The following is a 57,671-nucleotide window of genomic DNA, read 5'->3' on the forward strand; positions in this document are numbered from 1 at the left end:
GTCGCACCAGGTGATGGTGGTGACCGAACGGGTGCTGACCAGCGCCGGCCCCAGCAGCGCCCTGGAGATGATGCTGGTGCTGATCGAGCGGCTGCACGGCAAGGACACGGTGCGCGCCATCCGCGAGATCCTGAGCAGCGACCGCATCGCCGACAGCAACGAAACCCGGCTCACCCTGGCGGAAAACGACCCCAGCCTGCCCGAGCCCCTGCGCAACCTGCTGCACCTGATGAACAGCAATATCGAAGAGCCGCTCGGCATCGAGGAGCTGGCCGCCTACGTGGGCCTGTCGCGCCGGCGCATCGAACGGCTGTTCCAGGGCCACCTGGAAACCACCCCTTCCCGCTACTACCTGGAGCTGCGCATCACCCACGCCCGCCGCCTGCTGCTGCAAAGCGACGCCAGCATCGCCAACATCGCCGTGGCCTGCGGCTTCGTCAGCTCTACCCACTTCAGCCACTGCTTCAAGGACTTCTTCGGCGTCTCCCCCAGCCAGGCCCGGCAGCTGCGCAAGGGCTGAATCCTCCTTACCACCCTTGTTGCCGCAACAGCCCAGCAAAAAAGCCGGCCAATCGGCCGGCAAGGTAGTGCCTGGAGACGGTCTTCGCTCAGACCAGGCCGTGCAATTCCTTCCAGTTGCCCGGATGAACCACATAGCCGAACAGGGCATGGCCGCCGTAGATCAGCTCGGTGCCTTCCGGGATCCACAGCAGCTGGCCGGGGCGGACTTCATGCTTGCGGCCGTTGGCGGTGAGTTCGAAACAGCCCTCGATCACGAAGATCACTTCGTCATAGAGCACCGTCCAGGCCACCTCGGCGCCTTCCCATCGGGCGAACCCGACCCCGATATGGGGCGACACCTCGGTGCTCAGGGCGCGGGCCACATAGGCCATGCCCGGCGGCCCGCCGCGCACGCTGAAGTCCAGTTGCCGGCTGTCGATCAATTGCACCTCTTTCACAGTTCGCTCCTGCTCTGCCACTTGGCGAGCCGGATGCGGCTCTTCACACCCAGGCCGAGCAAAGGCTCGGGCGGGTTCAGGCTGGGCATGCCGGTCACCTGCCGGATGTCCCGCAGCGCCTGGGAGTCGGCGCCCACCGCCAGGTCCGCCAACAGGGTGCCGGAAATGGTGCCCCAGGCCGCGCCCACGCCGTTGTCGCAGGCGCTGGCGAACACCCCTTCCTCGAGCTGGCCGAAGAAGTTGGTGAAGTTGCGGGAGATGGCATAAACCCCACCCCAGGTATGGGTGAAGGGCACCTCGGCCAGGGCCGGATAACGGCCCAGGAACGCCTTGCGATGGTCGGCCCGGATGCGCTGGCGCATTCCCTCGCTGACGCTGGCGCCGTATTTGGAGACGTGCTGGTAGCTGTTGCGGATCAGGATGCGGCGATCGGCGGTCATGCGCAGGGTAGTGCCGGCGTGATCCGCCGGGGTCAGCCCCCAGTTCAGCTCGCCGCCGTAGCGGGCCAGCTCCTCGTCGGTCAGCGGCCGGGTCCAGCTGGCGAAGGTCATCACCGGCAGCAGCCGGTTCTTCAGGTAACCGAACTCGCGGGTAAAGATGCTGGTGCCCAGCAGCAGCCTGGGCGTGGTGATGCTGCCCTCGTCCCCCTGCAACCGCCACTGGCCCCGCTCCCGGTGCAGGCCGCGGATGGGCGACTGCTCCAGCAGTTCCACGTTGCCCGGCAGGTGGTCGGCCATGCCGCGCACCAGGGCCGCCGGCTGCATCAGGTAGCAGCCGGGGGTGAAGATGGCCCGACTGTAGTAAGGGGTGCCGAGCACCTTGCGCAGCTCGCCCTTTTCCACCCAGTGGTAGGGCTCGCCCAGATCCTGCATCAGGTGTTCGAAGTGCTCGAGGAAGGCCTCGCCGCGCTCGCCCACCGCGCCCTGGTACTTGCCCACGGCGGACCACTGGCAGTCGATGCCGTGGCGCTCCACCAGCCCCTGCAACTGGGCGATGGCGGCCCGGTTCAGGCCCAGCAGTTTCTGCTTGTGGACCGGATCCGGGTGCTCCAGCGCAAACTTGTGGGGCAGGTCTATGACAAAACCGGAGTTGCGCCCGGAGGCGCCCTCCGCCACCCGCTGGGCATCCACCAGCAGGATGCGGGCATCGGGTTTCAGCTCGGCCAGCCGCCGGGCGGCCGCCAGGCCGGCAAAGCCCGCGCCCAGCACCGCATAGTCGGCCTGTTGCTGGCCCCTGAGCCGGGTGGCCGGGGCCGCCGGCGGCAGCGCCTGGTACCAGCCGCAGCTGTTGTCGTCATTGGGTAAGGCAATCATCATCTCTTCCTCAGGCTGCGGTTCGGGTCGGGTTCAGTTGTTCCAGCCAGCGGCTGCGCTGGCCTTGCAGGCCATGGCCCAGCAGCGCGAAGCCGGTCAGGGTGCCGTCCGGCCCGTAACAGCCGGCGGCCAGTTCGTTGCCGTGCGACTCCACCTTCCACTCGCCGAGCGCGGGGGCCGGCAGCACGGACAGCGGCAGCACCGGGGTTTTTACCAGCACCGGGGTGGCCTTGAGCGCCGCCCGGGCGGGCTGGCCCAGCAGGCTGTCCACCAGGGCCGGTATGGCCTGGTTGATGGGCGCGATATAGGGTGCCCACTGGCGGTCTACCTCGGCACAGTCGCCCAGGGCGAAGATGGCCGGATCGCTGGTTCTGTGCTCCAGGTCGACACTGATGCCCCGGCCGGTGCTCAGCCCGGCGGCCTGGGCCAGGGCGGTGTTGGGGCGCAGGCCCACCGCGCTCAGCACCAGATTGGTGTCCAGTTGCCGGCCGCCCTGCAGCTGCAGGCGATAGCCCTCACCCAAGGCGTCGATGCGGGCAATGCTGTCCTGCAGCGCCCATTCCACCCCCAGGCCGCTCAGGGCCTGTTGCAGGGCCAGACCCAGGGGCTGCGGGATCAGCCGCTCCATCGGCCACTGGCCCAGGCCGACCACGGTCACCCCTATGCCCTGGGCCGCCAGATCGTTGGCGAACTCGCAGCCGATCAGGCCGTCGCCGAGTATGGTCACGTGCTTTTTGCCGGCCAGCTGTTGGCGGAAGCGGCGGTAATCGGCGAGATCGTTGACGCTCAGCATGGCCGTCTGTTCGCCCTCAACCGGGATCACGATGGGCGAGGCGCCGGTGGCCAGCACCAGCCGGCCATAGGGGTATTCGCCGATGCTGGTGTGCAGCCGTTTGTTTTCCCGATCGATACGCTCGACCCGGGTATGGGGATACACCCGCACCCCGAGCCGCTGCTCCCAGGCCAGCGCCGGCTCGCTCACCAGGCTGTCGCCGTCCTTGCCCAGCGCCAGGGCGTTGGACAGGGCCGGCTTGCTGTAGAGGGCGCCGTCATCGGCGGTAAACAGGGTGATGGGCAGTTCCGGCGAGCGGGCCCGCAGCGCCGCTGCCAGCTGGTAGCCGCCGTGGCCGGTGCCGATGATCACCACCGGCTCGAGCGCCGCCCCGGCCGCCGGGGTGACGGCCTCGGCCACCGCCGCCAGGGGGGCCGGCTCCTCGTCGGTGATCTCGAGCATCTCGAAATCCGCCTTGGTGACCAGGCAGTCGGGGCAGACCCAGTCATCCGGCACGTCTTCCCAGGCGGTGCCCGGGGCAATGCCGTCCGCCGGCCAGCCCTTGGCTTCGTCGTAGATCAATCCGCAGATGATGCATAACCACTTTTTCATCTTGTCCTCCCCACTACCCTGTTACTGCTTAACGGTTGCTCAGGCGGATGCCGATATTGCGGGTCTGGACATAGCTGTAGATCGCTTCCTGTCCTTTCTCGCGGCCGAAGCCCGACAACCCCACCCCGCCGAAGGGCGTTTCGATGCCGCCGGCGAACCATTCGTTGATGAACACCTGGCCGCCGCGCAGCCGGTTGGCCAGCCGCAGGGTCTGGCTCAGGCCCTCGCCGAACACCCCGGCTACCAGGCCGAAATCGGTGCCGTTGGCCAGGGCCACCGCCTCGTCTTCGTCGTCGAAGGGCATCAGTACCAGCACCGGGCCGAACACTTCCTCCCGGGCGATGGTCATGTCGGGCGTCGCCTCGATCACGGTGGGCGCCACGAAGTAGCCGGACAAATCCGGGGCCGTGCCGCCGGTAAGCACGCGGGCGCCTTCGGCCCGGGCCTGCTCGACCATCGCCAGCACCCGCTGTTGCTGATCCGCCGACACCACCGGGGTCAGATCCGGGTTGCCCTCGCCCTGGCCGATGCTCAGGCCCTCGGCCAGGGCCACCACCGCCGCCTTGACTTCGTCGTAGCGGCTGCGGTGCACCAGCAGCCGCGACATGGCCGAGCACACCTGGCCGGCGTTGAAGAAGATGCCGACTTTCACGCTGGCCAGCAGGGTGTCGAGATCCAGGTCCGCCAGGGCGATGGCGGCGGACTTGCCGCCCAGCTCCATCACCGAGGGGGTGGCCCGCTCGGCCGAGTCCCGCAGGATGCGCTGGCCGGTGGGCACCGAGCCGGTGAACACTATTTGGTTGGTGTCCTGGTGTTTGACCAGGTGGCTGCCCACCTCGGAGCCCTTGCCGCACAGCAGGTTGACCGCCCCCTGGGGGAAACCGGCCTGCTCGACGGCCCTGACCAGCAGGGTCATGGCCAGCGGCGAGATTTCCGGCGACTTGATCACCACCGCATTGCCGGCGGCCAGGGCCGGGGCCAGGGAGCGGGCGCAGATGGACACCGGGAAGTTCCAGGGCACGATCTGCACCGACACGCCGAAGGGCACGTACTGGGTGAAATCCACGTAGTCCTTGCCGAGCGGCACCGAGATGCCTTCTATCTTGTCGGCCATGCCGGCGTAATATTCGAAGTAGCGGGCCGCCTCGAGAAACTCGTCGCGGGCGTCGTTCAGGCTCTTGCCGTTTTCCCGGCAGGCCACCAGGGCGCCGTCGTCGGCGATGGCGCGGATGGCCTCGGCCGCCTTCAGCAGCCAGCCGGTGCGAATGGCCGGGCGCACCTCGGTCAGGGCGCCGCTGTCCACGCAGCGGCGGGCGGCGGCCATGGCCAGATCCGCATCCTCGATGCCGGCCTGGGCGATGGTGGCGTAAGGCTCGCCGGTGCCCGGGTTCATCACCGTGAGTCGGCGGGAAGCATCCCGCCACTGGCCATCGATATAGTTCAGGTAATGTTGCATGTTCAGCCCTCCAACGCGGCCTTGGTCTGGGTGGCCAGCCATTTCTGGAAGTAGTGGGTCGGCAGATCCATCTCGGGCGAGAACACGCCGCCGCCGAAGCCGGGGGAATGGCGGCCCTTCTGCATGCCTTCCACCGCGCCGATGTCTTCACCGAACACCACCCGCCAGGACTCCAGGGTGGCGGTACGGCAGCCGGCGTATTCGTCCTTCAGCGACTCGTCGCCTATGTAATAGAGGCGCAGGTTCTCCACGGTTTTTTCCGCATGGATGGGGTCGATCATCATGGCGAAGGCGTGGTCGGCCTGGATGCCCAGCAGCACGTTGGGGAACAGGGCCACGTATTCCGCGTGGCGCAGCTTGTCGGCGGGCCAGCTGGGGAACTTGGGCAGGTGGGTGCCGGCGGTGTCCGACAGGTTGTATTTGTAGCTGCCCTGCCCCGCGAAACGCTCCTCGAACATGATGTTGTAGTGATCTTCCAGCTTGGAATAGGTGTTCAGGGCCGGGTGCACCCAGGGCAGATGGTAGGCTTCGCAGTAGTTTTCCACGGTCAGTTTCCAGTTGCTCTGCACCTCGATTTCCAGGTGGCCGCCCATGTTGACCCGGCGCAGCAGGCTCAGGCCCTCGTCGCCCCAGAACGGCTGCCAGCGCTCGACCAGGGGCGCGATGTGCTCCTCGAAGGAGGCGGCGTCGCCGGACAGGTTGACGAACACCATGTCCATCCACACCGCGGAGCACAGGGCTTTAAGGCCGTGTTTTTCGCACTTGAAGCGCTCGTCCTTGTGCTGGCCGGTGCCGCCGATATGGGGGGTGCCCTTGAGGTTGCCGTCCAGATCGTAGGTCCAGGAATGGTAGGGGCAACGGATCATGCCCTGCACCTCGCCCGCCTCATGCACCAGCTGCATGCCCCGGTGGCTGCACACGTTGTGGAACACCTGCACTTCGCCCTGGCGGTTGCGCATCATCAGCAGCGGCAGATTCATAAAGCTCACCGGCTTGACGTAGCCGTTTTTCAGCAGGTCGGAGGCGAAACCGATGCAGGCCCAGGTTTTGCCGATTACTTGATCTCGCTCAAAGGCGAAATATTCCTGGCTGGTATAACAGGCATTCGGCATGCCGTTGGCTTCGACGATCGGGTTCAGTACGCTTTCCACCTGCTGTACCGGAATAAGGGTTTGGCTGACGTTGCTCATGCTGTTCTCTCCACAATGGTGCAGTGCTTCCTGCGCTGTTTGTTGTCATTGGCACCCTGGGGTACCGATGGGGGAGAGTGTCGTTAACATGGCGGCAACAAACAAACGACTTTTTGGCCGGGTATGGATGAGCTTTTGTCATCCATCCATGGCCCTGCCCTTCCTGCCCGGAAAAATGTCCGCGGCAGCGGTTATCCATGACCAAAACTCACCGATGGATGAGAATAAATCGATTGAGCGGAACCCCGCCTCCCCCTAACCTCCCCACCATGTTAACAACTGGTTAACTGACAACGAGTAACGCAGAGGGAGGAGTTATGCGTGCGACATCCGGGATCCTGAAGGGACTGAACCCGACCGTGACCATTGCATCCAAGGTGCTGGTGATCGGTTTCGTGTTGTTCTGTGCCATTCTGGCCAACCAGGCCGGGCAATATTTCGAAACCGTTTCCGGCGTTCTGCTGCAGAACATGAAGTGGTTTTATCTGGGGCTGGTCACCCTGGTGGTCGGCTTTTTGCTGTATCTGATGATCAGCCGTTACGGCCATATCCGCCTGGGCAAGGACGATGAAAAGCCCGAGTTCAGCTACCTGTCGTGGGTGGCCATGCTGTTTTCGGGCGGCATGGGCATCGGCCTTATCTTCTGGTCGGTGGCCGAGCCCATGTGGCATTACGCCGACAATCCCTTTACCGCGGGCTTAAGCAATGAGTCCGCCAGCACCGCCATGCAACTGGCCTTCTTCCACTGGGGTCTGCATCCCTGGTCGGTGTTTATCATCGTCGCCCTGGCGCTGGCCTATTTTTCCTACCGCAAGAACCTGCCCTTTACCCTGAGATCCATCCTCTATCCGCTGATCGGCAACCGCATCTACGGACCCATCGGCCACGCGGTGGACATCCTCACCGTGGCCATCACCGCCTTCGGCATTTCCCAGACGCTGGGGATGGGCGTCATCCAGATCAACTCCGGCCTGAACCAGGTGTTCGGAGTGGGCATCGGCCTCGGGGTGCAACTGTTGATCATAGTAGTGCTGTGCACCTGCGCCGTGGCCTCGGTGCTGTCGGGCGTGGGCCGGGGTATCCGCCGGCTGTCCGAGTGGAACATGCTGCTGTCGCTGCTGCTGGTAATGATAGTGCTCTACGTCGGCCCCACCCGCTACATGCTCAACACCCTGCTGGAAAGCACCGGCAGCTATGCCCAGAACATCGTCGGCATGAGCCTGTGGAGCGATGCCCAGCATGATTCCGGCTGGCAGAACTGGTGGACCGCCTACTACTGGCCCTGGTGGATGACCTGGGCGCCCTTCGTCGGCATGTTCGTGGCCCGCATCTCCAAGGGGCGCACCATCCGCGAGCTGATCGGCGGCGCCCTGATCGTGCCCACCCTGATCACCTTCCTGTGGATGTCGGTGTTCGGCGGTGCCGCGCTCAAGGTGGAGCAGGATGCGCGCACCGCCTACGAGCAACAGGCGGTGGTGCTGGCCGAGGCCGGCGAGCCGGCCCAGGAGCCCTTCGCCGGCGGCCCCATACTGGCGGCCACCAAGGCCGATACCACCCGGGCGCTGTTCACCCTGTTCGACAACCTGGACGCCGGCGCCCTGGGCAAGCTGTTGAGCGTGCTGGCCTGCGTGCTGCTCGGTACCTATTTCATCACCTCGGCCGACTCCGGCACCCTGGTGCTCTGCACCCTGGACGCCGCCGGTGCCAGCGAGCCGCCGACCATGATAAGGGTGCTGTGGGGGGTGATCATCGCCGCCATTGCCGCCGTGCTGCTGTACGCCGGCGGGCTCAAGGCGATGCAGACCGCCTCCATCATCGCCGGCTTTCCCATTGCCATCTTTATCGCGGTGATGAGCCTGACCCTGTTCCACAGCATCCGCCGCGAGCCCAAGCCCTGGGCCATGCTGCCGGATCATGTGCGCCCCGAGCCCGCCCGGCTGGACGGCCCGGTGCCGGAGCAGGCGCCGGAAGAACCATGGCAGGCCGAGCCCCAGTTCGGCAAGTGAGCAAAAAAACGCCGGGAAGTTTCCCGGCGTCTTTCACTGTCGGCAAACCTTCAGATTACGCTTTGGTCACTCCCGCATTATCCCGTCACTCCCGAAGGCGGGAGTCCATGCATATCGGCAAGTCAGGCGCCGTTGTCTGGGCAGGTGCTCCTGGTCCTGGCTTTCCGCCTTCGCGGAAATGACGACGTTGGGGTTACTCCCGCGTCCTATCCCGTCACTCCCGCGAAGGCGGGAGTCCATGCATGTCGGCAAGTCAGGCGCCGTTGTCTGGGTAGGTGCTCCTGGCCCTGGCTTTCCGCCTTCGCGGAAATGACGGCTGTTCAACAACGGTGGTGAAGGAGTACCTCTGTCGAAAAATAGATGATGGACGTTGTTATCAACACGAAACGCCGGGCACTGTCCCGGCGTTTTGCTGTATTCACCTTGCCCTCAGGCCAGGCCCTTTTCCCCCACCTGCCCCGGCAACTGCTCCAGCAGCCAGCTGCGGAACAGCTTGACGCTGGCCGGCACCAGGCCCCGCCCCTGCGGCTCCAGCATGGAGAAACTGGCCTGGGTACGCAGTACCGTGTCCACCGGCCGTACCAGGGCCCCGCTTTGCAGGTAGTCGTCCACCAGCGAGCCCCAGGCCAGGGCGATGCCCTGGCCGTTGATCGCCGCCTGCAGCAGCATGGGGTAGTTGTTGATGTTGACCCTGTTGCGCGGCGCCGTCACCGGCAAGCCCACCGACTCGAACCATTCCGGCCAGTTGAGCCAGTCCCGCTGGGACTCATCCAGATAGAGCAGGGTCTTGCCGAAGATCTCCTCCGGGCTGTGGCATTCACCCAACCGCGCCAGGTAGTCCGGGCTGCACACCGGGAACACCTCCTCCGGGAACAGGGGGGTGACCTTCATCTCCGCCGGCGGCACCCGGCAGTAGAACAGGGCGAGATCGCAGTCGAGCCGGCGCAGATCCACGATGTTGTCGGTCGCCAGTATGCGCAGGTCTATTTCTTCGTGCTGTTGTTGAAAGGAGGCGACCTTGGGCAGCAACCAGAGCGCCGCCATGGCGTTGGTGGTGGCCACGGTCACCTGCTGCTCCCCCTGCCACTTCTTGATTTCGCCGGTGGCCTGGGCCACATCCAGCAGGGCGCGGTAAACGGTCTGGTAATACTGCAACCCGGTCGGCGTCAGGGTAATGCTGCGGCTGGCCCGCACGAACAGCGCCTTGCCGAGGTAGTCCTCCAACTGGCGGATCTGGCGGCTGATCGCCCCCTGGGTCACGTTCAGTTCGCTGGCGGCGAGGGTAAAACTCAGATGGCGCGCCGCCGCCTCGAACACGATCAGGCTGTTCATGGGCGGCAGCGGTTTAAGCTTCATGGTCATCCTGGATACAGTCCGGTAACAGTCCGTTTTCGCTTACTTTACCATTTAAACCCGCTGTTCGCTGCTCCGCCGCCGCGCTGGCGAGGAAGCGCAAAACCTCAGCCCTCCACTTCGCCGAATGTTTTGCGCCAGGCCCGGGGGCTGACCTGGTAGCGTTGCCGGAAGTGCTGACGGAACGAGGTCGCGGTATAAAAACCCACCATTTCCGCGACTTTCTCCACCGGCAGGGCGCGGTTTTCCAGCAAACGGTTGATATGGGCATCCTGGGTGGAAAGGGCGACGGGCTGTTCGATGAACTGGGCCTGCCCGCCCTCGCGACATTACAGCAAAAGATCCAGCCGCTCCCGCCATATCTCCTGCACAAAGGGGTCGGCCACCGAGTACACCCCATGGCCGGTGCGCATTACCAGGTTTTCCGCCACCATCACGTTGAGCACGGGCTGGATTTCCTCCACCTTTACCTCCCTACCCAACTGGCTGGCATAGCAGGCGGCGGCATCGGCCGAAAACAGGACCTCACCCCCACCGCCCTCAGGCCGTCGCCATGGCCTGGGGGTAGCGCCGGGGATCGAAGCGCAGGCAGATCAGCATCACCACGCCGACCAGCACCAGGTGCAACGCCCAGCCGCCGGCGAAGCTGCCGCTCGCCTCCCGCACCAGCGACACCGCCAGGGGCCCCATGGCCGCGATCAGGAAACCGCCGCCCTGCATCAGGGCGGTGAGCACGCCCGCCTGTTGTGCTGCGGGCAGGTGATCGAGGGCGGTCACCAGCGACAGGGAGAAGTTGCCGCCGAGCCCCATGCCGCACACCGCGGCCCACAGCAGCGGGCACTGGCCGGGCCAGAACAGCAGGCCGGCGTAGCCGGTGGCCTGCAGCAGCAGGGTCAGCCACAGCCAGGGGCGCCGGTCCCGCCCCCGCGCCAGCAGGGTGATGCCCACCGCGAACAGGGCCTGGGCCAGGGCCATCACCGCCACCAGGCCGGCGCTGTCGGCGGCGCTCCAGCCCTGCTGCTGGTAGTAGGGCGCCAGCCAGGTGACCATGGTCGAGTAGCCGGCATTGACCAGTCCGAAGCAGAGCATCAGCTGCCAGGTGCGCGGCCGCGCCAGCAGGCGCCGGGCCAGGCCCGGCTCGGGCGGGCGGCTCTGCCGCTCCGACAGGGTCCGCCAGGCGCAGGCCAGGGCGATGAGCGCCGGCAACGCCAGCCAGGCCAGGGCCGCGCGCCAGTCGTGGCCGCCGCCGGCCAGCAGCGGGGTGAGCTGGGCGCCGATGGCGCCGCCGCCCATGATCATGGCCGAATACAGGCCGGTAACCATGGCCACCCGGCCGGGAAAATACTGCTTGATGATGCCGGGAAAGGCGGACTGGACGAAGGCCACCCCCAGCCCGCACAGCAGGGCGGTCAGGATCAGGGCCGTGCCGTCGGGCACCAACAGCCGGAGCCCCGAGCCCAGCATCAGCAGCAGCAACGCCGTGAGCATGCCCCGGCGGGTGCCCCAGCGGGCCTGAAGCCGCGGCGAGGCAAAGGCGCCCACCCCCATCAGCAGGGTGGGCAGCAGGGTCAGCATCGCCATGCCCACGTAGCCCAGGCCGGTGTCGGCCCGGATCAGTTCGATAATGGGCCCGGGCCCGGTAAGAAAGGGCCGCAGGTTCAGGCCAATCAACACCACCAGAAGCAGCATGGCCCCCTGCTCCACCGGCCTGTTTGCTGTCGTCATCGCATCGTCTCTCGGGAATGGAAAAATACCGGGCACCGCCGGGGAAAAGCTCAGCGGGCGCCGGCCCGTTCCAGGATAAGCACCATGGCGGCGTATCCGCGCTGGCGGGCATGGCGCAGCGGGCTGATGCCGTCGGCGTCGGCAATGTTCGGATCCGCCCCGGCCTCCACCAGCAGTCGCACTATCTCGGTGTGTTCGGCCCCGCCCCGGCCGAGCACTATGGCCTCCATCAGTGCCGTCCAATGCAGGCGATTGATGTGATCCAGGTCCACCCCGGCGTCGATCAGCAGGCGCACCGTGTCCACATGGCCGCGCTCGGCCGCCGGGATCAGGGCGGTGCCGCCGTAGCGGTTGAGGCTGGCGAGGTCGGCCCCATGGGCCAGGGTCAGCCGGAGGATCTCGTTGTGGCCCCGGGCGCCGGCATAGAGGTAGGGGCTGTCTGAAATATTGTCCTTGGCATTCACGTCCGCCCCGGCTTCAATCAACACCCGGGCCGCCGCCACCTGGTTGTGGTGGGTGGCAATCAGCAGCGGAGTACGGCCTTGCCGGTCCCGCGCCTCCATGTCCGCGCCCTGCGCCAGCAACGCCGCCACCTCCCGGGCATCGCCCCCGGCGGCGGCCGTGCGCAGCCGGGCTTCCAGCTCACCGCCGGCGGCCTGGCCCGCCCACGACATCAGCAGCGCCAGCAGCCAGGCGCCATAAATGGATAAACGGCTCAGCAACATCTTCTCTCCTCACGCTGTGGCCCTAGGGCGCATGGAAACCGCACGGCAGGCTTGTCACCGCCGCTTCGGACATGGTAGAAGTCGGACTCACTATTTAAAAATTAAATATTTGAATGGGTATCAGTGCAAAACCAAATAGGCCTCTGTTCGACCTGGATCTGCTGCGGGTGATGGTCACCGTGGCCGACAGCGGCAGTTTTACCGCCGCCGCGGCCCGGCTGCATTCCACCCAGTCCACCATCAGCCAGAAGATACGCCGGCTGGAAGAAATGGCCGGGCACCGGCTGCTGGAGCGGGGCAACCGGGAGATAGGCCCCACCGACGCGGGCACGGCGCTGCTGGGCTATGCCCGGCGCATGCTGGCGCTGAACGACGGGCTGCTGGAAACCCTGGCCGGCCCGGAGCTGGCACTTACCCTTCGCCTGGGGGTGCCGGAGGACTTTGTCACCCCGCGGATGACCGCCACCCTGGCCGCCTTCAGCCGCCACTACCCTCAGGTGAAACTGGAGGTGACCAGCGGCCTGAGCCGGGACCTGGCCACCGGCTACGATCACGGCGAGCTGGACCTGATCCTTGTCAAGCAGCGGCGCCACAGCCGGGCCGGGGTGGCCTGCCGCCCCGAGCCGCTGCTGTGGCTGGACAGCGCCAGCAACCCGGCCTGGCAGCAGGAGCCGCTGCCGCTGGTGGCCTTTCCGCCCCGGGGCCTGTACCGGGACGACATGATCGCCGCCGTCGAGCAGGCGGGCCGGCGCTGGCGCATCAGCTTCACCTGCTCCAGCCTGAGCGGCATCCAGGGCGCGGTGGCCGACGGCCTGGGCGTCACCCTGCTGCCGGCCCGGGCCCGGACCCCGGCGCACCGGGTGCTGGCCGAAGAGGACGGCTTTGCCACCGTGGACACCATGGAAGTGGTGATACTGCACAGGCCCACCGCCGATCCCCTGGTCCAGGCGCTGGCCCAACAGCTGGCCGTCCTGCTGGACGACGCCGGCTGACCTGGTAAACCGGCCAGCTTGCATGGAGGCTGGCCGCGGTTTACCGAATCATGCGGGAAAAACGCCCCGTTCAGCGCCGTTCGCCGGCCGGCGTGGCCGGCACCGGTGCCAGCCGCCGCCATTGGCGCCACAGCAGCCAGCCGGCGAACAGCGACAGGCAGACGTTGGACAGGGGCAGCGCCAGCCAGACTCCATCCAGCCCCAGCCAGAGCGGCAGCAGCGCCAGAAAGGGCAACTGGATCAACATGTTACCCAGGGTGATCAGGGTCGCCTTGCGGCCCAGGCCGAGGGACTGGAACCAGCAGGCCGCCAGCACCAGGAAGCCGTCCAGGAACAGGGCCCACAGGTGCAGCCGGATGGCCCTGGTGGTGGCCGCCAGCAGCGCCGGATCTTCCCCCATAAAAGCCGAGGCGAACCAGGCCGGTGCCGCCATCATGGCCAGCACCAGCAGCACACCGCCCCCCACCCCGATCAGGCAGGCCAGGCGCAGGGTCTGGCGCACCCGCGACGGCTGGCCGGCGCCCTGGTAGTAGCTCACCAGGGGCTGCATGCCCCCCGCGACCCCCTCCGCCGCCAGGTAATAAAAGGCCATCAGGTAGCCGGCAATGCCGTAGGCCGCCACCTGCACCGCCTGGCCGTGCTTGAGCAGCAGCAGGTTGTGCAGCACCACCGCCAGGCTGAGGTACAGGTACATCAGCATGCTGGAAAAGCCGGTGCCCAGCAGCACGGCGCCCGCCCTGGGCCGCCACCGCCAGGCCCGGCGGTCCAGCGGCGCCCGGCTGCGGCGGCTCAGCACCAACCACAGGCATACAACCGCCACCAGCGCCTGGCTCAGCAGGGTGGCCAGGGCGGCGCCGGTCAGGCCCCACTGCAGCCAGGCGATGAACACCGCGTCCAGCAGTATGTTGCCGACGGCGCCCAGCAGCAGCGCCAGGGTCGCCAGCCGGGGCGCCCCCAGGTTGCGCACCAGAAAGGGCAGCGCCACGCCGGCCATCACCAGGGGCGTGGCCGGTGCCATCAGATCCAGGTAGGCCTGGGCATGGGCCGCCGCCGCGCCCTCGGCCCCCTGCCAGGCCAGAAAAGAGGGGCTCAAGCGGGTTAGCACCAGCGCCAGCGGTACCCCCAGCAGCGGCAGCAGCCACAACCCCTGGGCTACGAACAGGGCCGCCCGGCCGCGCTTGCCGCCGCCCTGGGCCAGGGACGCCTGGGCCCCGGTGCCGATGCCGATCATCATGCCGGCAGCCAGCATGATGCCCACCCAGGGCCAGGCCAGGTTGATGCCGGCCAGGCCGTCGGCGCCGATAAAGTGGCCGACGAAGATGCCGTCGACCACCTGATAGGTGCCGCTGACCAGCAGCGCGGCCAGGGACGGCAGGGTGTAATGCCAGAAGGCGCGCTGGAGCGGCGCCGATGCCAGGTTCATGGTGTCAGTCCTGTTTGCGGGGGGAGAGATCCGGCACGGGCAGCGGCCCCTGGGGCAACACCAGGGCGCGGCAGGCCTTGGCCAGCAGCCGTTCGAGCTGTTCGAGTTCTGCCGGGCTCAGCTCGCGGCTCATGGCCGCCGCCGTTTCCCGGTAGACGCTGGTTTCTTCCTTTTGCAGGTAGAGCGACTTGGCGGTGGGCAGCAGGCGGCTGGCCCGGGCGTCTTCGGGGCAGGCCTCGCGCCGCAGGTAACCCTGGCGCTCCAGCTTGCGCGCCATGGTGCTGGCCGAGGCCTTGCTCACCTGCATCAGCGCCGCCAGCTCGGTCAGTCGCAGGCCCTGGCCCTGGGCCGACATCAGCCCATAAAGGTACTCCAGCTCGCTGTTGGTCAGCTCCATGCTGCCGCTCTGGCGCGAATGCTCGCGCCAGCGGTGCCAGATAAACCACTCCAGTTGTTTCAGGCTGTCGGTCAGCGCCATGGCATCCTCTCCGAAATAATTTTAGTTAGTCTAACTAACTAAAAAAGGAGGTGCAATCCATGCCCAAATCATGACCTGTCCGGAACCCATATATTGTCGGCTGCCTGAGCCTTTCCCGTGCCGACCTCCCGCCTGTTTTTCCCGATCAGCCGCAAAAAATTTCGCTAAAACCGGCGCGCCCCATTTACAAAATAAGAATTATTTGTAATATCGCTTGCCATTCTAATAACAGAGAAAACACCATGCAACGCAGCCCCCTTCTGACCAAGGCGTTCACCGCCGCCGCGGCCCTCTGGTCGCTGGCCTTGTCCGCCGAAACCATCACCGTCACCGACATCGCCAACCGCCAGGTGGAGGTCGAGGTGCCGGTACAACGCATCATCCTGGGCGAAGGCCGCCAGGTTTACCTCACCGCCGTGCTCGACCGGGACAACCCCTTCCAGCGCATCGTCGGCTGGCGGGACGATTTCGCCAGCGCCGATCCGGACAACCATGCCGCCTACCTGGAAAAATTCCCCGAAATGGCGAAGATCCCCGCCTTCGGCGGCTTCAAGGACGGCACCTTCGACGTGGAGCAGGCGGTGTCGCTCAAGCCCGATGTCATCATCATGAACATCGAGTCCAAGCAGGCCACCGAGGACGCCAAGTACATCGAGAAGCTGGCCGCCGCCGGCATCCCCCTGGTGTACGTGGATTTTCGTGAGCACCCCTTCACCCACACCGAGCCCAGCCTGCGCCTGTACGGCCAGCTGTTCGGCGAGGAGGAAAAGGCCGAGGAATTCATCGCCTGGCGCGCCGCCGAAATCGCCAGGGTGACCGAGGTGCTCGAACAGCATCAACCCACTCGGCCCCAGGTGTTCATCGACCGGGCCGGCGGCTACTCGGAAGAGTGCTGCATGAGCTTCGGCGATGACAACTTCGGCAAGTTCGTGACCCTGGCCGGCGGCGAGAACATCGCCAAGGACATCATTCCCGCCACCTTCGGCAACCTCAACCCGGAGCAGATCATCGCCTCCAACCCCGACCACGTCATCGTCACCGGCGGCATGTGGGAAGCCTATGTGCCCGGCGGCGGCTGGGTGGGCGTGGGCCCGGGCCAGGACCGGGCCGAGGCCCGGCGCAAGCTCGAGGCGCTGACCCATCGCCCGGCCATGACCGGCATCGCGGCGGTACAGAACAAGCAGATGCACGCCATCTGGCACCAGTTCTACAACAGCCCCTACCAGTTCGTGGGCATCCAGCAGATGGCCAAGTGGCTGCACCCCGAGCTGTTCGCCGAACTCGACCCGGAGGCCACCTTCAAGGAGCTGCATGAGCGCTTCCTGCCCGTCGACTACCGTCCCGGCTATTGGGTGTCGCTGACCGATGCAGAGTAACGCCATGACCCCGGCCGCCGGCAGCGGCCGTTACAAGGCCATCGTCTGGCGGCGGCAATTGCTCCTGCTGGGGCTGGCCGCCGCGCTGCTGCTCAGCCTGTGCGCCGACCTGGCCCTGGGCCCGGCCCGCTACGAGCTGAGTGAGGTAGTGCGGGCGCTGTTCCTGCCCGACTCGGTGCCGCTGCAGGTGCGGGTGGTGCTGTGGGAAATCCGCATGCCGATCGCACTGATGGCGGTGGTGGTGGGCGCGGCGCTGGCGGTGGCCGGCGCCCAGATGCAGACCATCCTCAACAACCCGCTGGCCAGCCCCTTCACCCTGGGCATTTCCGCCGCCGCCAGCTTCGGCGCGGCCCTGGCCCTGGCCTTCGGGGTGGCCTTTATCCCGGCGGCCATCGCCTGGATGGTGCCGCTCAACGCCTTCGTCATGGCCATGCTGGCGGCCCTGCTCATCCACCTGCTCAGTACCCGGCGCGGCATGACGGTCAACAGCATAGTGCTGCTCGGCATCGCCCTGGTGTTCACCTTCAACGCCCTGCTGGCACTGGTGCAGTTTTTCGCCTCGACCGAGGCCCTGTCGGCGGTGGTGTTCTGGACCATGGGCAGCCTCAGCAAGGCCACCTGGCCCAAGCTGGCCATCACCACCCTGGCGCTGGTGCTGGTGCTGCCGGTGTTCGTCCGCCGCGCCTGGGCCCTGACCGCCCTGCGCCTGGGCGAAGACAAGGCGGCGAGCTTCGGCGTCAGGGTCGGCCGGCTGCGGCTGGAAACCCTGCTGCTGGTGAGCCTGCTGGCGGCCATTCCGGTGTCCTTCGTGGGCACCATCGGCTTTATCGGCCTGGTCGGCCCCCATATCGCGCGCATGATCATCGGCGAGGATCAGCGCTTCTTCCTGCCGGCCTCGGCCCTGGCCGGGGCGCTGATCCTCTCGGTCAGCTCGGTGGTGAGCAAGTCGCTGATCAGCGGCACCATCTTCCCCATCGGCGTGGTGACTTCGCTTATCGGCATTCCCTTCTTCGTTTCCCTTATCCTGTCCCAGACGAGGCGCTCATGGTAAGCATCCGGCTCGAGGCACTCGGTGCCCGCTACGGCAAACAGCTGCTGCTGCAGGGCATTTCCACCCCCACCTTCCAGGCGGGCGAGGTGGTGGCCATCATCGGCCCCAACGCCGCCGGCAAGTCCACCCTGTTCAAGCGCATCAGCGGCCTGATCGACGGCCCCGGCCGGGTGCACGTGGAGGGCCTGCGGCCGGAAGGCGGCGGCATCAGCTACATGCCACAAGACAGCGCCGCCAGCGCCGCGCTCAGCGTGTACGAGTCGGTGCTGCTGGCCTGCAAGCAGGGCGGCGGCTGGCGCGTAAGCGAGGCGGAGCTGGCCCGCATCGACCAGACCCTGGCGGCGCTGGGTATTTCCGCCCTCGCCTTTCGCCACCTCGGCGAGCTCTCGGGCGGCCAGCGCCAGCTGGTCAGCCTGGCCCAGGTGCTGGTGCGCGAGCCGGACATCGTGCTGATGGACGAGCCCACCTCGGCGCTGGATCTGTCGCGCCAGGTGGAGGTGCTCGGCCACATGAAAGACCTGGCGCGGGAAAAGGGCATGCTGGTGCTGGTGACGCTGCACGATCTCAACCATGTGCTGCGCTTTTGCGATCAGGCGCTGGTGATCGCCGGCGGCCGCCAGGTGGCCTGCGGCCCCACCGCCGAGATCGTCACCCCGGCGCTGCTGCGCGACACCTACCAGGTGGAGGCGCGGGTGGAGTCCTGCTCCCGCGGCTTCGGCCATGTGATCGTGGACGATATCGCCAGCCAGGGCCGCACCTTCGCCCTGGCGGCCGGTTAGGGCACGTTGCACCGGGCTGTCGGAGGGTGTGTTGTAGGGTCCACTTCAGTGGACCGCCCGACCACGGCGCCGCGGTTCGGTCGAATAAATTCGACCCTACGACGGACGGCGGTTTGGCCGCAGGGTCCACTTCGGTGGACCGCCCGACCACGGCGCCGCGGTTCGGTCGAATAAATTCGACCCTACGACGGACGGCGGTTTGGCCGCGCGCCGCTTGTTTTTAACTGATCGGTGCCCGAGGGGCACCGCACGGACCATAACGTGACCACGACCCACTACCGCCAGAGCTGGCGGATGCTGAGCCCGGCGGCCCGCCTGCTGGTGTGCAACGGCCTCTTCTTCAACCTCGCCTTCTACATGACCCTGCCCTACCTGGCCTTTCACCTGGGCGGCACCCTGGGCCTGACCGGCTGGGCCAGCGGCCTGGTGATGGGCATGCGGGTATTCAGCCAGCAGGGCCTGTTCCTGCTGGGCGGCGCCCTGGGCGACCGGCTGGGCTACCGGCCCGCCATCGTGCTGGGCTGCCTGGTCCGCAGCCTGGGTTTTGCCCTGCTCGGCTGGGCCGGGGATCTGCCGTTGCTGCTGCTGGCCGCCTTTCTCACCGGCTTTGCCGGCGCCCTCTTCACCCCCTGCGCCCAGGCTTACCTGGCGTCTGAATGCCTGGACGGCCGCCAGCGCCAGCAGGCCTTTGCCCTGCACAACCTGGCCAGCCAGCTCGGGCTGCTGCTGGGCCCCCTGGCCGGCATGCTGCTCACCGACATCGACTTTATGGTGACCGGCCTGGTGTCCGGCGGCATCTTTCTGCTGCTGACCGCCCTGCAGTGGCGGCTGCTGCCCCCCAGCCCCCGTCATGTGCGGGAGCGGCCGCCCGCCTGGGGCGAACAATGGAAGGACTTGATCGGTAACGGGCCCTTCCTGCGCTTTACCCTGCTGGCCGCCGCCTACCAGTTGCTGTTCCACCAGCTGTACCTGGCCGTGCCCGCCTACATCAACAGCCAGCAGCAGGCCACCGGGCTGCTCGGCGGCGTGTTCACCCTCACCGCCATCATCGGCGTGCTGCTGCAGTTGCCCGCCAGCCAGCTGGTGCAGCGCCGCCTGGGCGTGGCCCGGGGCATGGGACTGGGCCTGGGGCTGATGGGAGCCAGCTACCTGGCCCTGCCCTGGCTGCAGCCCTGGCCGGTGGCCGCCAGCCTGACGCAGGCGGCCTGCCTGTCGCTGGGCTCCATCCTCTGCTTCCCGCTCTTTGCCGCCCACCTGCCCCACTACGCCGGCAACCGGGCGCTGGGCGGCTATTACGGCTTTTACGCAAGCCTGGGCGGCTGCGTGGCCCTGCTCGGCAACGTGCTGATCGGCGCCCTGCTGGGCGAGGCGGCGGCGACCCCGCCCGCCGCCATCTGGTACGGCCTGGCGCTGTGCGGCCTGGTCGCGGGCTGGGCCCTGTACCGGCAGCTGCGCAAGGAAGAAGACATGAACAAAAACGGGGAGTCACCCGAAACTGAAACTCTGCCCGGCTCAGCCGGCCGAGGATGACACCCTCACCATACCCAAGCAGAAAAGGAACATTACGATGGACGAAACACACATAGTGATATTTATCCTGGGCCTGGCCTCAGGGGCGGTGGCCCTGGGCATCGCCATGTCGATGCTGATGGCCGCGAAGCATTACGATGAAACGGCGCACGGGCGGGAAAACCGCCCCGGGGAGCCCTGACAGCCCCGTATTGTGCGGTGGCAGGCGGCGCTATCAACACCGATGTGGATGGCGTTATTTATTGCTCAAAAATATCAAATGATAATCAATTTCATTTTATCTTTTGCGTCATCACACCGATAATTTGCCGACGTCCATTCTGCATAGACAAATAAAATGATGATGTCGTCAAGGCCGCCTTGCCCGTCACCTGCTACCGGTTTCATTATGCCGGACACGGATCCGAACAGGCGTCCGCGTGTTCTTATCGTGGGTGGCTACGGCCATGTGGGCAGACGGATAGCCCGCCGGAGGCCTCCGTTTTTCGCCCCCGCGAATAAATTGGCCTGCACTTTGGCGCTGGCTTTCATTGCCGAAGTTATTGACAATAACCGTCATTAACATTGGGAATGTCGAGCGTTCAGGATGAAGAACCTGCCCACGGATTTATTGCGCACCTTTGTCACCATCAACCAGTTGGGGGGCTTTACCCAGGCGGGGGAAGTGCTGGGCCGCTCCCAGCCGGCGGTGAGTCTGCAGGTGAAACGGCTGGAGGAGCTGCTGGGCGTGAAGCTGTTCGACCGCAGCCAGGGCCTGCAGCTCACCGAGGAAGGGCAGATGCTGATGAGCTGTGCCCGCAAGATGCTGGAGCTGAACGACGCCCTCGTCTCCCGCCTGGGCACGCCCAAGGTGAGCGGCTCGGTGCGGCTGGGCATTCCCAACGACTTCGAGGTGTCCTTCCTCGCCACCACCCTGGGGCGTTTTTCCCAGTCCTATCCCAATGTGACCCTGGACGTGAGCAGCGACATCAGCGCCAACCTGCTGCACGACTACAAGAAGGGCGCCTACGATCTGGTGATGGCCATCGAGGAAAGCAACCAGCCCCATCCGCGCCTGACCGACTTTATCCTCGACCCCCTGGTGTGGGTGCGCAGCAGCAACCTGATGCTGGAGCCGGGGGCGCCGCTGCCGCTGATCCTCTACCCCAAGGGCTGTTTGTACCGCAAGTCGATCATCGACGCCCTCACCCAGGCCAACCTGCCCTGGCGCATCGTGTACAGCACCTCCAGCCTGCTCGGTATCCAGGCCGCCATCAAGGCGGGGCTGGGCATCAGCGTGCTGGCCAAGAGCACGGTGCCGGACGATCTGGAACATTCCCCCGAATATGCCCCCTGCCCGGTTCTGGGCAGCGTGTCGGTGGGCTTTTGCTACAACGGCAACGAGCTGAACGCCGCCAGCCGCATGCTGCTGGATTACCTCAAAAATGCCCTGCACCGGTTGTAGCGGGCCAGCGAAGGCGGGCATCCAGGGCAAGGGGCTGCCGTCAACATTGTCCCCGAATAACGCCGGATCATTACATCCGCCTCGGGTTTCGCTACAATACGTCTCTTTTTTTGCGGTGGCCCGGTCCGGGTCGGCCGACTTCCCCTACCCCGGAGCAGTGACTTGGCGCAACAATCCCCACATTTCAACGATTTTGGACTGGACTCCCGTCTTCTAAAGGCCCTGGGCCACTTAGGCCTGGACACTCCCACCGAGATCCAGGAAAACGCCATTCCTGTGGTGCTGGCCGGCCATGATCTGATGGCCTCGTCCCAAACCGGCTCCGGCAAGACCCTGGCCTTTCTGCTGCCGGCCCTGCACCGGTTGTTGAAAACAAAGGCGCTGAGCAAGCGGGATCCGCGCGCCCTGATCCTGGCCCCCACCCGGGAGCTGGCCAGGCAGGTGTTCAGCCAGCTGCGTTCGCTCACCAGCGGCAGCGGGCTCAACATCGCCCTGTTGCTGGGCGGAGAAAACTTCAACGATCAGCTCAAGGCGCTGCGCAAGTCGCCGGACGTGATCGTGGCCACCCCGGGCCGGCTGGCCAACCACCTGGAGGCCCGTTCGCTGCTGCTGAACGGCCTCGAGCTGCTGATCCTGGATGAGGCCGACCGCATGCTGGATCTGGGCTTCGCCCCCCAGCTGGAGCAGATCCACCAGGCCGCCGACCACCGCCGCCGCCAGACCCTGATGTTTTCCGCCACCCTGGATCACGCCGAGGCGAACGACATGGCCGCCCTCCTGCTCAAGGCGCCCAAGCGGGTGGCCGTGGGCGCCGCCAATGCCGAACACCAGGATATTGAACAGCGTTTCATGCTGTGCGACCACCTGGACCACAAGCAGGCGCTGCTGATGCACCTGCTCGGCCATGAAGACTACCAGCAGGCCATCGTCTTCACCGCCACCCGCGCCGACACCGAGCGGCTGGCAACCCTGCTGCAGGAGCAGGGACAGGCCGCCGCCGCCCTGCACGGCGACATGAGCCAGGCCGAGCGCAACCGCATGATGGAAAGCTTCAGCCGCGGCCAGCAGCGGCTGCTGATCACCACCGATCTGGCCTCGCGCGGGCTGGACCTGCTGCAGGTGTCGCTGGTGGTGAACTTCGACCTGCCCCGGCAGGCGGAGGAATACGTGCACCGCATCGGCCGCACCGGCCGCGCCGGTGCCCGCGGCATGGCGGTATCGCTGGTGGGCCCCAAAGACTGGGACGCCTTCAAACGAATTGAGCGCTTTCTGCAGCAGGACATCGCCTTTGCCAGCATCGAGGGGCTGGAAGGCAAGTTCAAAGGCATCAGGCCCAAGGCGGCCAAGCCCCTCATTAAGGCCGGGCCCAAGCCAGCCGCCAAGGGCAAGCCCGAGCGCACGCCGGTGCAAAAGCCCGCCAAGCCGGCGCACAGCCGGGCCGACCGCTTCACCGGCCCGGGCCTGGGCTCCGACGACGGCATGGCCCCCATGCGGCGCAAAAAGCCCAGCGGCGAATAAGCGCGGGAGTCCCCATGGACTCCCGCCTTCGCGGGAGTGACGAGATAAAACACGGGAGTGACGCGATAAAACACGGGAGTGACGCCTCCCCTGTAATCCCCGCGCCTCCCCGTCATCCCCGCGCCTCCCCGTCATCCCCGCGAAGGCGGGGATCCAGGGCAAAGGGCACCGGCCCGAACCACGGCGCCGGGTCTGCAGACACTCCCGGGCTCCCGCCGTCAGGCCAGTTGCGGTTGCCAGAAGGCCCGCCATTCGTCCGGGCGGCCATAGCACCGGCTCAGGCCAACGGCCTGCCGCTGCCCTTCCCTTTCCATCAGCAGCGACGGAAAACCGCCCAGGCCGAACTGTTGCATCAGTTGACGGGTGCGCCGCACCGCGGTTTCCACCTCCTCGCCCGCCTGGTCCATGGCATCGCCGCCAACCCCGATCCGTCGCTTATCGGCAAGCCCATCGGCCGCTGCGGTCAGCCGCTTTGCGGCCACAGGATGGCCGCAAAGCATGAGGGGCTGTCAGGGGGTGTCGCCGTAGATATCATAAGGAAAATAGCGGGAAGCAATTTCCTGATGGATCCCTTTTTCCCTCAGGGTCAGGATGCCCTGGTTGAGCAGCTCGGCCAGGTCTTGATCCTGTTTGCGCACAGCGATGCCGATTCCCTTGCCAAACCAGGCCTCTTCGGTGAACACCGGCCCGGAAAAGTGAAATTCCCGGCCATCCGGCTTGTCGAGCAGGCCGCTCTGGATGCCGAGGGCACCGCCAAACACGGTGTCGACACGCCCGGCCCGCAGATCCATAAAGGCTTCATCGAAGGTGCCGTAACGCACAATATTGATACTGTTGTGTTTATCGCTCAGGTACTTGTCGCCAATGGTCGCCCTTTGCACCGCCACTTTAAGATTGGCCATGCCGGCATCGGTAAAGTCGATTTCGTTCTCTTTGTGGGTAACGAAGCGGGTGGGCACCCGGGCGTAGGGAATAGTGAACAGCACCGTCTTCTCCCGCTCGGGCGTGATGGTCATGGCCGCGATAATGGCATCGTGCTTGCGCGACAGCAGGGCCGGAATAATGCCATCCCAGTCTTGCGCCGCAATCCGGCATGTGACTTGCAGCTCTTCGCACAAGGCCCGGGCCAGATCGACCTCGAACCCTTCCAGCTCGCCATCGGTGGTGGTCCAGCTGAAGGGCGGGTAAGACCCCTCCACACTGAACTTGATCTCCTTCCATTCCCGGGCCTGTCCGGTACAGGCCAGGCTTAACAACGCAGCTCCCAACAGGGAGGATTGCCAGAATCCGTGCTTCATCCTGAATATTCCTTATAGGTACTTATCACCATAAGCAGAGAAAAATAAAATATGACAATGGCAGCAGTTAACGAAAGATGATGCCAAGCATCACGGTATAAGCAGGAGCGGATAAGGGTCAACAAGGATATGTTGGATGTATGTAAATTTAGTTAAAACTGTGAGGCGGGCGTGATATTGAGCCAAACGAAGCTCTTTTGTCTGACCCTCCCCCGTCATCCCCGCGCCTCCCCGTCTTGCCCAAGCCTCCCCGTCTTGCCCGCGCCTCCTCCGTCATCCCCGCGAAGGCGGGGATCCAGTGCAGGATGCACCGGCCCGGGCTACGGCGCCGAGTCTGCAGACAACCATGGACTCCCGCCTGCGCGGGAGTGACGGAGTAAAACGCGGGAGTGACGAAGTAAAACGCGGGAGTGACGCCTCCCCGTCTTCCCCGCGAAGGCGGGGAGCCAGTGCGAGGGGCAGCAGAGCAGCAGCATCGAAAAAGGGCGCCTTGCGGCGCCCAAATTGACTTCTCCATTCCTGTTCAGGCGGTGGCGCGGCGCGGGGCGCGCTGGCCCGAGGTGAGCTTGCTCACCAGCACATAGGTGAGGCCGGAGGCCAGGCAGCCGTAGAGCGGGCCTTCCACCCAGCCGACCTTGGTGAACAGCAGGAAACTGCCGCTGGTGACCAGGCCGGTGAACATGGCGGCCAGGGCGCCGTAGCCGTTGCCCTGCCAGAAGGCGGAGATGAACACCGGGCCTATCATCACCGCCAGCAGGGTGCCGGAGCCCAGGATGCCGAGCCAGGACAGCATAAAGGGCGGCGCGTACAGCATCATCAGGAAGCCGACAGCACCGAGAATGGCCACCCAGATGCGGTTGATCCACAAAATGCGGGCACCCGAGGCCCGGCTGTGCGGGAACAGGGCGGTACGCAGATCGTGGGAGGCGGCGCTGGACACGGTGTGCAGCAGCGAGTTGGCGGTGGACTTCATGGCGAACAGGATGAACAGGGTGATCACCCCCGCCAGGGCCGGGTGCAGGAAGTTGGCCAAATACACCGGCATGGCCTGATCCGGCTCGGCCAGCTCCGGGTGCGCCACCCGCACATACATGCCGACGATGGGCACCAGGCTGAGCAGGCAGCCCATCGGCGCCACCCAAATGGCCACCTGGTGCATTTTCACCGTGGGTTTAAAGGCCAGGAAACGCACCGCCATATAGGGCAGCACGGCGGTGAACAAGAAGGCATAGGGCAGCACCAGGAACACCGAGCCCCGGCTCTCGCCGTAGGGCGCCGAGGTGGTGGGGTTGAGCAGCTGGGGATCGATGGCGTTGAGCCGCTCCACCATTTCCATGGGGCTGACGTCGGTGAACACCTGCACCATCATCACCAGGGCGCCGATGCCCATGCCCGCCACCATCAGGGTATCGGTCCAGGCCACCGCGGCCAGGCCACCGAGCATGGTGTAGAGGATGATCACCGAGATCATCAAGAGCGCGCTCTCACTCAGGCTGATGCCGAGCCAGGAGGCGCCCAAGAGCCCCACCGCCTTGATCTGGCTGGTGAGGAACACCAGCAGCAGCACTATGGTAATGGCCGCCGCCACCCCCTTGACCCAGCGTTCCAGCAGGGCGCCGCCGCCGTGCAACTGGGCCACGTATTCGGGAATGGTGCAGCTGCCCAGCTCGTCGGCCCGGCGGCGCAGAAAGCCGGCGAAGTAGAGCACGGCAATCACCATGGCCGGGGCGAAGAAGAAATTGCCCAGCACCTCGATGGAGCCGAACTCGTAGGCCACCCCCGGCGAGCCCATAAAGCCCCAGCCGCTGAAACCGGTGGCCACTATGGTGCCGGCGCCCACAAAGGGCCCCAGGCTGCGCCCGGCCACCAGAAAGCCGGTTTCGTCGCTGTCTTTCACCACCCGGCTGGAGAGATAGCCTACAAGAATCAATATTCCGAACGAGCCCAATAGCAGGGCCCAGTTCAACCACTGGTAATTTTCCATCTCAAGTTCCCTTTAACGTGTGTTGGCCCGGCCGTTCAGCAACGGCGGTAGTCTTTGCGCACATACTGCCGGTAGCCGTAGGCCAGCGCGGCCCAGGCGAGGATGATGGCGTTAAGATAGGCAAACCATTCCATGGTCCAGGATTGCATCAACATGACTTCTACCTCTTCGAGCAGCCTCTGCCGAGGCTGGTTTAAGTTCCCTGATTCCACCGGCTTGGCCGGCCTCACCAGAAGTAGGCAGGCGGTAACCACTCCTTCTACCGCCCTTGCATAACCGGATAGGTAAATCCCGGTTTAGCGTACGCCCTCGATGCTAGGGCCCCGCCGGGCATAACAGAAATGAATACTTCAAATCAGACCATTTGGGATGTTAATTGGTTGTTGCCAGGCGGATCGGACGCTCCCCCGTCTTGCCCGCGAAGGCGGGCATCCAGGGCTGGGTGCGCCGGCCCTGGCTACGGCGCCTGGTCTGCAGACGCGCATGGACTCCCGCCTTCGCGGGAGTGACGGAGTAAAGCGCGGGAGTAACGGAGTAAAAGACGGGAGTGACGAAGTAAAAGGCGGGAATGACGAAAGAAGCGCGGGAGTGACACCAACGTCGTCATGCCCGCGAAGGCGGGCATCCAGGGCTGGGGGCATAGAAACCCAGGTATGGCGGCGGATGTTTTAAATTATCTCCATCCACAGATCCCGCCAGCCGGGGTTTTGCCCTTCAATCAACCGTATCTTCCAGGCCCGGTTCCATTTCTTGAGCTGTTTTTCGCGGGTAATGGCGGAATACATATCGGCGTGCCGCTCAAAGTACACCAGCAAATGCAGTCCGTATCGGGCTGAGAACCCTTCCACTTCTTCCTGCCTGTGTTGCCAGATGCGCTGCACCAGGTTACTGGTTACCCCGGTGTACAGGGTTCCGTTTCGCTTATTGGCGAGGATGTAGACTGCGGGCTGTTTGAGCATCGTGATAAGCCACCTGGTGACGATGTTCCCAAGTGTAGCGAGGAAATGACAACAAACCGGCGCGATGCCTAAATGATTCGGTCATGCCCGCGAAGACGGGGAGCCAGGGCAGGGTGCACCGGACCGGGCTACGGCGCCCGATCTGCAGACCCCATAGACTCCCGCCTTCGCGGGAGTGACGAGGTGAAGCGCGGGAGTGACGGAAGAAATACGGGAGTGGCGGAGTAAAAAGCGGGAGTGACTTTTCCCCGTCTTGCCCGCGCCTCTCCGTCATCCCCGCGAAGGCGGGGATCCAGGACAAGGGGCACCGGACCGGGCTACGGCGCCTGGTCTGCAGACCCCATAGACTCCCGCCTGCGCGGGAGTGACGAGGTGAAGCGCGGGAGTGACGGAAGAAATACGGGAGTGACGGAGTAAAAAGCGGGAGTGACTTTTCCCCGTCTTGCCCGCGCCTCTCCGTCATCCCCGCGAAGGCGGGCATCCAGGGCAAGGGGCACCGAACCGGGCTACGGCGCCTGGTCTGCAGACGCACATGGACTCCCGCCTTCGCGGGAGTGACGGAGTAAAGCGCGGGAGTGACTCCTCCGCCGTCTTGCCCGCGAAGGCGGGGATCCAGGACAAGGGGCACCGGACCGGGCTACGGCGCCCGATCTGCAGACCCCATAGACTCCCGCCTTCGCGGGAGTGACGAGGTGAAGCGCGGGAGTGACGAGGTGAAGCGCGGGAGTGACGAAGTGAAGCGTGGGAGTGACGAGGTGAAGCGTGGGAGTGACGAGGTGAAGCGCGGGAGTGACGGAGGAAGCGCGGGAGCGACGCCTCCCCCGTCTTGCCCGCGAAGGCGGGCATTCAGGGAGGCGCCGGCGCCTGGCGTTAAAAACTGGCGTTGTGCGGGGTTCTTGGGAAGGGGATGGCGTCGCGGACGTTGCCCAGGCCGGTGACGTAGGCCACCATCCGTTCCAGGCCCAGGCCGAAGCCGGCGTGGGGCACGGTGCCGTAGCGCCGGAGCTGGCGGTACCATTCGTATTCCTCGGGCTTCATGCCCAGCTCCGCCATTCGCGCATCCAGCACCTCCAGCCGGTGCTCGCGCTGGGAGCCGCCGATGATCTCGCCGATGCCCGGCGCCAGCACGTCCATGGCGGCCACTGTGGTGCCGTCGTCGTTGACCTTCATATAGAAGGACTTGATGTCCTTGGGGTAGTTCTTGACCACCACCGGGCTCTTGAAGTGCTCCTCGGTGAGGTAGCGCTCATGCTCGGAAGACAGGTCCGCCCCCCAATACACCGGAAACTCGAACTCGCGCGGCGCCTGCGCCAGAATGGCCACCGCCTCCGTGTAGTCGATATGCACAAAGTCCATGCCGGCCAGCTGATCCAGCCGGGCCAGCAGATCCTCGCCCACATAGCCGGAGAGAAAGCGCAGATCGTCGACGCGCTCGGCCAGCACCGCCCGGCAAATCGCCTTGAGCAGCGCCTCGGCCAGTTGGGCGCTGTCGTCCAGATCCGAAAAGGCCACTTCCGGCTCCACCATCCAGAACTCGGCCAGGTGGCGGCTGGTGTTGGAGTTTTCGGCCCTGAAGGTGGGGCCGAAGGTATACACCTTGCTCAGGGCGCAGGCGTAGGCCTCGGCGTTGAGCTGGCCGGACACGGTGAGGAAGGTCTCCTTGCCGAAAAAGTCCTGGCCGAAGTCGACCCGGCCCTGCTCATCCCGCGGCAGCTCCTGCAGATCGAGGGTGGACACCCGGAACATCTGCCCCGCCCCTTCGCAGTCGGAGGCGGTGATGATGGGCGAGGCCACCCAGAGAAAGCCCTGCTGATCAAAAAAGCGGTGAATGGCCTGGGAGATGCAGTTTCTTATCCGGGCCACGCTGCCGATCACATTGGTGCGCGGCCGCAGGTGGGCGTGCTCGCGCAAATACTCGATGCTGTGGCGCTTGGGCGCCATGGGGTAGCTCTCGGGGTCGTCGACCCAGCCGACCACCGTTACCTCCTCGGCCAGCAGCTCCAGCGCCTGCTGCTGCCCCACCGACGCCACCAGTTGCCCCTTTACCACCAGGGCGCAGCCGGTGGTGAGCCGGGTGACCTCGGCCCGGTAGTTGCCCAGGCGCTCGGGCGCCACCACCTGCAGGCTGTCGAAACAGGAGCCGTCGTACAGATTGATAAAGGACAGCCCGGATTTGGAATCCCGCCGTGTTCTTACCCAGCCCTTCACCACCAGGGTGTCGCCCGGCTGGTGGCGGCCTTTTTTTATCTCGCTAATAGCGGCATGCATGCGCAGCCCCCCGTACATCACATGGGGCAGGCCACCCGCGGTGGCCTGCCATGGGTTACCCGATGGGCGTTTTATGCTCAGATAAAACGTTCCGACACCGATCCGAAAATGCCCTCGACGCAGACGTTGAACAACAGCCGGCCGTATTCCTCGCTGGCGTTTTTGGCCGACGACAGGGTGCCGGAAGACGGCACCCAGCTCGGCTCCGGCGGGAAGATGTCGTAGGGCGGAAAGGTGGCCGGATGGTGGTGCACCACCTTCTCCATGTTCACGCATTCCGGGTGCAGGTGGAGCATGAGCGAGGTTTCCAGCACGCCGCCGTGCTCCACGTCCCAGCCGGTAAAGCCGTCGGGGAACACGGTTGCGATGGTGTCTTTGGTGACGTAGTCCCAATAGGACAGCAGCATCACCTGGGCCTGAATGCCCTCGTGGCGCAGGTGCTCCAGGGCCAGATCGATGCCCTCCACCAGGAACATGGAGTTTTCGAAATGGCCGTTCACCAGCACGAACTTGCGGTTGCCGTGGCGGGCATAGGCCACCAGCACGTCCTTGACCACGTCGATCAGGGTTTTGCCGTTGATGCAGGTGGTGCCGGGAAAGAAGTTGCCGCCGCCGGACTTGACCTGCGACTTGTAGCCGTAGGAGATGGGCGGCGCCACCAGGATGGCACTCGACTTGCTGGCCACCCCTTCGGAGATGGCCTTGGGAATAAGCACGTCCGGGTTCATCGACATATGGGGGCCGTGCTGCTCGATGGCGCCTATCGGCAGCATGATGACAGCATTGCCATCCTTCACTTTGGCGGCGTAGGTTTGCCAGTCCATCAATTCCAGGTTAACCATGACTTCATACCTCTTTGGAGTTAACTATGGCCGCGCCATACAGGCTGGCATCGCTTATTTTCTTGTGCTCGGCCCTGACCCCCTTATAGAGGGCGGCGCACATCAGCAGCATGATCAGGGAAAACGGCAGGGCCGCGGCGATGGAGGCAGTTTGCAGCGAGCTTAGCGCCGCCTCGCCGCCCACGAACAGCAGCACCGCCGCCACCACGCCCTGCATTACGCCCCAGATCACCCGGTGCCGGCTGAGCGGGTGTTCGTCCCCTTCGCTCATGATGGTGGTGAGCACCAGGGTGCCGGAGTCGGACGAGGTGATGAAATAGGTGGCCACCATGATGGTGCCGACGATCATCGCCAGGGTGGACAGGCCGCCCAGATCCATGCCCTGGAAGGTGGCGTAGAGCGCCTTGGCCACGTCGTTGTTTACCACGGCGGCGATGCCGGCATCCTCGAACAGATCCAGGTAGAGCGCGGTGCCGCCGTAGGCCGCCAGCCAGACGAAGGACAGCAGCGAAGACACCCCGACCACGCCCCAGATAAATTCCCGGATGGTGCGGCCGCGGGACACCCGCGCCACAAACACCCCCACGAAGGGCGCCCAGGACATCCACCAGCCCCAGTAGAACACGGTCCACCAGCCCTGCCACATGCCTTTCCAGCTGGCGTCGGCATCGGTGACCGCCTGGGTGGGCGTTTCGATATAGAAGTTGAACTTGAGCAACTGGGTCAGGTAATCGAAGGTGCCGGCGAAGAAGGTTTTAAGGATGTACAGCGAGGGCCCGAAGGCGAAGAAAAACAGCAGCAGCAGCACCGTGAGCCACATATTGCCGATGGACAGGTACTTGACCCCCTTCTTCAGCCCGGTGAGCACGGAGATGAGGGCGCAGAGAGTGATCACCACGATCAGCACCAGCTGCACGCCCGGGCTTTGCGGAATGCCCCAAATTTCCGACAGGCCGGCGTTGATTTGCTGCGCGCCCATGCCGAGGGAGGTGGCGATGCCGAACAGGGTGGCGAACACGGCAATCACGTCGATCAGCACGCCCCAGCGGCCGGTGACCTTGTCGCCGAACAGGGGGTAGAGGGTATAGCGAATGCTGAGCGGCTTGTTCAGCCGGTAGCAGATAAAGGCCAGCGACAGCCCCACCACGCAATAAATGGCCCAGGCGTTCAGCCCCCAGTGAAAGAAGGAGATGGCCATGGCCGAATCGGCGGCGGCCTGGTTGCCGGTGGCGGGAGAAAAGGGCGAGCCGCCGGAAAAATGGAACATGGGCTCGGCGATGGACCAGAAGATGATGCCGATGCCCTGGCCTGCGGCATAAACCATGGCGAACCAGGCGAAATAGCCGAACTCCGGCTTTTCATCGTCCCGCCCCAGCCGGATTTTTCCGTACTTGCTGCAAGCGATCCAGATGCAGAACACCAGGAACAGGGCCGCCAGCAGCACGTACCAGGCATTGGCGGACAGGGTGATCACCGTTCTGACGCTATCGACCAGGGCGGCGGACTCACCCGGATAAATGAGCGCAAAGCCGATCAGCCCCACCGTGATCAGCAGGGAAATAAACATGATATAGGGGTTAATGCCCTTCAATGGGCCATTATTGAGAACCATGACGTCCAACTCCTTAGAACTGCTCGAAACAAGCTGTTCTCATTAACCTCAAGATACCAGACAAGCCCCCTGGGGTGCTTGCGGGCATCTCCCATTTTCAAGCTGCCACGCTCTCCATCGCGCTGCAGACGGCGTAGTAAATCACTGCTCCTTATTGCTGCATCGGGCTGCCGGGGGCCCGACCCTTGGGGTGCAGCGATTAAAACGAAAAAGCCCATCCCCGGCGCGGGGATGGGCCCTGTTATCAGCCCTTGATGATGTTGTACTCGGGGCCGAACGGGAAGCGGGTGATGTTCTCCACCCCGCTTTCGCTGATCACCAGGATGTCGTGCTCGCGGTAGCCGCCGGCGCCGGGCAGCCCTTCGGGCAGCATGATCATCGGCTCCATGGACACCACCATGCCCGGCTGCAGCACCGTGTCTATGTCTTCCCGCAGCTCCAGCCCCGCCTCGCGGCCGTAGTAGTGGCTGAGGGTGCCGAAGGAGTGGCCATAGCCGAAGGTGCGGTATTGCAGCACGTCGTGCTGGGCGAAGATTTCGTTCAGCTCGGCGGCGATGTCGCAGCAGCGGTTGCCGGCCTTGATCAGCTCCAGGCCGCGGCGGTGCACCTTGCAGTTGATCTCCCACAGCTCCAGGTGGCGGTCGGAGGCGTATTCGCTGAACAGGGTCCGCTCCAGGGCGGTGTAGTAGCCGCCGATCATCGGGAAGGTGTTCAGGCTGAGGATGTCGCCGGCCTCGATCTTGCGGCTGGTGACCGGGTTGTGGGCGCCGTCGGTATTGATGCCGGACTGGAACCACACCCAGGTGTCCATCAGCTCGCCATGGGGGAAGGTGCGGGCAATTTCGCGCACCATGGCCTGGGTGCCGGCCAGGGCCACTTCATACTCCGGCACGCCCACGGCAATGGCATCGCGAATGGCGGCGCCGCCCACGTCCGCCACCCGGGCGCCCTGCTTGATAAGGGCGATTTCTTCCGCCGACTTGATCATGCGCATCTTCATGGTGGGCACGCCGATGTCCACCAACTCGGCCTCGGGCAGCGCGGCCTTGAGCTTGTCCAGGTTTTGCAGGCTGAGGTGGTCGAATTCCACCCCCACCCGCCGGGCGCCGCCAATCAGCTGCTGCACGGCGCGGAAGAAGTTGTCTTTTTGCCAGTCGGTATACACCAGGTTGTCGCCCAGGGCGTTGCGGCGATAGGGCTGGCCGCCGTCGATATTGGCGGTGATGGTGGTGTGGATGTCCTGGGTGACCGCCAGGCCGTAGTCGCGGCCGAAACGGCAGTACACAAAATCACTGAAGTAGTTGATGTTGTGGTAGGAAGTGAACAGCACCGCATCCACCTCGTTGGCGGCCATGTACTGGCGCAGCTTTTGCTGGCGGGAGAGCATCTCCTCGCGGGAGAACATGCCGCGGACTTTTTCGCCGTTGGGGATGCTGAGGGTGTTGGGCATTTGCATGGTAAGACTCCTTCCTTGTAGCTGATGGTTGCTGCGCCGAGAAACACCGGTTTAGCGCATAACCCCGATGCTAGAGCCCCACCCGCCATAAAAGAAATGAATACTTCAAATCAGCCCATTTGGGATGTTAATGCGTTGTTATGGTGCGCCGCGCGCCAGGGTGAGGCCCCAACACCCGGCATCCCCGCACTCCCCTCGTCATCCCCCACTACTCCGTCATCCCCGCCATCCCCCGTCATCCCCGCATTACTCCGTCATCCCCGCGAAGGCGGGGAACCAGGCGCCCCCTCAAACACCACCAGCACCAACCGAAGAGCCCCATCCCACACCGGCCACTCCCCCATTCCCCGTCATCCCCACACTCCCCCCGTCATCCCCGCACTCCCCCGTCTTCCCCGCGAAGGCGGGGAACCAGAGCAAGCCGCTCCGGCCCGAACAACGGCACTTGGTCTGCAGACACGCCTGAGCCCCCCACCCCGCCGAACCGGATAAAACTTAACCAAACAACACCAAACTCCAACAAACGCCTCGCAAAATGCGCCCTTTGTCATTGCCTTTTCACCATGACGCGACAAGAATGGACACAAACGAGGAAGCAGGGATGCGCTTAAGCCTGAGATCAGTGACGGGCGGTAGCGTGGGTTTTGCTTGGCTCAATAGCATCAGTTGCTAACATTTTATACAGGTATATCGATCAGAAAATGCGGTATAGGCACGAGATCACTAATCGGACTTATTGTTAACTACAATGGTGACTATTAAAGAGCCAACAAAAAAAGAAAATAATTAATCACTACCGAAGGATTCAAGACAGGATCTGGGGTAACAGGCAGGAATACATGCTCTAGTTTTGAATAAAAAAACCAATAAATCAACGAGAGTCAACCACTTACACTTGAAATAGGCAGCCAACCTTATGAGTGAAAACAAGAAAAATCGATATACAAACTGTTAGATTTATAAGGACAATAACGTGCAATTTAAGGGATTTGGATTTTCTGGATATCGCAGCTTCGGTAACGAGCTAGCTAAAATATATCCGTTGAAGAAAGTTAACCTGATCATTGGGAAGAACAACACAGGAAAGTCCAACATAGTTAACTTCCTTAAAGATCAATATTCTTTCTTTCTAGGAAAAGCGAAAAATCAACGCCAAATTGGTAGACAGCAAGAATCTCCATTTAAAGATATTGATCGACATATATCTGATGAGCGTGCAACTCATAGAATCTCATTCCCAATTCCGAGAGACGAAATAGATGAGTATATCAGTGGAAAGTTGCCAGACGAAAGCAGGCATCGCATTCCTCGAAATTCTGCTAAGAAGCTTTTAACTTCCGATGTTTTTTCTGACTCTAATGGCAACATCTGGTTTACATACTCATCTGATAATCCGAATGGCGAGTTTAAGCTCGAAATTGATGCAACATCAATCGCCACAGTACTTGAACATAGAGAATGGAATCAGCTATGGATGAGTTTAACAAGTCGCAGTGGCGGTAACATTAATGCCAATTGGATCCCAGAAACTTTGCGATCACTGGCATATGTTCCGCCTAATGAACCTAATGTCGAAGTCATACCAGCCATTAGAAAAATTGGCATCGTCGGTTCCACAGCCAATGATTATAGCGGAGAGGGGATAATAGAACGGCTAGCAAAGATCCAAAACCCACCTCTTTCGGAACAGGCTAAGAAAGAAAAGTTCGTATCTATTAATAAGTTCGTACGCGAGGTCCTAGAAAATAATACTGCAGAGATAGAAATACCATATTCCAGAGATATGATATTGATTCACATGGACGAAAAAACCCTACCACTGGAATCGTTGGGTACAGGAGTTCATGAGGTCATAATATTAGCTGCTGCTGCAACGCTGCTGGAAAATAGTATTTTATGCGTAGAGGAACCAGAACTTCATTTACACCCTTTGCTTCAGAGAAAGCTAGTAAAGTACTTATCTGAAAGCACAAATAATCAGTATTTTTTCACTACCCATTCCGCACATTTACTTGATGCAGTTGAGTCGGAAATATTTCACGTTACGCAGCGAAACGGGGCATCTGCCGTAACATCAATTGCCAGCACAAAAGAGAAGTCAAGTATATGCAATGATCTCGGATATAAAGCATCAGACATCCTTCAAGCAAATTGTATTATTTGGGTAGAGGGGCCATCGGATAGAATATATTTAAATTATTGGCTTGCATCTATAAACACAAAGATGATTGAGGGGGTTAATTACTCTATCATGTTTTATGGCGGCCGATTATTTAGTCACCTTACCGCGCTTGATACAGAAGAGCTTAACGAAAGAATTGAAGATTTCATATCTGTTAGAAATCTAAATCGCAACACTGTGATCATGTTTGATAGCGATAAAGATCATCCTAGAGCAAAAATTAGTTCAACCAAACAAAGACTAAAACAAGAGTTTGATAATGGCCCCGGGTTTGCTTGGGTAACGAAAGGTCGAGAAGTAGAAAACTATTTGGAGCATGATAAGGTCGAAGAAAGCGTTTTGGCGGTGCATCCCTCAGCCTCTAAACTGGTAGAAGTCGGTGATTGGAGCAACCTACTAAAATATCGTAAAAGAAGTAGCTCGAACGAAAAAACTGCCAACAAAGTAAAAATCGCGAGACACTATGTCAGCAACTATCCAGCTAATTTTGATATTCTAGACTTAAGAGAAAAGATAACGAAACTCAATACATTCATTGAGTGGGCAAACGGAAATTAAATGTAACAGCAACATTAATTTAGACGTTGATAGCAGTAGCCTTTTGTGTGTTTCACAGCACAAAAGCCGCCAGTAGCCTACTGCAGTTGAGGCAGACGTTATACCTTACTTGATAGCTGATGGAAAAAGGAGGTTTCTATGCCATGCACTAATTACCACCCACGACGCCTAGATGAGAGTTTATTAATCACGCTGAATGAACATCAAATGCATGGACACGGGCGTCATAAATGCTGTCAGTGTGCTTATAACTCCGGTTATGAACAAGGCTTTGTACTAAGAGAAACTATAACCCTGGATATCAACGCATTAGGTGACTCCCAAGCCTACGCCGACGGTCGCCACAAAAGCGTTCATCAAGCGTTTGCTTTGGGGTATAACCATGGCATTCAAGACTTCATAAATCATAATCGGTAAGCATAAGCAGGATAATCTAAAGGGAGCGCAATTAACATCTGTAATTAAAGGGTTAACAGACTTCCAAGAAGTAAGGGGAATTAACCCTCCAGTTACTGCATATAACTCTAATTCTAGACTACTAAAAGCAGCAGACTCTACATTCTTCTTTTTTATAAAGAGTGCTGTTCTGGAATCAATAAAATATGAGATTGCATGTCCACTCGATGGACTAGATTACTAAGTCAAACAAAAGGCAAGACTTGACCCCATTACTCTAGAGTAGTTTCACTCTAATTTATACCAATCTTATTGCATCAAGGTATTTAAGATGGTAGTATATCTAGGCTTTTGATAGGGGCAAATAAGTCGCTGATCAAGAGGAGCATAACAGGTTGTCAAGTCCAATCGGCAAGCCACCAAGGCAAGCTGAGCAGGTAGGCAGCAAGAACTGGAACAGGGTCTTCATAGATACCTCCACGGTTATAGTTATAGCATAATCCATTTCTAACATGACGCGGCTAGAGCTCTTGGGCTCATAGATGGTTGTTTTAACAACTTGGTTAAGCCGAGGTAAGACGAGAGGAATTGCCGCAGTTCTAAGTCTGCCTCGGTTTTGCTAGAGTATCAAAATGTCTTCAAGTAAACCTCCGTGGTATCGAAGTCGTAGTTATCTACATTTCTATTTACCTGTTAGTTTCAAAAAAGCGCGAAACTTAGTAACTAACCCTGAATTAGTTTCAAAGCACGCATTTTTCCCCTTAATTAATTACGCTGTCGAATCCAAAAAAATTAAAAAGGATAAAAAAACCCATAAAATTGATATGGCAGTTAAAGAACGTCCGATAGCCTACTCAGCCCACATAGACAGCCACATTTACGCGTATTATGCCAGCCTCCTAAGTAAAAAATACGAAATTCAGCTAAAAGCTGCCGGATTGACAGACTGCATCCTCGCCTTTAGAGGCTTGGGAAAAAGTAATATTGATTTTGCTTGCGAAGCTTTTGAGCAAATTAAAATTATGGGAGAGTGCAGTGCTGTCGCACTAGACTTTTCTAAATTTTTCGACACTTTAGATCATTCAATTCTAAAAGAAAGTTGGGCTAATTTGCTTGTAGAAGCAAAGCTTCCTGCAGATCATTTCAACGTCTTCAAGTCAATAACTCAGTTCTCACAAGTAAATAAAATCGAGCTCTATAAAGAATTTAGCATATCACTCAACAACCCTAAAAATGGTAGGAAAAGAGTTTGTTCGGCAAAAGAGTTTCGTGAAGTTGTCAGGGAAAAGAAGCTCATTAAAACTAATAAAGCTCCATTTGGCATACCCCAAGGTTCACCAATTAGTGCTCTGCTTTCAAACATATACATGTTTGAATTTGATGCAGAAATGAAAAGGTACATGGATATTCATGGTGGAAAATACTATAGATATTGTGATGACATGCTCTTTATTGTTCCAGCACCACTGAGAGACAGCGTAGCTGGTTTTGCTCAAGAAAGGGTTAAACAACTAAAAGTTTCAATTAACACTAATAAAACAGAGTTAAGAACTTTCACCTATCAAAATGGTGTCCTTACTGCCGATCAAATGCTTCAATATTTGGGTTTTATGTTTGACGGTGAAAATGTTTATATTCGTTCATCTTCACTTGCAAGATACTCGGAGAAAATGAAGCGTGGAGTTCGCTTAGCGAAGAAAACCATGGATAAGTATAACGCTGTTCGAACATCCAAAGGTCTACCTGAAAAAGGATTATACAAGCGTAAACTATACAGCCGTTATACGCACTTAGGTGGTAGAAATTTTGTTACGTATGGTTTGCGTGCTGCTAATAAAATGAAAAGCAAAACTATAAAGCGTCAATTGAAGCCTCTCTGGCGTAGATTTCACGAAGAACTCGACAAATAAATATAACAAACACATCAAACATCACTTCGCTCACTAGGGATCAGCTGAGGCTAGCCCCTTAGTCAAACGTTATACGATTCGCAAGGACAGAGTGAAAATGCAATACGCGATATGTAAAAGTGATAATGAAGTATGGGAAGCTTCTCGATTTGCACAGTTAGAAACTTCTGCTCTTGAATCAAAAAGGAGAAACCTAGCTTGTACTGAATGTGGTGAGTTTGCTTGGTTTAGAAAAGAAAGCAGGCATGGACACCCAGCACACTTCTGTGCTCATCACGATCCAGATTGTGAGCTGAAAATTAACTATGCCTCGACTGATGATCTAGCCAATGAGGGAACAGGGCTAGAAGACGAAGTTTCAAGTGGGAAGACTATTATTGTCCGCCTGGATCAAGAAACTGGTGGTGATGTTGAGGTAACAACAAAGCAACACCCTCCAAGGGAGGGTAGAGAGGAAGGTGGTAAAAGATTTGTCTTACGAGGTAGAGAGCGCCAGTCAAATCAACAATTTACGCTAAGAAGAATATTACACCGATTAGTTAAAAGCTATGAGTTCAGGGAATCAGATACGCAAGTCGTTTTCTACAAAAACAATGATGAAATAATGTTATCTGGTCCAGTCAAAGATATAGTGACAAGCTTTGATGAAATAACCAGAGAAAAGCATCATGATAAAACAAACTTTTATTGGGGTCCAATTGCTTCTGTAGGGAAAACTGCTGATGGAAAAATATGGCTAAATTCAACAGAAGATTATAATTCAGCAAGTGTTGTTGTTTTCGATGATATCGCCAATATATTTTTACAACTTTTCAACATTGACGATTTAGATGATCTTTTGGGAGCCTGGGTACTTGTTGCAGGTAATTGTTGGTTTAGCGGTGGTGGTTCCGGAAAACCTATAATTTGGTGTGGCACCCCAAACTATATTTTTGTCAGAAAATACAGAGACCCAAACTTGCAGTAAGCACGAGAATCGTATAATAAGTAAATCTAGATGGCGCCTACAGCATACCTGATTTAGGCGCGAGGCGCCCACGCAACATGCGATAATCACAATGAAGTTATTGATTTAATCGAACACATAGTGATATCCAATGCGGCTTTCTGATTTTATATACTCTGTAAAACTATAGAATATTTTTTCGGAATTAGCCGAGGATAGCTTGCCAGATTCCACAATAAAATAAAAACGCCGGCTTTCGCCGGCGTTTTTATTCAATCCTCAAAACCAACCCAACCTACTTCCTCAATACCCCCTCCTCTACCAGCAGGTCGTAGATGGCCTTGGCGGCAGCCTGGGGGTCGTTGCGGATGATCTGGCCTTTTCCGCCTTGTGCCTTGGCGGTGGCTTGCTTGAAGCGGTCGGCGGCGGTTTTGGCGCTGGCCACTTTCAGCCGTTTTGGCCTGGGCTTGGCGTCCTGCAGGGTCCAGCCGGCGCGGTCGGCGTCGGGCTTGGGGGCGGCCGGCTGCTGTTCGCTGATGCTGCCGCGCCGGGCCTTGGCAAAGGCCAGTTGGCGGGGGCTGGCCGCGGCTTCGTCCACGCTGGCCACAAAGGGCAGGCGCACGTTCAGGCGGCGGCGCTGGCCCCGGGGCAGGGCCTGCAGCAGGGTCACTTCGTCGCCGTCAATCAGCTCGATGGCGGCAATGCCGGTCACCAGCGGCCAGCCCAGGCGTTCGGCCAGCAGGTAGGGCAGCATGCCGGAGCCCTCCCCCTGTTCGGCGCGCACCCCGGTCAGCAGCAAGTCGGGCTGCAGCTCGTTGAGGTAGGGAGCCAGCAGCTCCAGGGCGTCGTCGTCCGGGCCCTGGCGCAGCACCGTCAGCCGGTTAAGGCCCATGCCCAAATAGTCCTGCAGCGCCGGCTGGGCCGGGCTGCCGGCGTGAATGGCCTCGAGCTTGCCGCCCAGGGCAAAGCCCAGCTCCAGGGCGCTGGCGTCCTGCAGGGCGCGGCGGGCGCGGCCCGACACCGGGTGGCGGCCTTCGCTTACCAGCACCGCTATGTTGAGGGAATGATCAGGCTGCATCGCTTACCTCCTGGGCCGGCCGGGCCTCTACCAGCGCCATCAGCGCCGCCAATATTTCGCTGCTGTCGCCGATGGCGCTCAGGCTTGCGCGTTTTACCATGTCGCAGTCGGTGTCCTGGTTGATGGCCACCACCTTCTCCACCTTGCCGATGCCCTGCAAGTGCTGCACGGCGCCGGAAATGCCCACCGCAATGTACACCCGGGCGCTCACCCAGGTGCCGGTGGCGCCCACCTGGCGGTTGCGCGGCATAAAGCCGTCGTCCACCGCCACCCGGCTGGCGCCTTCGGCCGCGCCCAGCAGGGTCGCCGCCTGGTGGAACTGCTCCCAGTCGTGCACGCCGTTGCCGGCGGAGAGGATAAACTCGGCCTCGGCCAGGGGAATGTCGGCGGGATCCACCGCCACCCGGCCGCCGTCCTGCACCCGGGCCCGCAGCAGGGCTTGCGGCTCAAACTCCACCGGTTTCGCCTCGTAGCGGTGATCGGTGCAGGGCAAGGCGCATTCTTCCAGCAACAGCAGCAGCCGGCACAGGGGGCGCACCAGATCCTGGTGGCCGGCGCCGGTGCGGGCGATCACTTGCTCGCCTTCCCACTTCCACACCCCGGTGGCCGGGCGCTCGCCCAGCTCCACCGCCAGCCGGCGGCCCAGCTCGGCGGACTCGCCCGCATCGGGGAACAGCCAGTGCAGCGGCTTGAACTCGCGCTCCACCTGCCGGCACAGCTGGGTCCAGGCTTCCGGCTGGTAGCCTTCCACCCCATCCAGTTGCAGCAGCCGGTCTATCCCCGCCTCTTCAATGCCTTCTTTCAGCTCGCCGCACAGCACCCCCAGCACGGCGGTGCTTTGCGCCTGCGCCGCCGCCAGCTGCTGGGCCAGGCCCAGCACGTCCTTGCCGTGGGCGGTAAGGCGCCCGCCGGAAAGGGGCAGCCACACCGCAATGTAGCCCTGGGGCTCCACCACCTTGTGCAGGGGCAGCTTGGGCTGCTCGCTGCGCTTTTTGGACAGCTGCGTCACTTCACCGCCGCCGGCCAGGTTCAGCCGGTCCAGCCGGCGCAGGCCGCTGGGGCCGAGCTGCCACTGGGGCCGCGGGTTCTTGCGCAGCAGGCCGCTGGGGCCGCGCAGGGGCTGGCCGCTCAGCTCGGCATGGCGCGGGTGCAGCCGGTTGCGGCGGATCCAGGCCAGGCGCGGATCCTTGCGAATAAGATCAGACATGGGCTTCCTCCTTTTGCCGCTGCGGTTGCTCCTGGGCCGGTTGGGCCAGGGCCTCCAGCAGCAGCTCGGCAATGTCCTTCACCTGGGGCCGGGGCTCTACCACCCCTTCCATCATCAGGGTGCACTGGGGGCAGGCCACCGCCATCAGCTCGGCGTCCACCTCCCGGGCGTCGTCCATGCGCATGTCGGCAATGCGGCGCTCGCCGGGAATGTCGGTTACCGGCGCTCCGCCGCCGCCGCCGCAGCAACGAGAGCGGAAACCGCTGCGCTCCATCTCGCTGCGCTCGAAGCCCAGCTGATCCAGCAGGTAGCGCGGCGCGTCGTACACGCCGTTGTAGCGACCGAGATAACAGGGATCGTGATAGGTGAGCTTGCCGCTCTGGCCGCCGTTGAAGGCGAGCTTGCCGTTCCGGTGCAGCTCCGCCAGCAGTTCGCTGTGGTGCTCCACCCGGTAGTCGCCGCCCAGCTCCGCGTATTCGGTGCCCAGGCACTGCAGCGAATGGGGATCGGCGGTGACGATGCGGTTAAAGCGGTACTTGCCCAGGGTTTTGATGTTGGCCTTGGCCAAGCGCTGGAAGGTGGCTTCGTCCCCCAGCCGGCGGGCCAGGTCGCCCGAGTCCAGCTCCTCGTTGCCGAGGTAGGCAAGGTCCACGCCACCGGCGCGCAGCAGCTGCACCAGGGCACGCAGGGTGCGCTGGTTGCGCATGTCGAAGGCGCCGTCACCCACCCACAGCAGCACGTCGGCTTCCTGCACTTCCTTCATCAACGGAATGTTGAGGTCGGCGGCCCAGTTGCTGCGGCTGGCGGGGGCCATGCCGCCCGGGTTGTCGGTGGCGATCAGGTTTTCCAGCACTTCCTGGCCCTTGCCCGGGGTCTGGCCCCGCTCCAGGGTAAGGAAGCGGCGCATGTCCACCACCGCGTCCACGTGCTCGATCATCATGGGGCACTCTTCCACGCAGGCGCGGCAGGTGGTGCAGGACCATAATGTCTGGCTGTCCAGCATGCTTTCCACCAGCGGCTTGTCGGGGCAGCCGGTGCGGGCGGCGTTTTCCTGGCCCGGATGCGGGCTGCCGCGGTAGCTTACTTCTTCCTGGGCGGCGAGGCTGATCACCATGTCCTGGATCAGTTTCTTGGGGTTGAGCGGCTGGCCGGCGGCAAAGGCCGGGCACTTGCTCTCGCAGCGGCCGCACTGCACGCAGGCGTCAAAGCCCAGCAGTTGGTTCCACTTGAAGTCGGTTACCTTCTCCACGCCCAGCTTGTCGGCGGTGAGATCCAGCGCCTTCAGGCCGGTGTCGCGGCCGCCGCCGAAGCGGGCTTGGCGACGGTGAAAGGCCAGGTGCAGGGCGCCGGCAAAGGCGTGCTTCATGGGGCCGCCCCAGGCCATGCCGAACACCAGCTCGCCCAGGCCCCAGGTGCACAGGGCCAGCAGCAGCAGGGTCAGCAGGGCGCCGCCGGTGCCCTCGGGCAAAATGCCCGCGGCCGGCAGGGTGGCGATAAAAAAGCCCAGGGCAAAGGCCAGCAGGCTTTTCGGCAGCCGCTGCCAGGGCCCGCGCGAAAGGCGCGAGTTGGGCAGCTCACTGGCGGGCTTGCGCCGGCGCTTCCATACGAACAGGGCGCCCACCGCCATCAGCAGGCTGGCCGCCAGCAGCGGCCACACCAGCCAGGCGCTGTGCAGGCCCAGGCCGTGCACCAGCACCACCAGCACCAGCGCCAGCACAAAGCCGCCGCCGGTGGCCACGTGGGTGTTGGACATATACTTGTCGCGCGCCACCACGTGGTGCAGGTCCACCAGGTAGCGGCGCGGCATGGCGGCCAACCCGCGCCAGAAGTGCACGGGGCTGGACTGGCCCCGGCGCCACAGCCGCACCCGGCGCGCGGCGCCGATGGCGGCCAGGGCGAAGGCCAGCACTAACAGATAAGGGATCACAGGCTCGAACATAGCGGGCACCTCGGCAGGGCCGGGGTTGCCCCCGGCCCCTTGGCTCAGAAGTCTTTACACAGACGCAGGGCGTCGTAAATGGCGGCGTGGGTGTTGCGCTGGGCCACGCAGTCGCCCAGGCGGTAGAGCAAGTAGCCCTGGCCGTGCTGCGCCAGCGCCGGCTGGGCCTGGGCCGCGTACAGGGCTTCCAGATCGATCTGGCCCTTGTTCACGGAGTCGCCCTTCAGCTCGTAGTAAAGCCGCTCGTCCGGACGGACGCCGTTCTCCACCACCACCTGGTCCACCACCCGCTCTTCTTTCTGGCCGGTGTATTCGTTTTCCAGCACCGCGATGAGCTTGTCCCCTTCCTTGTACACCTTGTGCAGGGCCATGTCGGAGCTCATGATCACCTCCCGCTCGTACAGGGAGCGGTAGTAGGTGGGGAAGGTGGTGCCGCCGATGGCCGCGCCCGGCTTGATGTCGTCGGTCACCATTTCCACCAGGCTGCCCTTGGACGCCAGGTAGTCGGCCACCGACATGCCGGAGAATTCGCAGATGGTGTCGTACACCAGCACGTTCTTGCCCGGCTCCACCTTGCCGGAGAGGATATCCCAGCTGCTCACCACCAGGCCTTCGGCCGCGCCCCACTCGGGGTTCTGCTCGATAAAGGGGGTGCCGCCCACCGCCAGGATCACCACGTCCGGCTTTTCCGCCATGATGGCGGGCATGTCGGCGGCGGTGTTCAGCCGCAGGTCCACCTTGAGGCGGGCCAGCTCCAGGGCGTACCAGCGGGTGATACCGGCAATCTGGTCGCGCTGGGGCGCCTTGGCCGCCAGGGTGATCTGGCCGCCCAGTTCGGGCGCCTTTTCAAACAGCACCACGTTATGGCCGCGTTCGGCCGCCACCCGGGCCGCTTCCATGCCGCCGGGGCCGCCGCCCACCACCACCACCTTGCGCAGGGGGCCGTCGGTTTTTTCGATGAGATGGGGCAGGCCCATGTGCTCGCGGGAGGTGGCCGCGTTCTGGATGCAGAGCACGTCCAGGCCCTGGTACTGGCGGTCGATGCAGTAGTTGGCACCCACGCATTGGCGAATTTGGTCCACCTGGCCCAGCTTGATCTTGGCGATCAGGTGCGGGTCGGCGATGTGCGCCCGGGTCATGCCCACAAAGTCCACATAGCCGCCTTCGATAATACGCTGGGCCTGGGTGGGATCCTTGATGTTCTGGGCGTGGATCACCGGCACGCTCACCACTTCCTTGATGCCCGCCGCCAGGTGCAGGAAGGGCTCGGGCGGGTAGCTCATGTTGGGGATAACGTTGGCCAGGGTGTTGTGGGTGTCGCAGCCGGAGCCGATAACGCCGAAAAAGTCGACCATGCCGGTGTCGTCGTAGTATTTGGCGATCTGCTTCATGTCGTCGTGGCTGAGGCCGTCCGGGTGGAACTCGTCACCACAGATACGCATGCCCACCACAAAGTCCGGGCCCACTTCGGCGCGCACCGCCTTGAGCACTTCCATGCCGAATTTCATGCGGCCCTCGAAGGTGCCGCCCCATTCGTCGGTACGCTTGTTGACCCGCGGGCTCCAGAACTGGTCGATCAGGTGCTGGTGCACGGCAGACAGCTCCACCCCGTCCAGGCCCCCTTCCTTGGCGCGGCGGGCGGCCTGGGCGTAGTCGCCGATGATGCGCCACATTTCTTCCGGCTCTATGGTTTTGCAGGTGGCGCGGTGCACCGGCTCACGGATGCCGGAGGGCGATACCAGGGTGCTCCAGTCGTAGCCGTCCCAGCGGGAGCGGCGCCCCATGTGGGTAATTTGAATCATGATCTTGGCGCCGTGCTTGTGCATGGCGTCGGCCAGGTTCTGGAAGTGGGGAATGATGCGGTCGGTGCTCAGGTTAACCGAGCTCCACCAGCCCTGGGGGCTGTCGATGGACACCACGCTGGAGCCGCCGCAAATGGCCAGGCCCAGGCCGCCCTTGGCCTTTTCTTCGTAGTATTTGACGTAGCGCTCGGTGGTCATGCCGCCGTCGGTGGCGTACACCTCGGCATGGGCCGTGCTCACCACCCGGTTGCGGATAGTGAGCTTGTTGATGTTCATGGGTTGAAACAAGGCGTCGAACTGTCCCATCCTGGAATCCTCTAGTACATGCCGGGCCTGGGGCCCGCCGAAAATTAAAACCTGCTCGCTTCGTCACTTTCGAGCCCTGCCCTGGATGCCCGCCTTCGCGGGCATGACGGGAGTGGATGTCACTCCGCGGCCCTTCTCGTCATACCCGCCTTCGCGGGCATGACGGGTGGCACCGTTACAGCGGGCTCACCTCGAACAGGCCGTAATCGCAGCCGGTCTGGGCGCCGCTCTGGGTCTGGCGTGCAACTGTGCGCACCGGATGGCCCAGGCTCTGGGCAATCTGGTCCATGGCGCCGGCGAACCAGCCGGTGAACATGTAGTCCACCATGCGGTCCACCTTGCCGTACTGGTAGACGAAGGCGGAGTGATCCAGCCGCACCTTGGCGGTGCCGGCGGGGATGTCCAGCTGTTCTATGGTGAACAGGCCCCAACCACGCTGGGACAGGCGCTTCATGTAGTGCTCGAACACCGCGTCGCCGCTGATGCCGTGGCACTCGGCCTCTTTCTCGCACCAGTGCCAGGCAGACTTGTAGCCGGCCTTGTACAGGATCTCGGCGTAGCGCTCGGGGCCCAGCTCTTCCTCTATGGCCATGTGGTTGTTCACGAAGAAGTGGCGCGGCACATAGAGCATGGGCAGGGCGTCGGTGGTCCAAACGCCGGTGTCGGCGTCTACTTCAATCGGCATTTCGGGTGCATGTACTGACATTGTGGTTTCTCCCTCGCTTCCTTTATATGTTGCTTATTCGCCCCAGACGTCCTTGAGCACACGTACCCAGTTGCCGCCCATGATCTTCTCCACCAGGCGCGGGGAGTAGCCGTGGCGCAGCAGGGCCTCGGTCAGGTTGGGGAAGTCACCGATGGTACGAATGCCCTCGGGGTTGATGATTTCGCCGAACCGGGTCAGGCGGCGGGCATAGCCCTTGTCGTGGGTCAGCCACTCGAAAAAGTTCTGATCGTGACCCTGGGTAAAGTCGGTGCCGATGCCGATGGCGTCTTCACCCACCAGATCCAGCACATAGCCAATGGCCTCCACGTAATCTTCGATGGTGGAGTTGATGCCGTTTTTCAGGAAGGGGGCGAACATGGTCACGCCCACGAAGCCGCCGTGCTCGGCGATAAAGCGCAGCTCTTCGTCCGACTTGTTGCGCGGGTGGTCCTTGAGCCCGGCGGGCAGGCAGTGGGAGTAGCACACCGGCTTCTGGGAGGCCAGGATCACTTCTTCCGAGGTTTTGGCGCCCACGTGGGACAGATCGCACATGATGCCGACCCGGTTCATTTCCGCCACCACCTCGCGGCCGAAGCCGGACAGGCCACCGTCGCGCTCGTAGCAGCCGGTGCCCACCAGGTTCTGGGTGTTGTAGGCCATTTGCACTACGCCCACACCCAGTTGCTTGAAGATTTCCACGTAGCCCAGTTGATCCTCGAAGGCGTGGGCGTTCTGGAAGCCGAGGATAATGCCGGTGCGGCCTTCTTCCTTGGCCTTGAGGATATCGGCGGTAGTGCGCACCGGGCGGATCAGGTCGCCGTGTTCCCGGAAATGGCGGTTGAACTCGGCGATGTTGTTCACCGTGGCCTGGAAGCCCTCCCACACCGACACGGTGCAGTTGGCGGCGGTAAGGCCACCGCGGCGCATATCTTCGAACAGTTCGCGCCCCCAGTTGGCGATAATCAGGCCGTCGATCACTATCGATTGTTGGTGTACTTCAGCTGCACTTTGCATAGCCAGACCTTCCTTGCATTTATTTGACGGGTGAACCGAGTTCACCGGATTCAGAGGCAGTCTAGCCCGCGGGTCCCCCCGCCCACTGGCTGAAAACGACGAACGCATAGCCAAAAACGTCACTGTTCAGAAACGGTGTCGGGAAAAGACAAGTGGGGGGTGGAAGCGGGAGGCTGGAAGCTGGAAAGCCAAATTCCGGCGCCGGTGGTGGGATTGGTCCGTTGAAACGGACCCTACGGCCAAACCGGCGTCCGCCGTAGGGTCGAATTTATTCGACCGAACCCCGGCGCCGGTGGTCGGGTGGTCCGTTGAAACGGACCCTACGGCCAAACCGGCGTCCGTCGTAGGGTCGAATTTATTCGACCGAACCCCAGCGCCGGTGGTCGGGTGGTCCGTTGAAACGGACCCTACGGCCAAACCGGCGTCCGTCGTAGGGTCGAATTTATTCGACCGAACCCCGGCGCCGGTGGTGGGATTGGTCCGTTGAAACGGACCCTACGGCCAAACCGGCGTCCGTCGTAGGGTCGAATTTATTCGACCGAACCCCGGCGCCGGTGGTCGGGTGGTCCGTTGAAACGGACCCTTGGCGGAGGCTGGACTATAGTGGCCGTACTTGGAATACAGCCAGAGTATTATCAGAAATTTATTCTTCGCTTCTGCGCCCCATTACAAATACGGCAACCAGGGCCACCAAATCGACGGTTGCAATCAGACCACCCAGCCAGGGTTGCCCACTAAGCCCGAGTACAAGTGCCATCACCCCGAATAACACTGCTATGCCCAGGCCAAACTGTTGGCCTCGCTTGTCCTTATTTATCTCGCCTTGCAGGGCCGTCATGTCCATTACATGGCGGTGTTGCTGCTCTTTTTCCGCCATCATCAGAATGCGTTCGGCCGAGCCGACGAGCACTTTCTCATAGCCACTGAGTACATTCGGCGAGGGCAAAGGTCCGGAAAACACCTCGTTGCGGTATACGACCGCCTTGATCTCCGGATTCTGCAGGAGACGTTCAAGGAGTTCTGGATGTTGGAGGAGTTCCCCCTCGATTTGCTTTTCATCGAGGGGCGGAGAGGCTTCACTGGGTGGCGTCGACGGGCCGCTGTTCTGCTCTGAACTGGTCATTGTATTTCTCTATGGCATCGTTGAGATCATTACCCACAGCGACCCAATCTCCGGCCAAACGGGACAGATCCGACTCGGAAGAAACAAATCGCCGGTGATAATGCCCCCTGGGAGCTATGTCCAACACAGAACCAACAGCCCGTAACGCTCTACGCTTGTAACGCATGGTCTTTTCCTGTTGTGTTTGTGAACCTGTATGGATGATAACACACCTCATGGACTCAGGAAGCGGCCAGTTCACTGAACCGAAAAACCGGTTCCCGCTGCGCGGGAAGGCAGGCGAGCCGCCTGTGCTCCAATATTCGGCCGAAAAAAGGCCCCGTCGCGGGGCCTTGATGTCGATAAGGGAAACCGGCCTTAAAGGGGGATAGAGGCGAAGGTGGGTTCGCCGCGGGCCGATTCCAGGCGGGTGTTGAGCTCCAGTTCGGGCATGACCGGGGAGATTTCCTCGGCCTTGGGCGCGGAGCGGCCGCAGCGGTCGTCCCGGGGCGGTACGCCGAAGTTCTCCCGGTAGCACTTGCTGAAATGGGGGGTGGAAACGAAGCCACAAGCGGTGGCGATATCGATGATGGAATAGGAGGTCTGGCGCAACAGCTGGCGCGCCCGCTTGAGCCGCAGGTTCAGGTAGTAGCGGGAGGGCGAGCACTTCACATGGCGCTGGAACAGCCGCTCCACCTGGCGGCGCGACAGCCCCACGTAGTGGGACAGCTCGTCCAGGGTGATGGGCTCTTCGAGGTTGGCTTCCATCAGTGCCACCACCTCGGCCAGCTTGGGCTGGGCCGAGCCCACCAGGTGGCGCAGGGGCACGCGCTGCTCTTCCTGGCCTTCGCGGATGCGCTCGCACAGGAACATGTCGCAGATGGCGGTGCTGAGCGCGCTGGAGTGCTCTTTTTCGATCAGGTGCAGCATCATGTCCATGGGCACGGTGCCGCCGCTGCTGGTGAGGCGATCCCGGTCGATGCAGTAGAGGGCGTTGCTGGTTTCCAGCTGCGGAAAGGCTTCCTTGAAGGCGGCCATGTATTCCCAGTGCAGGGTGCAGCGGTAGCCGGTGAGCACGCCGGCATCGGCCAGCAGGTAGCTGCCGGTGCACAGGGCGCCGAGCTTGACCCGGCGGTGGGCCAGTTGCTGCAGCCAGGCGCGCAGGTTTCGGCTGCGGGCGTTGGCCACCCCTACCCCGCCGCACAGCAGCATCATGTCGATATGGCCGCAGTCGTGAATGCCGTGATCCGGGGTCACCATGATGTTGTCGCTGGCCCGCACCGGCTGGCCGGTCTCACTGAGCATCACCCACTCGTAGAGCGGCTGGCCCGAGAGCTGGTTGGCCATGCGCAGGGGCTCGATGGCGGAGGCAAGGGAGATCATGGTGAAGTTGTCTACCAGTAAAAAACCGACGCGTTGTGTTTGGCTCATTGCTCTTGCTCCTGGTCCCTGCGCGGAGGCAGTCGGGAACCCTGTCTACATAAGATGGCGATGCGATGGCGGGACTTTGCCATTTACATCCCAAATACACCCATTTAAAAAATATATAACACCCGGCCATGTCTTGGAAATCCGATGAGCCGTGATTTTTCGGCGTTCAGTCACAACTTGCGACTAAAGCATGATAATTCAGCCATGACGCATGTATCCGCGGACTCGGGTGCTGCTCGCCGGCCGAAAAAAGCCGGGCGTCACAATCCTTTCCCTCCATTACAAAGGCAATATGCGTGCCAGCTTGATTAGCTGAAAAAATGCACAAAAACTTCCGCAAGAAGGCGCATTTGAGACGGTTTCCCGGGCTGACGTGATTACCTATAAAGGGATAGTATGATTGGACGTCTGGCGAGGATCCAAATTGGGGCAAGGCTGCCCCAAAAAAGACAAGCTGAAGGGGGGCAAGCCCCCCTTGTGGTCAGGAAGCCGGCGGCACCTTCACCGGCTTAGGCTGTGGGGCGGGCAACTCCTGGTGCAGGGCGCGGAACAGGCCCCACATCATCACCATGATCACCGCCGAGAAGGGGAAGGCGGCGATGATGGAGGCGGTTTGCAGCGCCTTGAGCCCGCCCGCCATCATCAGGATGGCGGCCACGGCGGCGACCGCCAGGCTCCATATCACCCGCTGGCTGCGCGGCGGGTGCTCCTCGCCCAGCGAGAGGATGGTGGTCACCACCAGGGTGCCGGAGTCGGCGGAGGTGATGAAGTAAAGCGCGACCAGCACCGTGGCCAGCACGGCGGCCATGTAACCCATAGTGCCGCCGTCGAGCAGGCTCAGGGTGGCATACAGCGCCGAGGTCACGTTTTCGCCCACGGCGGTGGCGATGCCGACCTGGCCGATGGCCGAGACCACCTCGCCGGCGGCGTTGGTCACGGTGTGGGTCAGCTCAAGGTAGAGCGCGGTGCCGCCGAACAGGGTCAGCCACAGCATGCCGAGCAGGGTGGGCACCAGCAGTACGCCGCAGATGAACTCGCGGATGGTTCTCCCTTTGGAAATGCGGGCGATAAACATGCCGACGAAGGGCGACCAGGACATCCACCAGGCCCAGTAGAACACCGTCCACCAGGACTGCCACTGGCTGTCTTTGTTGGCGTCGGTCCAGGTGCTGAGCGGCACCACATGGGCCAGGTAGTCACCGATGCCCTGCACATAGCTCTGCAGCAGGTAACGGGTGGGGCCGTACACTAGCAGGAACAGCAGTATGGCCACGGTCAGCCAGATGTTGATCTCCGACAGCCATTTCACTCCGCGGCCGATGCCGGACAGCACCGAGGCGGTGGCGATAAGAGAAATCACCAGGATCAGCACCAGTTGGTTGGTGGTGCTGATCTCCACCCCGAACAGGTGGTTGAGGCCGGTGTTGATCTGGGCCACGCCCAGGCCGAGGGAGGTGGCCACCCCGAACACGGTGCCGAACACCGCCAGCACGTCGGCGGTATGGCCCATCCAGCCGTAGATGCGCTGGCCGATCAGCGGATAGAGGGCGGAGCGGATGGTCAGCGGCAGTCCCTTGCGGTAGGAGAAGTAGGCCAGCGCCAGCCCCACCACCACGTAGATGGCCCAGGGGTGCAGGCCCCAGTGGAAGTAGGTGATGCGCATGGCCACTTCCGCCGCTTCGGTGGTCATGCCCTGTGCGATAAAGGGATTGCTCTGGAAGTGGTAAATGGGCTCGGCGATGGACCAGAACACCAGGCCGATGCCCATGCCGGCGCTGAACAACATGGCGAACCAGGAGAACAGGCTGTATTCCGGCCTGGAATCATCGGCACCCAGGCGCAGCTGGCCGAAACGGCTGCAGGCCAGTACCACGCAGAACACCAGCATCAGCGCGACGATGGCGATGTAGTACCATTTGAAGTGGCTGAGAATACCTCCTGACAAGGTGTCGAACAGGGCGGCGGCGGAGTCCGGAAACAGGGCTCCGCCCAACACAAACAAGGTAACGATCACCATAGAGCTGATCGTTGCCGCCGGACTCATTCCTTTCAAAATTCCATCTTTGCCTAACATAGGACAAGATCTCCGTCGGGGATTGGGGGCTATTGCAACTCGATAAGCCGCGGGTCTGTCGTCCTCACGACCCTTTGCTTATTTCCTTCGGTATTGGCTGATCGTGTCCTGTTACAAGCCTTGGTCGCGACCAGCAAATACCGGCCCTTATCACAACAGCTAACGGCTGTTCAAAACTTCTTCGGTACGACACCGGGTTATCCGGGGGCGTCCCCTTCCGTCTTCTCTGTTCTGGATACGACATGATGACGCAAGGCCCCTTGCCCAGGATGCGGGGCCTGCTTAGGCTGGGGCAAAACTGCGGAGGAACCAACGATGATGATCACCGAGCTTATCGATCAGGACGATTTCAGGGCCCAGCTACAGGCCTGGGGGCTGGCGGAGGCCGGCCGGCTGTCGCTGACGGAATGCGGCCCGCTGCTGGCGGCGCAATTGGCCGGCCCGGACGGCGCCCTGTGGCGGGAACGGCTGCAAGCCCTGCTGGCCAAACGGGAACTGCTGCACCCGGAGGTGCTGGCCCTGGTGGAAGGGTGTTTGGACCATTCGGTCGACTGAAGTCGGCCCTTACAGCTGCCTCCCGTATTCGTAGGATCCACTTCAGTGGACCTTTTCACCACCGACGCCGTGGTTTGCCATGGGGCCCGTTTAACGGGCCGGCCGCCATGCCCGGTGCCTCGTACTACACTTTAGGGGCTCAACCACACAGGAGGTACCCTAATGGCCAAGTACAGCGAAGCAACCAAAGACGCCTGGGACGAACTGCAGGAAAAAAGGGCGAAACTGAAAGCGGCGAGCGACCATTACGATCGCAAGGTGCTGGAGTTCAGGGAAGACGCCTGCTCTCTGGAGGACGTCACCCGGGCTTTCGACGACAAGCAACAGGCCAGCGAGGATCACGCCGAGGCCTTCCACCGGCTGTTCAAAGCCTGATCACACGCTAACGTAAGGCACCACTATGCCTTACGTTAGCGCTTTTATCCCCCTCCAGGCCGGTTGCACCGGCGCCAGCCACTGTCACAGCCCGCCAAAAACGGATTCAGATAATACCGTTATCGTATAAACTGGAGCCGCGTTTAACCACACAGAGGTAACTGTATGACAGGGCTCAAGCAAAAGTCGCTGGCACTGGCCCTGGCCGGGGTGCTCACCACCCAGCTGGCCGCCTGCGGCACCATCTTCTATCCCGAACGCAAGGGCCAGATCAGCGGCCGCATCGATCCGGTGGTGGCCATCGCCAACGGCATCGGCCTGCTGTTCTTTATCGTGCCCGGGGTGGTGGCCTTCGCGGTCGACTTCTCCAACGGCACCATCTACCTGCCGGGCGGCAAGGCCGAGCGGCAGCAGCAGATCACGCCCGACAGCCTGAACGAGCAGCTCTACGCCGCCACCGGCACCCGTATCGACTGGCAGCAGGACGAGGTGTTGGTCGAGCCGCTGGACTCCGTCAGCGAAGCCCAGCTGCTGGTGGCCTCCCTGTCCCGCTCCGGTACCTACGCCGCGCACTGAGCGCGGCTGCGCCAATGGACCCTGGTCGGCACCACATGGGCGGCCTTGACCAGGGTTTCCCCCCGAAGCAGCAGGCTGCACAGCTCGAAGGCCGCCCCGGCCAGGGCGTCGCAATCCTGGGCCACCGCATCCACCGCAATCGGCAGGCAGTCGAGCAGTTCATGATCGTCGAAGGTACCGAGCCGGATCGGCTCGGCCAGCAAATGGTGCTCGTTGAGGTAACGCAGTACCCCTTCGAGCAGGGTAAAGGAAGCGGTAAAAAGGGCCCCGGGCAGCCGGCCCAGCTCCCGGTGCAGCTCGGCCATCATGCGGTAGCCCGATAGCGAGCGATAGTCCGCCGTCCAGATCCATTCCGGCCTGGCTTCTATCCCGGCCCGCTGCAACCCCAGCTCATAACCCGCCAGGCGGTGGCGGCTGGGCGACAGCGCCAGCTGCCCGCCCAGAAAATACACCGCCTCCTGCCCCCGGGCCATAAACTGCACCAGCTCCGCCGTGGCCCGGCAGGCGTCGGAAATCACCAGCGGCAGGCTCGACTGACCGATATGGCGGTCGAGCTGGATCACCGGCAGCCGTTCGCTCAGCTGGCGATAAGGAGCGTCGTCGGTGGCGCTGGAGGCCACGATCAGGGCATCCACCTGGCGCTGGATCAGCCCCGCCACCACCTGTTGCTCCAGCTCGGGATCGTCATCGGAGCAGGCGATCAGCAACTGCAGCCCGGCTTCCCGGCAACGGGATTCCAGGGCCTTGGCGATGCTGGCGAAGCCGAAGTTGGTAAGATCGGGGATCACCAGCCCCAGGGTGTGACTGCGGTGGGAGCCCAGGGCGCGGGCATGGAGGTTGGGCTGGTACTGGTAGCGCTTGGCCACCGCCATCACCCGTTCGCGGGTTTCGTCGGCAATGCGGTACTGGCCGGCCTTGCCGTTCATCACCAGGCTGGCGGTGGCCTTGGACACCCCGGCCAGCTCCGCCAGCCGGGCTATGGTCAGTTTCTTCTTATCCACGTGTCTAGCATCTTGTTGGCAGATGATCCCATTCTACCCGTCCTGAGATCGACCGCCAGCACCATGAACACCCGGATTCGGAAGTAACGGCCCTGGCCCCGCCTGCCAGGCGGGACCAGGGCCGTCGTCCGGCCGCTTACTCCGAGGCCGCGATCAGGCTGGCGTTGCCGCCGGCCGCCGTGGTGTCGATGCACAGGTGGCGTTCGATCACGAAGCGCTCGGGCGCGTCCTGCTCGGTGATGAGCGGCAGCAGGGCGCCGTCGCGCCGCGCCAGGGCCAGCCGGTACTGGCGCAGGGTGGCGCTGTCGGCGTGGCTTGCCACCGCCTCGAAGCCGGTAAGGGTTTCGAGGGCGGCGGGCTGCAGCAGGCCGTCCAGGCCGATGGCCGGAATAGCCGCCGCGTCGGCGCCGGCCAGCGCCGCACTCGCCCCCGGCGCCACCACCACCACGGCGTTGCCCTGGGACAGGGCGGTGCCGGCCTGCTGCATGGCCGAGGCCAGATCCGGCCCCAGACAGAGCAGGGTGCCACGGGCACAGCAGCGCAGCCGGTTGAGCTCGCCGGTGGGGCCCGGCATCTCTTCCGGGGCGGCGTCCAGCGCCGCCGGCACGGTACCGAAGATGGCCGCCAGCCGCTCGGCCCGGTGTTGGGCCTGGGCCCAGTCCTTGCCGTTCAGCCGGTCGATGGCGCTCTGCAGCTGTTCCGCGCTAAGGGTAGCGGCCGCGGCGGCCGCCACGCCCTGCGCCGACCCGGAGGCCATAAAGCGGCGCACATACTGGGGACCACCGGCCTTGGGGCCGGTGCCCGAGAGGCCTTCGCCGCCGAAGGGCTGGGAGCCGACGATGGCGCCGATCTGGTTGCGGTTGACGTAGATATTGCCGACCTTGATGCGGTTGACGATGCGCTCCACCCGCTTGTCGACCCGGGTGTGCAGGCCGAAGGTCAGGCCGAAGCCCTGGGCGTTGATCTGGTCCACCACCTGGTCGAGTTCATCCGCCTCAAAGGTGGCCACATGCAGCACGGGCCCGAAGATCTCCTCCTCCAGCTCGTGGATGCCGTCGAGCTTGATCACCGTGGGCGCCACGAAGAGCCCCTCGGCGGGCACCGGCAGTTGCTTGAGCACCCGCCCCCGGCGCGCGAATTTTTCGCAGTGCGCCTCGATGCCGCGCTTGGCGTTCTCATCGATCACCGGACCCACGTCGGTGTCGAGCTGCCAGGGGTTGCCCAGGCGCAGCTCGTCCATGGCCCCGAACAGCATCTCCAGCAGGTGCTCGGCGATGTCCTTCTGCACATAGAGCATGCGCAGGGCGGAGCAGCGCTGGCCGGCGCTCTGGAAGGAAGAGGCCAGCACGTCGCGCACCACCTGCTCCGGCAGTGCGGTGGAGTCCACTATCATGGCGTTGAGGCCGCCGGTTTCGGCCACCAGGGGCGCGTCAGGCGCCATGGACTCGGCCATCACCTTGTTGATGTGCTGGGCGGTGGCGGTGGAGCCGGTAAAGCAGACGCCATCGATGCGCGGGTCCGAGGTCAGGGCCGCGCCCACGGTGCTGCCGCTGCCGGGCAGCAGCTGGATGGCCGCGCGGGGAATGCCGGCCTCGTGCATCAGCTCGACCGCCCGGGCGGCGATCAGCGCGGTCTGGCCGGCCGGCTTGGCGATGACGGCGTTGCCCGCCGCCAGCCCCGCCAGCACCTGGCCGGCGAAGATGGCCAGGGGGAAGTTCCAGGGCGAGATACAGGCGATCACGCCCCGGCCGGTGCCGAAGTCCTGGTTGCGCTCGGCTTCGTTCGGATAGTAACGGGCGAAGTCGACGGCCTCGCGGATTTCGGCAATCGCATCCGGCAGGCTCTTGCCCGCTTCCCGGGTCGCCAGGGCGAACAGCTCGGCAGCGTGCTCCTCGAACAGGTCGGCCACGCGGCGGATGCGCGCGCTGCGCTCCGCCACCGGCAGCGCGGACCAGGCCTCGAAGCCGGTACGGGCGGCGGCGATGGCGGTGTCGATATCCTCTGCCGAGGCCTGGACCACCTGGCCCACCAGATCCGACGGCACCGCCGGGTTGCGCACTTGCTCGACCCGGGTGCTCTGCACCGGGCCCGCGATCACCGGGCCACCGCTCCACTGATGGCGCAGGAAGGGGGCGCGGGCGGCATCGATTTCCGCCACTTCCACCGGGTTGGTGAAATCCCAGCCCCGTGAGTTGCGCCGCTTGGCACCATAGAGATCGGCGGGACGGGCAATGGTCTTGCTCGACACCTGGTCGCCCATGGCCGCCACCGCATCGAAGGGATCCCGGGCGATGTCCTCGGGCTGGATGCGGGTGTCGACAATCTGGTTGACGAAGGAGCTGTTGGCGCCGTTCTCGAGCAGGCGGCGCACCAGGTAGGCCAGCAGATCCTGGTGGGCGCCCACCGGCGCGTAGATGCGACAGCGGGTGCCCTGCTTGGTGAGCACGGCGTCGTGCAGCGATTCGCCCATGCCGTGCAGGCGCTGGAATTCGAAGCAGTCGCGGCCCTGGGCCAGCTCGAGGATGGCCGACACCGAATGGGCGTTGTGGGTGGCGAACTGGGGGTAGATGCGGTCGGTCATGGCCAGCAGCTTCTTGGCGCAGGCGATGTAGGACAGATCGCTGTTGACCTTGCGGGTGAACACCGGGAAGTCCGCCAGCCCCATCACCTGGGCGCGCTTGATCTCCGCATCCCAGTAGGCGCCTTTTACCAGCCGCACCATGATGCGACGGTCGAGCTTCTCGGACAGGGCGTACAGCCAGTCGAGCACGTGGGCGGCCCGCTTGCCGAAGGCCTGCACTACGATGCCGAAGCCGTCCCAGCCCGCCAGGGCGGGATCGGACAGCACCGCTTCGATCACGTCCAGGGACAGGTCCAGCCGATCCGCTTCTTCCGCGTCGATGTTGAAGCCCATGTTGGCGGCCTTGGCCTGTTTGGCCAGCTCCAGGGTGCGGGGCACCAGCTCGTTCATCACCCGTGCTTTCTGGCCGAACTCATAGCGGGCGTGCAGCGCCGACAGCTTGACCGAAATACCCGGGTTCTGGCGAATGTCCGGGTGCCGGCAGTGGGGCGCCAGGGCGGCGATGGCGGCGGAGTAGGCCCGATGGTAGCGCAGCGCGTCGGCGTCGGTACGGGCGGCCTCGCCCAGCATGTCGTAGGAGTAGGTATAGCCGCGGGCTTCGTAGCTTTTCGCACGCTTGACCGCTTCCTCGATGTTGCGGCCCAGTACGAACTGGCGCCCCATCTCCTTCATCGCCTGACCGACGGCGGTGCGCACCACCGGCTCGCCCAGGCGCTTGACCATGCCGCGCAGGGTGTTCGCCAGCCCCTGGCGATCCACCGGCGACAGCAGCTTGCCGGTAACCAGCAGCGCCCAGGTGGAGCTGTTGATC

At 62.5% G+C, this 57,671-nt stretch carries 47 protein-coding genes (2 of these 47 running past the window's edge); 16 read left to right on the forward strand and 31 right to left on the reverse strand.

Annotated elements, in window-relative coordinates:
- Positions 1 to 520: the final stretch of a GlxA family transcriptional regulator gene (locus tag JKV55_RS09755; RefSeq protein WP_202084710.1), read on the forward strand. The gene continues 527 nt to the left of window position 1, outside the view; only the last 520 of its 1,047 coding nucleotides appear in the window; its start codon lies beyond the left edge, outside the window; the stop codon is at positions 518 to 520.
- A gap of 88 nt (positions 521 to 608) precedes the next feature.
- Here JKV55_RS09755 and JKV55_RS09760 read toward each other — a convergent pair whose 3' ends face one another.
- The 5 genes from JKV55_RS09760 to JKV55_RS09780 are packed head-to-tail and all read right to left on the reverse strand — an operon-like array spanning position 609 to position 6,302.
- On the reverse strand, positions 609 to 959 hold the full coding sequence (locus JKV55_RS09760) for a EutQ-related cupin domain-containing protein (protein WP_202084712.1): 351 nt from the start codon (positions 957 to 959) through the stop codon (positions 609 to 611).
- The gene (locus JKV55_RS09765; protein WP_237332797.1) at positions 956 to 2,275 is read right to left on the reverse strand and encodes an NAD(P)/FAD-dependent oxidoreductase; all 1,320 of its coding nucleotides are present in this window, start codon (positions 2,273 to 2,275) and stop codon (positions 956 to 958) included. The genes JKV55_RS09760 and JKV55_RS09765 overlap by 4 nt, the downstream gene beginning before the upstream one ends.
- Before the next feature lie 7 nt (positions 2,276 to 2,282).
- Positions 2,283 to 3,656: an FAD-dependent oxidoreductase gene (locus JKV55_RS09770; RefSeq protein WP_202084714.1), complete on the reverse strand. Its 1,374-nt coding sequence runs from the start codon at positions 3,654 to 3,656 to the stop codon at positions 2,283 to 2,285.
- Positions 3,657 to 3,684: 28 nt separating this feature from the next.
- Positions 3,685 to 5,112: an aldehyde dehydrogenase family protein gene (locus JKV55_RS09775; RefSeq protein WP_202084716.1), complete on the reverse strand. Its 1,428-nt coding sequence runs from the start codon at positions 5,110 to 5,112 to the stop codon at positions 3,685 to 3,687.
- A gap of 2 nt (positions 5,113 to 5,114) precedes the next feature.
- Positions 5,115 to 6,302, reverse strand: a complete 1,188-nt coding sequence (locus JKV55_RS09780; RefSeq protein WP_202084718.1) for an aromatic ring-hydroxylating oxygenase subunit alpha — start codon at positions 6,300 to 6,302, stop codon at positions 5,115 to 5,117.
- Between the two features lie 317 nt (positions 6,303 to 6,619).
- On the opposite strand from JKV55_RS09780, the gene JKV55_RS09785 reads away from it, so the two are divergent.
- Entirely contained in the window at positions 6,620 to 8,308 is a 1,689-nt protein-coding gene (locus JKV55_RS09785; RefSeq protein ID WP_237332798.1) for a BCCT family transporter, read from the forward strand.
- Positions 8,309 to 8,737: 429 nt separating this feature from the next.
- On the opposite strand, the gene JKV55_RS09790 is transcribed toward JKV55_RS09785, so the two are convergent.
- The 5 genes from JKV55_RS09790 to JKV55_RS09805 all read right to left on the reverse strand — a co-directional run bounded on the left by JKV55_RS09790 (position 8,738) and on the right by JKV55_RS09805 (position 12,111).
- Positions 8,738 to 9,664 (reverse strand): LysR substrate-binding domain-containing protein, encoded by a 927-nt coding sequence (locus JKV55_RS09790; protein ID WP_202084720.1) that lies wholly within the window; start codon positions 9,662 to 9,664, stop codon positions 8,738 to 8,740.
- Positions 9,665 to 9,768: 104 nt separating this feature from the next.
- A complete protein-coding gene (locus tag JKV55_RS19965; protein ID WP_255511263.1) occupies positions 9,769 to 9,915 on the reverse strand; it encodes a helix-turn-helix domain-containing protein in 147 nt (48 codons plus the stop codon).
- Between the two features lie 75 nt (positions 9,916 to 9,990).
- Positions 9,991 to 10,125, reverse strand: a complete 135-nt coding sequence (locus tag JKV55_RS20100) for a hypothetical protein (protein ID WP_255511264.1) — start codon at positions 10,123 to 10,125, stop codon at positions 9,991 to 9,993.
- A gap of 76 nt (positions 10,126 to 10,201) precedes the next feature.
- Entirely contained in the window at positions 10,202 to 11,386 is a 1,185-nt protein-coding gene (locus tag JKV55_RS09800; protein WP_202084722.1) for a cyanate transporter, read from the reverse strand.
- Between the two features lie 50 nt (positions 11,387 to 11,436).
- Complete coding sequence (locus tag JKV55_RS09805; RefSeq protein WP_202084724.1) at positions 11,437 to 12,111, reverse strand: ankyrin repeat domain-containing protein; 675 nt, start codon at positions 12,109 to 12,111, stop codon at positions 11,437 to 11,439.
- 113 nt (positions 12,112 to 12,224) lie between these two features.
- Here JKV55_RS09805 and JKV55_RS09810 point away from each other — a divergent pair, with 113 nt between their 5' ends.
- A complete protein-coding gene (locus JKV55_RS09810; protein WP_202084726.1) occupies positions 12,225 to 13,103 on the forward strand; it encodes a LysR substrate-binding domain-containing protein in 879 nt (292 codons plus the stop codon).
- 70 nt (positions 13,104 to 13,173) lie between these two features.
- Here JKV55_RS09810 and JKV55_RS09815 read toward each other — a convergent pair whose 3' ends face one another.
- Both JKV55_RS09815 and JKV55_RS09820 read right to left on the reverse strand, forming a co-directional pair.
- Positions 13,174 to 14,526: an MATE family efflux transporter gene (locus tag JKV55_RS09815; RefSeq protein WP_202084728.1), complete on the reverse strand. Its 1,353-nt coding sequence runs from the start codon at positions 14,524 to 14,526 to the stop codon at positions 13,174 to 13,176.
- A 4-nt stretch (positions 14,527 to 14,530) separates the two neighbouring features.
- Positions 14,531 to 15,004 (reverse strand): MarR family winged helix-turn-helix transcriptional regulator, encoded by a 474-nt coding sequence (locus JKV55_RS09820; protein ID WP_202084730.1) that lies wholly within the window; start codon positions 15,002 to 15,004, stop codon positions 14,531 to 14,533.
- 242 nt (positions 15,005 to 15,246) lie between these two features.
- On the opposite strand from JKV55_RS09820, the gene JKV55_RS09825 reads away from it, so the two are divergent.
- The 7 genes from JKV55_RS09825 (at position 15,247) to JKV55_RS09855 (ending at position 22,702) form a co-directional block, all read left to right on the forward strand.
- Positions 15,247 to 16,380, forward strand: a complete 1,134-nt coding sequence (locus JKV55_RS09825; RefSeq protein WP_202084731.1) for an ABC transporter substrate-binding protein — start codon at positions 15,247 to 15,249, stop codon at positions 16,378 to 16,380.
- A 4-nt stretch (positions 16,381 to 16,384) separates the two neighbouring features.
- A complete protein-coding gene (locus JKV55_RS09830; protein WP_202084733.1) occupies positions 16,385 to 17,431 on the forward strand; it encodes a FecCD family ABC transporter permease in 1,047 nt (348 codons plus the stop codon).
- A complete protein-coding gene (locus tag JKV55_RS09835) occupies positions 17,425 to 18,210 on the forward strand; it encodes an ABC transporter ATP-binding protein (protein WP_202084735.1) in 786 nt (261 codons plus the stop codon). Before JKV55_RS09830 ends, JKV55_RS09835 begins: the two co-directional genes overlap by 7 nt.
- A 261-nt stretch (positions 18,211 to 18,471) precedes the next feature.
- Positions 18,472 to 19,740, forward strand: a complete 1,269-nt coding sequence (locus tag JKV55_RS09840) for an MFS transporter (protein ID WP_369409637.1) — start codon at positions 18,472 to 18,474, stop codon at positions 19,738 to 19,740.
- A gap of 37 nt (positions 19,741 to 19,777) precedes the next feature.
- The gene (locus tag JKV55_RS09845; RefSeq protein ID WP_202084737.1) at positions 19,778 to 19,921 is read left to right on the forward strand and encodes a hypothetical protein; all 144 of its coding nucleotides are present in this window, start codon (positions 19,778 to 19,780) and stop codon (positions 19,919 to 19,921) included.
- A 405-nt stretch (positions 19,922 to 20,326) separates the two neighbouring features.
- Positions 20,327 to 21,184 (forward strand): LysR substrate-binding domain-containing protein, encoded by an 858-nt coding sequence (locus JKV55_RS09850; RefSeq protein ID WP_202084738.1) that lies wholly within the window; start codon positions 20,327 to 20,329, stop codon positions 21,182 to 21,184.
- 162 nt (positions 21,185 to 21,346) lie between these two features.
- Positions 21,347 to 22,702 (forward strand): DEAD/DEAH box helicase, encoded by a 1,356-nt coding sequence (locus JKV55_RS09855; RefSeq protein ID WP_202084740.1) that lies wholly within the window; start codon positions 21,347 to 21,349, stop codon positions 22,700 to 22,702.
- 218 nt (positions 22,703 to 22,920) lie between these two features.
- On the opposite strand, the gene JKV55_RS09860 is transcribed toward JKV55_RS09855, so the two are convergent.
- The 8 genes from JKV55_RS09860 to JKV55_RS09895 all read right to left on the reverse strand — a co-directional run bounded on the left by JKV55_RS09860 (position 22,921) and on the right by JKV55_RS09895 (position 33,121).
- Positions 22,921 to 23,109, reverse strand: a complete 189-nt coding sequence (locus JKV55_RS09860) for a hypothetical protein (protein WP_202084742.1) — start codon at positions 23,107 to 23,109, stop codon at positions 22,921 to 22,923.
- A 102-nt stretch (positions 23,110 to 23,211) separates the two neighbouring features.
- Complete coding sequence (locus tag JKV55_RS09865) at positions 23,212 to 24,000, reverse strand: transporter substrate-binding domain-containing protein (protein WP_202084744.1); 789 nt, start codon at positions 23,998 to 24,000, stop codon at positions 23,212 to 23,214.
- Positions 24,001 to 24,523: 523 nt separating this feature from the next.
- A complete protein-coding gene (locus JKV55_RS09870; protein ID WP_202084746.1) occupies positions 24,524 to 25,984 on the reverse strand; it encodes a sodium:solute symporter family protein in 1,461 nt (486 codons plus the stop codon).
- Between the two features lie 668 nt (positions 25,985 to 26,652).
- The gene (locus JKV55_RS09875; RefSeq protein WP_202084748.1) at positions 26,653 to 26,943 is read right to left on the reverse strand and encodes a GIY-YIG nuclease family protein; all 291 of its coding nucleotides are present in this window, start codon (positions 26,941 to 26,943) and stop codon (positions 26,653 to 26,655) included.
- Between the two features lie 870 nt (positions 26,944 to 27,813).
- Positions 27,814 to 29,211: an asparagine--tRNA ligase gene (asnS, locus tag JKV55_RS09880; protein WP_202084751.1), complete on the reverse strand. Its 1,398-nt coding sequence runs from the start codon at positions 29,209 to 29,211 to the stop codon at positions 27,814 to 27,816.
- Positions 29,212 to 29,288: 77 nt separating this feature from the next.
- Positions 29,289 to 30,053, reverse strand: coding sequence for a creatininase (locus JKV55_RS09885; protein WP_202084753.1), 765 nt, complete (start codon positions 30,051 to 30,053; stop codon positions 29,289 to 29,291).
- 4 nt (positions 30,054 to 30,057) lie between these two features.
- Positions 30,058 to 31,665 (reverse strand): BCCT family transporter, encoded by a 1,608-nt coding sequence (locus JKV55_RS09890; protein WP_237332799.1) that lies wholly within the window; start codon positions 31,663 to 31,665, stop codon positions 30,058 to 30,060.
- Positions 31,666 to 31,909: 244 nt separating this feature from the next.
- Complete coding sequence (locus JKV55_RS09895; RefSeq protein WP_202084755.1) at positions 31,910 to 33,121, reverse strand: M24 family metallopeptidase; 1,212 nt, start codon at positions 33,119 to 33,121, stop codon at positions 31,910 to 31,912.
- Between the two features lie 973 nt (positions 33,122 to 34,094).
- Here JKV55_RS09895 and JKV55_RS09900 point away from each other — a divergent pair.
- The 3 genes from JKV55_RS09900 to JKV55_RS09910 all read left to right on the forward strand — a co-directional run bounded on the left by JKV55_RS09900 (position 34,095) and on the right by JKV55_RS09910 (position 39,134).
- Positions 34,095 to 35,861 carry an AAA family ATPase gene (locus tag JKV55_RS09900; RefSeq protein ID WP_202084757.1) on the forward strand — a complete coding sequence of 589 codons (1,767 nt, stop codon included), beginning with the start codon at positions 34,095 to 34,097 and terminating at the stop codon, positions 35,859 to 35,861.
- A gap of 1,028 nt (positions 35,862 to 36,889) precedes the next feature.
- Positions 36,890 to 38,167 carry an antiviral reverse transcriptase Drt2 gene (gene drt2, locus JKV55_RS09905; RefSeq protein WP_202084759.1) on the forward strand — a complete coding sequence of 426 codons (1,278 nt, stop codon included), beginning with the start codon at positions 36,890 to 36,892 and terminating at the stop codon, positions 38,165 to 38,167.
- Positions 38,168 to 38,264: 97 nt separating this feature from the next.
- Positions 38,265 to 39,134, forward strand: a complete 870-nt coding sequence (locus JKV55_RS09910; RefSeq protein ID WP_202084761.1) for a hypothetical protein — start codon at positions 38,265 to 38,267, stop codon at positions 39,132 to 39,134.
- Between the two features lie 274 nt (positions 39,135 to 39,408).
- On the opposite strand, the gene etfB is transcribed toward JKV55_RS09910, so the two are convergent.
- From etfB to JKV55_RS09955, 9 genes are all read right to left on the reverse strand, one after another.
- Positions 39,409 to 40,191, reverse strand: a complete 783-nt coding sequence (gene etfB, locus JKV55_RS09915) for an electron transfer flavoprotein subunit beta (RefSeq protein ID WP_202084763.1) — start codon at positions 40,189 to 40,191, stop codon at positions 39,409 to 39,411.
- A complete protein-coding gene (gene etfA / locus JKV55_RS09920; RefSeq protein WP_202084764.1) occupies positions 40,181 to 41,398 on the reverse strand; it encodes an electron transfer flavoprotein subunit alpha in 1,218 nt (405 codons plus the stop codon). The genes etfB and etfA overlap by 11 nt, the downstream gene beginning before the upstream one ends.
- Positions 41,391 to 43,337 (reverse strand): (Fe-S)-binding protein, encoded by a 1,947-nt coding sequence (locus tag JKV55_RS09925; RefSeq protein WP_202084766.1) that lies wholly within the window; start codon positions 43,335 to 43,337, stop codon positions 41,391 to 41,393. The genes etfA and JKV55_RS09925 overlap by 8 nt, the downstream gene beginning before the upstream one ends.
- Positions 43,338 to 43,381: 44 nt before the next feature.
- On the reverse strand, positions 43,382 to 45,445 hold the full coding sequence (dgcA, locus tag JKV55_RS09930; RefSeq protein WP_202084768.1) for a dimethylglycine demethylation protein DgcA: 2,064 nt from the start codon (positions 45,443 to 45,445) through the stop codon (positions 43,382 to 43,384).
- A 175-nt stretch (positions 45,446 to 45,620) separates the two neighbouring features.
- Positions 45,621 to 46,151: a 4-vinyl reductase gene (locus JKV55_RS09935; protein WP_202084770.1), complete on the reverse strand. Its 531-nt coding sequence runs from the start codon at positions 46,149 to 46,151 to the stop codon at positions 45,621 to 45,623.
- Positions 46,152 to 46,184: 33 nt separating this feature from the next.
- Complete coding sequence (locus JKV55_RS09940) at positions 46,185 to 47,165, reverse strand: dipeptidase (RefSeq protein ID WP_202084773.1); 981 nt, start codon at positions 47,163 to 47,165, stop codon at positions 46,185 to 46,187.
- A 643-nt stretch (positions 47,166 to 47,808) separates the two neighbouring features.
- Entirely contained in the window at positions 47,809 to 48,288 is a 480-nt protein-coding gene (locus JKV55_RS09945; RefSeq protein WP_202084775.1) for a DUF2335 domain-containing protein, read from the reverse strand.
- Between the two features lie 357 nt (positions 48,289 to 48,645).
- Positions 48,646 to 49,698 carry a choline metabolism transcriptional regulator GbdR gene (gene gbdR / locus JKV55_RS09950; RefSeq protein ID WP_202084776.1) on the reverse strand — a complete coding sequence of 351 codons (1,053 nt, stop codon included), beginning with the start codon at positions 49,696 to 49,698 and terminating at the stop codon, positions 48,646 to 48,648.
- A gap of 481 nt (positions 49,699 to 50,179) precedes the next feature.
- The gene (locus JKV55_RS09955; protein ID WP_369409638.1) at positions 50,180 to 51,772 is read right to left on the reverse strand and encodes a BCCT family transporter; all 1,593 of its coding nucleotides are present in this window, start codon (positions 51,770 to 51,772) and stop codon (positions 50,180 to 50,182) included.
- A 315-nt stretch (positions 51,773 to 52,087) separates the two neighbouring features.
- On the opposite strand from JKV55_RS09955, the gene JKV55_RS09960 reads away from it, so the two are divergent.
- From JKV55_RS09960 to JKV55_RS09970, 3 genes are all read left to right on the forward strand, one after another.
- Positions 52,088 to 52,327: a hypothetical protein gene (locus tag JKV55_RS09960; RefSeq protein ID WP_202084780.1), complete on the forward strand. Its 240-nt coding sequence runs from the start codon at positions 52,088 to 52,090 to the stop codon at positions 52,325 to 52,327.
- A gap of 162 nt (positions 52,328 to 52,489) precedes the next feature.
- Positions 52,490 to 52,702, forward strand: coding sequence for a hypothetical protein (locus tag JKV55_RS09965; RefSeq protein ID WP_202084782.1), 213 nt, complete (start codon positions 52,490 to 52,492; stop codon positions 52,700 to 52,702).
- 165 nt (positions 52,703 to 52,867) lie between these two features.
- Positions 52,868 to 53,278: a hypothetical protein gene (locus JKV55_RS09970; RefSeq protein ID WP_237332801.1), complete on the forward strand. Its 411-nt coding sequence runs from the start codon at positions 52,868 to 52,870 to the stop codon at positions 53,276 to 53,278.
- On the opposite strand, the gene JKV55_RS09975 is transcribed toward JKV55_RS09970, so the two are convergent.
- A complete protein-coding gene (locus tag JKV55_RS09975; protein WP_369409639.1) occupies positions 53,263 to 54,279 on the reverse strand; it encodes a LacI family DNA-binding transcriptional regulator in 1,017 nt (338 codons plus the stop codon). The two genes, JKV55_RS09970 and JKV55_RS09975, sit on opposite strands and share 16 nt — an antisense overlap.
- A gap of 136 nt (positions 54,280 to 54,415) precedes the next feature.
- Positions 54,416 to 57,671: the 3' portion of a bifunctional proline dehydrogenase/L-glutamate gamma-semialdehyde dehydrogenase PutA gene (gene putA, locus JKV55_RS09980; protein ID WP_202084784.1), read on the reverse strand. The gene runs 362 nt beyond the window's last position; the window shows 3,256 of its 3,618 coding nt (coding positions 363–3,618); its start codon lies off the right edge, out of view — the gene reads right to left on this strand; its stop codon occupies positions 54,416 to 54,418.

Source organism: Zobellella iuensis (assembly GCF_016746085.1).
Taxonomy (GTDB): Bacteria; Pseudomonadota; Gammaproteobacteria; order Enterobacterales; family Aeromonadaceae; genus Oceanimonas; species Oceanimonas iuensis.

Coding starts and splice junctions, on each gene's coding strand:
- JKV55_RS09800 (WP_202084722.1), bottom strand. CDS start 11,386: ATGACGACAGCAAACAGGCCGGTGGAGCAGGGGGCCATGCTGCTTCTG.
- JKV55_RS09925 (WP_202084766.1), bottom strand. CDS start 43,337: ATGTTCGAGCCTGTGATCCCTTATCTGTTAGTGCTGGCCTTCGCCCTG.
- JKV55_RS09940 (WP_202084773.1), bottom strand. CDS start 47,165: ATGCAAAGTGCAGCTGAAGTACACCAACAATCGATAGTGATCGACGGC.
- JKV55_RS09815 (WP_202084728.1), bottom strand. CDS start 14,526: ATGAACCTGGCATCGGCGCCGCTCCAGCGCGCCTTCTGGCATTACACC.
- etfB (WP_202084763.1), bottom strand. CDS start 40,191: ATGCAGCCTGATCATTCCCTCAACATAGCGGTGCTGGTAAGCGAAGGC.
- JKV55_RS09790 (WP_202084720.1), bottom strand. CDS start 9,664: ATGAAGCTTAAACCGCTGCCGCCCATGAACAGCCTGATCGTGTTCGAG.
- etfA (WP_202084764.1), bottom strand. CDS start 41,398: ATGTCTGATCTTATTCGCAAGGATCCGCGCCTGGCCTGGATCCGCCGC.
- JKV55_RS09890 (WP_237332799.1), bottom strand. CDS start 31,665: ATGGTTCTCAATAATGGCCCATTGAAGGGCATTAACCCCTATATCATG.
- JKV55_RS09785 (WP_237332798.1), top strand. CDS start 6,620: ATGCGTGCGACATCCGGGATCCTGAAGGGACTGAACCCGACCGTGACC.
- JKV55_RS09965 (WP_202084782.1), top strand. CDS start 52,490: ATGGCCAAGTACAGCGAAGCAACCAAAGACGCCTGGGACGAACTGCAG.
- JKV55_RS09830 (WP_202084733.1), top strand. CDS start 16,385: ATGACCCCGGCCGCCGGCAGCGGCCGTTACAAGGCCATCGTCTGGCGG.
- JKV55_RS09935 (WP_202084770.1), bottom strand. CDS start 46,151: ATGTCAGTACATGCACCCGAAATGCCGATTGAAGTAGACGCCGACACC.
- JKV55_RS09865 (WP_202084744.1), bottom strand. CDS start 24,000: ATGAAGCACGGATTCTGGCAATCCTCCCTGTTGGGAGCTGCGTTGTTA.
- JKV55_RS09850 (WP_202084738.1), top strand. CDS start 20,327: ATGAAGAACCTGCCCACGGATTTATTGCGCACCTTTGTCACCATCAAC.
- JKV55_RS09945 (WP_202084775.1), bottom strand. CDS start 48,288: ATGACCAGTTCAGAGCAGAACAGCGGCCCGTCGACGCCACCCAGTGAA.
- JKV55_RS09845 (WP_202084737.1), top strand. CDS start 19,778: ATGGACGAAACACACATAGTGATATTTATCCTGGGCCTGGCCTCAGGG.
- JKV55_RS09955 (WP_369409638.1), bottom strand. CDS start 51,772: ATGTTAGGCAAAGATGGAATTTTGAAAGGAATGAGTCCGGCGGCAACG.
- JKV55_RS09885 (WP_202084753.1), bottom strand. CDS start 30,053: ATGGTTAACCTGGAATTGATGGACTGGCAAACCTACGCCGCCAAAGTG.
- drt2 (WP_202084759.1), top strand. CDS start 36,890: ATGTCTTCAAGTAAACCTCCGTGGTATCGAAGTCGTAGTTATCTACAT.
- JKV55_RS09910 (WP_202084761.1), top strand. CDS start 38,265: ATGCAATACGCGATATGTAAAAGTGATAATGAAGTATGGGAAGCTTCT.
- JKV55_RS09775 (WP_202084716.1), bottom strand. CDS start 5,112: ATGCAACATTACCTGAACTATATCGATGGCCAGTGGCGGGATGCTTCC.
- JKV55_RS09780 (WP_202084718.1), bottom strand. CDS start 6,302: ATGAGCAACGTCAGCCAAACCCTTATTCCGGTACAGCAGGTGGAAAGC.
- JKV55_RS09835 (WP_202084735.1), top strand. CDS start 17,425: ATGGTAAGCATCCGGCTCGAGGCACTCGGTGCCCGCTACGGCAAACAG.
- JKV55_RS09860 (WP_202084742.1), bottom strand. CDS start 23,109: ATGGACCAGGCGGGCGAGGAGGTGGAAACCGCGGTGCGGCGCACCCGT.
- JKV55_RS09875 (WP_202084748.1), bottom strand. CDS start 26,943: ATGCTCAAACAGCCCGCAGTCTACATCCTCGCCAATAAGCGAAACGGA.
- JKV55_RS09970 (WP_237332801.1), top strand. CDS start 52,868: ATGACAGGGCTCAAGCAAAAGTCGCTGGCACTGGCCCTGGCCGGGGTG.
- JKV55_RS09820 (WP_202084730.1), bottom strand. CDS start 15,004: ATGGCGCTGACCGACAGCCTGAAACAACTGGAGTGGTTTATCTGGCAC.
- JKV55_RS09870 (WP_202084746.1), bottom strand. CDS start 25,984: ATGGAAAATTACCAGTGGTTGAACTGGGCCCTGCTATTGGGCTCGTTC.
- JKV55_RS09825 (WP_202084731.1), top strand. CDS start 15,247: ATGCAACGCAGCCCCCTTCTGACCAAGGCGTTCACCGCCGCCGCGGCC.
- JKV55_RS09765 (WP_237332797.1), bottom strand. CDS start 2,275: ATGATGATTGCCTTACCCAATGACGACAACAGCTGCGGCTGGTACCAG.
- asnS (WP_202084751.1), bottom strand. CDS start 29,211: ATGCATGCCGCTATTAGCGAGATAAAAAAAGGCCGCCACCAGCCGGGC.
- JKV55_RS09805 (WP_202084724.1), bottom strand. CDS start 12,111: ATGTTGCTGAGCCGTTTATCCATTTATGGCGCCTGGCTGCTGGCGCTG.
- JKV55_RS09895 (WP_202084755.1), bottom strand. CDS start 33,121: ATGCAAATGCCCAACACCCTCAGCATCCCCAACGGCGAAAAAGTCCGC.
- dgcA (WP_202084768.1), bottom strand. CDS start 45,445: ATGGGACAGTTCGACGCCTTGTTTCAACCCATGAACATCAACAAGCTC.
- gbdR (WP_202084776.1), bottom strand. CDS start 49,698: ATGAGCCAAACACAACGCGTCGGTTTTTTACTGGTAGACAACTTCACC.
- JKV55_RS09960 (WP_202084780.1), top strand. CDS start 52,088: ATGATGATCACCGAGCTTATCGATCAGGACGATTTCAGGGCCCAGCTA.
- JKV55_RS09810 (WP_202084726.1), top strand. CDS start 12,225: ATGGGTATCAGTGCAAAACCAAATAGGCCTCTGTTCGACCTGGATCTG.
- JKV55_RS09770 (WP_202084714.1), bottom strand. CDS start 3,656: ATGAAAAAGTGGTTATGCATCATCTGCGGATTGATCTACGACGAAGCC.